The sequence below is a fragment of the Cupriavidus lacunae genome (genome assembly GCF_003353055.1).
Taxonomy (GTDB): domain Bacteria; phylum Pseudomonadota; class Gammaproteobacteria; order Burkholderiales; family Burkholderiaceae; genus Cupriavidus; species Cupriavidus lacunae.
On record NZ_QKWJ01000036.1, the window covers coordinates 1 to 55974 of the forward strand.

Below are 55974 nucleotides of genomic sequence, written 5' to 3' on the forward strand. Positions count from 1 at the left end.
AAACAAGGCGCGTGCCTGGCTGAAACCCGGCAACATGGGCATAACGATGACCCGCTTAATAACCACAAGTCATCGTTTCTCCGCCCACGCCGGGGCCAGTAAAGGCCTTGAAATGCTCTTGAGCATCAGATGTATTTCGTTAGCTACTGGGTGCAAGCGCGCGAAAAGTGCCGCTTCGCCATGGTTGGCCGGGACTAAGGGAAGACCGCTTCCACAGCCACAACCGGCCATTGAGCGAGCCGCACGACCCGCGGTAGAGCGACTGCTTTGCTCCCCAAACTGTCGAAATGCCGGCAAACGCTAGGCAAGCAACAGCAAGGCATCAGCGAGGGATAGCACCGTTGTGCGCGAATCGAACGCCGTTGAAAAAAGATGATCGTGCACGACCTGATCCGGGTCGTAGCAGCAATCCTTGACCGTGAATAAACGGAAGTCCGCATCGCTCGCGTACGCGACCGACGACAGCACCACACCGGTTGACGCAATGCCCACCATGAGCAGGGTATCGATGCCCTGCGCGGAAAGCCGTACCTGCAGGTCGGTACCAAAGAACACGCTGGCACGATGCGCGATGATGAGCGGTTCAGTGGCCTGCTGGCCGAGTTCCGGCGAGATCTGGTCGTCGACGAAAAGACCAAGTTGCTTGATTCCCTGTCCGTTCCTGTTCAACGGACTGACTTCCGGATAGCCTGGACGGAAGTGGATCTTGGCGAAATAGACGCTGACGCCCTTGGCCCGCGCAGCGTCACACAGCTTGCGCGTATTGGAGAGCAAAGTGGGCGCGACCGATGGAAATAACGCCAGGATGTCGGTCTGATAATGCATGACCACCAGAGCGGTTTGCGCTGGAACAATTGCCGGAATCTGCATGGTCACACTGTGCGCATCAGCGGTGCTTTTCATGCCCTGTTGATGGTCTGCTGAATCGATGGGTTAAGGTTCAACGGGTGGCGACATAAGGCTACGCGATAAAGAATGATGATCGACTCTACCAAGACCAATCGGTTGCCCGTTCTGGTCGACTACGGAAGTTGGCCGTGGGATCGTCAGCGTACGACTGGGCACCCGGCTTCGACCTCGGCCAGTCTCAGGCCGCAAAATTTCCGTCAGAAAAGGATCTAGGGATAGAAGGCTTCACCACGGTTCAGCATATTGACGAACTCCTCGATTTTACGCGCCCGGGTTTCTGGCTTTTTGGCATTCTGTATGCGAAACAGGATGGCATAGCGGTTGCGGCTATTCAGTGTTGCAAAAAACTTCCTGGCTCTCGGATTTGCGTCCAAGGCTACCTGTAGGTCGTCCGGCACTATCGAGTTACTTGCTGACGTGTAAGCTGCCTCCCAGCGGCCGTCCTTCCTGGCTCTCTCGATCTGCGTCATGCCAGGTGGGCGCATTCTGCCTGCGGCGATCAGCGCTTCAGCCCTGTCTTTGTTAAGTTTTGACCAGATGCTTTTTGCCGAGCGTGGAGTGAAGCGTTGCAACCAGTACTTCTCGCTCTCGGCCTGTTTCTGACCATCAATCCAGCCATAGCAGAGAGCGCCTTCTAACGCCTGTTCGTACGTTACGGTTGGCTGCTCGGCTCCCTTTTTCGCCAGGCGCAGCCATGCTCCGGCCGAAGTACTGCCGTTTTGTGCTAACCAGCTTTCCCATTCGATCTGGCTGATAAACGTTAGCGGGAATTCAGTCATGTCACTATGCCGAACGGTTGAGTTCTCAGCGGGGGCCTTGGTCCACAGTCTAGCAGCGTTTATACGGACCTCAACATCCAGTTCGGCCGAGGGCCGGTCGCACAGTAGCCACTCGCCGGCTGGCCGCCTTGGGCTGGTGTCGACGTTGATGGGCTTCGTTTTTCTCCTCGCGGCCATCGGCGCATCGCGTATCGGGCTGCGCCACTATGCTTCGACCGGCAGCTAGTTGGTCACTGCCGGTTTGTTGTCTGCTGGATGCGGACTAGCAGCTGCCGACGACGAGATCGGCATCAGCCTGGTGACACATAGGCAATGACTTCGATCTCAATCTTGGTGTCGACCATGTTCTTCGCCTGTATTGTGGAGCGCGCCGGCTTATTCCCAGGGAAGAAATCGCTGTAGACGCGATTGAATTCATCGAAGTCTCGTGCGTCATCGAGCCAGACCATGGTCTTCACCACGTCCTCAAGTGCAACCGGCCAATGCAAGAGCGTGAGCGACATTTTCCAATGTCTGGCGCGTCTGGGCTTCTATCCCGCCCGCGACGACGTGACCGCTTTCGTCTCTGCCAACCTGGCCGGACACAAACACAAAGCCGCCGGCCTTCGTCACCAGCGAGCGCGGCAGCGTACGTGTCGCCGCATTGCTCTCTTCAAAGAACTCAATCGTCATTTTCGGCACCTTTCGCGAAGAAGGGTTCGTCGATGCTGAGCGACCGGGCTAATCATGCCCGCAATAGTCTCAGTTGACACACGTAATGACGTTACATCATTTGGCGCGGCATTGGGAGTCCGCCCAGTTCATCGACCTGGCGGGCACCAACGGCTTTGGCCGGCTCCGCGGCAGTGGGCATGGGCAAGCAAATCGCGACCAGAATGCCATTCGGAGCAGTACTACAAAGTTCTTAAATCATTGGTCAAGCCTGGGTCAAAGGCTGCCATTCCCCCGGGCGTCGGGCGAATCGAGCTTCACTCCAGCAAGGCGAAAATTGACTACCGCGTAGTCGCCAACCCGCTCAAGCGCTATAACCTCAACAACCGGTCGCCACTGGTCAAGGAGTCCGATGGCTCACTGAAGATCGCTATTGGACCGAAGCCTGTGGCTGGCGTGCCAGAGTCAAACTGGCTGCCTTCCGCGGAGGGCAAGCCATTTTCCTTGACGTTCCGCACCTACGTACCTAAGGAATCGGTGAGGCAATGCGACTGGACCCCGCCGCCGCTGGCCTTGGCGAAATAGACAAAATCTCTTTGCATGCTGCTATCAGACACGTAGTCCAATACGGCTGAATCTCTCCGGCCCTTTCAGAAAGCGGGGGAGGGCCAAGCTGCCCGGCAGCTCAAGGTTTGAGCCGCCGGGCAGCAACCTCAATCCAGCGTAATTTTGCCCGCCTTGACAATCTCCGCGTAGCGCTTCGTATCGCGCTCGATCAGCTTGCGGAACTCCTCAGGCGTACCGCCCACCGGCACAAAACCCAGGTCGGTCAGCTTCTTCGTGACCTCGGGGCTGCGCGTGGCCGCGGCGATTTCCCTGGCCATGCGCGCGACGATCGGCTGCGGCGTGCCGGCCGGCGCCATCAGGCCCGTCCACGAACTCATCACGAAGCCCGGGAAACCTGCTTCCTCCATGGTCGGGATATTGGGCTCGCCCGGCCAGCGCTTGGCGGAGGCCACGGCCAGCACGTTGATCTTGCCTGACTTCACATGCGGCATCGGCACCAGCAGCGGATCGAAGGCGACCGAGACTTCGCCGGATATCAGCGCGGGCAGGATCGGCGCGCTGCCGTTGTAGGGCACGTGGGTCATCTTCAGCTTCGATTCCATCGCCAGGCGCTCGCCCGTCAGGTGCGCGGAGCTGCCCACGCCGCTGGAACCGAAGGTCAGCGTATCGGGATGCTTCTTGCCGTAGTCGACCAGTTCGGCGACGGTCTTGACCGGCAGCTTCTTGCTGGAGAACAGGAATAGCGGCAGTTCGGCCATTTCGGCCACGGGCACCAGGTCCGTGGGTTTGTAGCTGAGCTTGGAATACAGCGACATGTTCGCGCTGTAGGCGGCCAGCACCGAGACGAAGGTGTAGCCATCCGGCGCCGAGCGCGCGGCCACGCCAACGCCCAGCGTGCTGTTGGCGCCGGGCTTGTTCTCGATGATGATGGGCTGGCCCAGCCGTTGCGAGACCTGCTCGAACACGACACGGGAGACCGTGTCGGTGGAACCGCCGGGGGTATAGGGCACGATCACCTTGATCGGCTTGACCGGCCACGCGTCGGCGGCGAGTGCAGTGGGGGCGGTGTGAGCGGCGGCCAGGCCGGCAACGGCCATGGCGGCGAGACGCGCGCTGCGCGCGACGCGATGCTTGATGCTGGACTTCAACGACATCTCCTTCCTTTGGCTTCTTCGGCTATCCCCTTTGCGGAGACTCTGCGGCCGGATATTCCGGCCAGCCCATTATGGAGGACGCAGTTTCGAAGAACCGTGGAGGTGCCGCCCAAATCCCCGGCGCGGGCCATCCACTGTGCGATAGCCGCACGAGGCGGACGGCTATCGGCGTCAGAATTCGTAGTTGACCGACAGGTCGAAGACCCCGTTGGTCGATTTGCGGGTGATCGGGCTGTCCGCCGCGTTGCCGGCCAGTTGCGAGATCGCGACGTCGCTCGTGGCAAACCAGTGCTTGGTGAAATACCACACCGCGCTGACGCCGAAGCCGTAGGACTTGATGCCAGCGTGCGCATGGTAGGCGGGCCGCCCGGCCCGGGCCTGCGAGTCGCTGACGCCGTACCAGGCGTTCATGTAGCGTGAGTCCGCCAGCGTCACGGTGGGGCCAGCGAACCAGAAGAACTTCTCGGAGCTGCCGGGTAGCGGCATATAGGCGCCGATGTCGCCAACCCAGCCGTCGCTGCCGCCCAGGCTGCGGCGCGCGTCGATGCGCAGCACCAGCGGGAATTCCTTCGAGACCGCATATTCCGCGAACAGCTTGCCTTCCGGCGCCGGGTTGATATTGCCCATGCCGTCCAGGATCGGGGAATTTTCCTCTGCGCGCCGCCCAAGGTTGTAGGCCAGCGCGATCCCGGCGCGCCAGTTCTTGCCCCGCAGCAGGTTCACGCCCAGCCCTTCGCCGATCGAGGCAAAGGCCAGGTCACGGTAGCGGATATCGACGCTGGGGCCGGCGATGAAGATGTAGTTGGACGAGCCGTCGTAGCGCGGCCGCACCATCCCCGCGGCACCCAGTCGCACCTGCCAGACCGGAATCTCCTCCTCAAACAGCTTTTCCAGGGGGATGCCCGCGGAGAACTGCCATTCGGCCAGCGGCGCCGGCGTCTGGGCGCTGGCCAGGCCAGGGGCCAGGATGGCGCCGGCGGCCAGCAGGAGGGCCATGCTCGACGGCGCACGCTTGGGGTAAAGCTCGGGCACGGTTGTCTCCACGCCCGCGTGGCGGGCAATCAGGTTGGGGGGCGCGGGGCCCGTGGGCGACATTTTTTCATTGGACGGCGGGGCGCGCAACCCATGCGGGCAAAAGAAAAGCGGCGCCTGATGGCGCCGCTTAAACCTGCTGACTACGTTCGGTTGCCGGTTTGTTGTCTCCCCTCTCCCATTTATGGGAGAGGGGCGGGGGAGAGGGCGGGAGTCTCCATGGAGTGAGACGCCACGATGCTTGCCATACGCCTGCCCTCTCCGCCGGCCCCTCTCCCGCAAGCGGGAGAGGGGAGCAAGACACTCAGCCCTTCAGCACACTCCCGATGGCCTTGGCCACGATCTCCACATTGCGCTCGTTCAGCCCGGCCACGCACATGCGGCCCGAACGCAGCAGGTACACGCCGTGCTGTTCGCGCAGGCGCTCGGCCTGGTCGGCGCTCAGGCCGGTGTAGGTGAACATGCCGCGCTGGGTCAGGTAGCGCGACAGGGCCTCGCCGCTGACATGGTCGCGCAGGTTGTGGTGGATCGCCTCGCGCATGCGCGCGATGCGGCCGCACATCTGGGCCAGTTCTTCTTCCCACAGCTGGCGCAGCTCGGGCGTGGTCAGTACCTTGGACACCACGCGCGCGCCGTGCGTGGGCGGGTTGCTGTAGTTGGCGCGCACCGCGCCGGTCAGCTGGCCCAGCACGTTGGCGGCTTCGCCGGCGGTGTTGCAGAACACGCTCAGGCCGCCGCAGCGCTCGCCGTACAGCGAGAAGTTCTTCGAGAACGAGTTGGCCACCAGGCAGGGCACGTCCTGTGCCACCAGCTCGCGGATGGCGAAGGCGTCGTCTTCCAGGCCGGCGCCGAAGCCCTGGTAGGCCATGTCGACGAACGGCAGCAGGTCATTGGCCTTGAGCAGCGCGATCAGCTGGCGCCACTGGTCCTGGTTCAGGTCCACGCCGGTCGGGTTGTGGCAGCAGGCGTGCAGCAGCACGATGCTGCGTGCGGGGATGGTGCGCAGCGCGTCCATCATCGCGTCGAACTTCAGGCCGCCGGTGGCGTCGTCGTAGTACGGGTAGGTATTGACGGTGAACCCGGCACGCTCGAACACCACGCGGTGGTTTTCCCAGCTGGGGTCGCTGATCCACACCTGCGACTGCGGGTAGTAGCGCTTGAGGAAGTCGGCGCCCACGCGCAGCGCGCCGGATCCGCCCAGTGTCTGCAGCGTGGCGATGCGGCCCGCGGCGCGCGCCGGCGAGTCTTCGCCGAACACCAGTGCCTGCACCGCGTTGCGGTAGGCCACCAGGCCCGACATCGGCAGGTAGGGGCGCGGGCCCATGTCGGCCAGCAGCGAGGCCTCAGCCTTGGCCACGGCCTGCATCACCGGCAGGCGGCCCTCCTCGTCAAAGTAGATGCCGATGCTCAGGTTGACCTTGTCGGTACGCGGGTCGCGCTGGAAGTCCTCGTTGAGCGAGAGGATCGGATCGCCGGGAAATGCCTCGATGTGTGCAAACATGGGATGCGATGGAATTGGGTCGGGGGGGGCAGCTGCCGCGACGCGGGGGCGTCGCGCAGCCTGAATTCTAACCGGCGGCGCCCGCAGCCTGCAGGCGCCGCCTTTGCCGCATCAGCGCAGCTGCTGGGCGGCCACGCCACCTTGCAGGGCGGTGCCAGCCTTCTTCTGGCGCACCAGGTAGCTCACGCCGAGCACCACCAGCCACACCGGGATCAGGTAGACCGAGAGGCGCAGGCCGGGCGTCAGGTACATCACCACCAGGATGCCCGCCAGGAACACCAGGCACAGGTAGTTGGTGAGCGGGTAGCCCCAGCTCTGGAACTTCGTGGCCTCGCCGGCGCGGCGCTTGTCGGCGCGGAACTTCAGGTGGATCAGGCTGATCATCGCCCAGTTGATAATGAGCGCCGACACCACCAGGCCCATCAGCAGCTCAAAGGCCTTGCCGGGCATGAAGTAGTTGATCACCACGCAAGCCGCGGTGGCTACGGCCGAGAGCGCCAGTGCCGTCAGCGGGATGCCGCGCTTGTTGACCTTGAGCAGTGCCTTGGGGGCGTTGCCTTGCTGGGCCAGGCCGTACAGCATGCGGCTGTTGCAGTACACGCCGCTGTTGTAGACCGACAGCGCCGCGGTCAGCACCACCACGTTCAGCACATTGGCCACCCAGTTGCTGTTCAGCGCGTGGAAGATCAGCACGAACGGGCTGCCGCCGGTGACCACGTTCTCCCACGGGTACAGCGACAGCAGCACCGCCAGCGCGCCCACGTAGAAGATCAGGATGCGGTAGATCACCTGGTTGGTGGCCTTGGGGATGGTCTTCTCGGGCGAGTCAGCCTCGGCCGCAGTGATGCCCACCAGCTCCAGGCCGCCGAACGAGAACATGATCACCGCCATGGCCATCACCAGGCCGCTCATGCCATTGGGGAAGAAGCCGCCGTGCTGCCACAGGTTGGCCACGCTGGCTTGCGGGCCGGCATTGCCGGACATCAGCAGGTAGCCGCCGAAGCCGATCATGCCGATGATGGCCGCGACCTTGATGATCGAGAACCAGAACTCCATCTCGCCGAAGGACTTCACGCTCGACAGGTTGATCGCGTTGATGACCACGAAGAAGGTCAGCGCGGAGACCCAGGTCGGGATGTCAGGCCACCAGTACTGCACGTAGATGCCGACGGCCGAAAGCTCGGCCATGCTCACCAGGATGTACAGCACCCAGTAGTTCCAGCCCGACAGGAAGCCGGCGAAGTGGCCGCAGTATTTGTCGGCAAAGTAGCTGAACGAGCCGGCGACGGGTTCGTCCACCACCATCTCGCCGAGCTGGCGCATGATGAAGAACGCCACGATGCCGGCGATCGCATAGCCCAGCAGGACCGAGGGGCCCGCCATCTTGATGGTCTGGGCGATGCCCAGGAAAAGTCCGGTGCCGATGGCGCCACCCAGGGCGATCAGCTGGATGTGCCGGTTCTTCAGCCCGCGCTTGAGCGTGCCGTCATTGTTGCTGGAATGCATTCAGTTGTTTCCTCTACCCATTCTCATGGAATGCGGGCCCGCGTCTCTGGCTTTTGTCGGAGTCGGACGCTTGGGCCTGGGGGACGTCGCCGACCCGCGCGGCAGGGTGACTGCCGCGGGGGAGGCGTGCGCGTTTCCTGACCGGCCGTGCCTGTCAAAGGCGGCCAGTCAGAAAGGGGCCGATGCCGGTCAGGCCTCGACCTTGAGCGTGCCGCGTTGGATCTGGTCGCGTTCCAGCGACTCGAACAGTGCCTTGAAGTTGCCTTCGCCAAAGCCTTCGTCGCCGCGGCGCTGGATGAACTCGAAGAACACCGGACCAAGCGCGGTCTTGGAGAAGATCTGCAGCAGCAGGCGGGGCTTGCCGCCTTCCGTGGTGCCGTCCAGCAGGATGCCGCGCGACTTCAGTTGCTCGACGGGCTGGCCGTGGCCGGGCAGGCGCGTGTCCAGCGCTTCGTAGTAGTAGTCGTTCGGCGCGGTCATCAGCGGCACGCCTGCCAGCTGCAGGCGGTCGATGACCTCGATCAGGTTGTCGGTCAGGAAGGCGATGTGCTGGATGCCCTCGCCGTTGAAGGCCATCAGGAACTCTTCGATCTGGCCGGCGCCCTTGGACGATTCCTCGTTCAGCGGAATGCGGATTTTACCATCCGGCGCGGTCATGGCCTTGGAGGTCAGGCCGGTATATTCGCCTTGGATGTCGAAGTAGCGGATTTCGCGGAAGTTGAACAGTTTTTCGTAGAAGTTGGCCCAGTAAGCCATGCGGCCACGGTAGACGTTGTGGGTCAGGTGGTCGATCAGCTTCAGGCCATGGCCGACCGGGTGGCGGTCGACGCCCTCGATGAACTCGAAGTCGATGTCATAGATCGATTTGCCTTCCTCGAAGCGGTCGATCAGGTACAGCGGCGCGCCGCCGATGCCCTTGATCGCGGGCAGGCGCAGCTCCATCGGGCCGGTCGGGATCTCGACCGGCTGGGCGCCCAGTTCCAGCGCGCGGGCGTAGGCCTTGTGCGAATCCTTGACGCGGAAGGCCATGCCGCAGGCGCTCGGGCCGTGCTCGGCGGCAAAGTAGGCAGCGTGGCTGTGCGGCTCGCGGTTGACGATGAAATTCACGTCGCCCTGGCGGAACAGCACCACGTCCTTGGAGCGGTGCTTTGCCACCAGCGTGAAGCCCATCTGCTCGAACAGCGGCTCAAGCACGTTGGGGGTGGGCGAGGCGAATTCCACGAATTCGAAGCCCATCAGCTGCATCGGGTTGTCAAACAGGTCGGCCATGGCTTTCTCGGTAAGAACAAAAGGGGCGGGAAATAATATTGTGGCGGCAGCACTTGCTCGTGAGGTCGGGCCGGTGCCATCCGGCTCGGCACAAACCTGTGACAGGACAGGGCTGTAGTGCGCTTGCATGGGATGCAGTGTATATTCCGGACGGCAAAATTGGATTTCGTAAAACAGGCAGGGAAACCCTAGATTATGAAATTTGATTGCATGAATATCTGAGATGAGGAAATCAAAGTGCAAACGATCGAGCTGGACCGTACCGATCGCCGCTTGCTGGGGGTGTTGCAGGAGCAGGGGCGGGCTTCCAACCTGGAGCTGGCCGAGGCCATTGCGCTGTCGCCGGCGCAGACCTTGCGGCGCCACCGCCGCCTGGAAGAGGCCGGGCTGGTCAAGCGCTATGAGGCGCGGCTGGACGCGGCCGCGCTGGGTTTCGGCGTGGTCGCCTTTATCCATGTGACGATGGAGCGTGGGCATATCCGCGACCTGTCCAACTTCAAGCGCCTGGTGGCGGAGCTGGCGCAGATCCAGGAATGCTTCTCCGTGACCGGCGATATCGACTACGTGCTCAAGGTGGTCGCCAAGGACCTGAAATCGCTGTCAGACTTCCTGCTCGATACGCTGATGCGGATTCCGGGCGTCAGCGGCGTGAAGTCCAGCGTGTGCCTTGACGAGATCAAGTGCACCAGCGCGGTGCCGATGGAGGCCTGACGCCGGCGGCTCAGTCCGGCTTCGGGTCGCGCCGGTCGCACTGGACATTCATGGCGCGGCATACGGCGCACCATGATGGCCGCGACCCGGGCGTGACGCCGCAGTGGGGGCCCTGATCGGCCAGGTTGCCAGAGGGGGTGGCTGATCCGGACTCAGGCGCGCTGACCGCTACCGGCACCCGCACGGCCGCCGTGCGCGGCCGGACCCCTCCGGCCCAGGCCTGCGACACCGCGGCATCCAGCGCCTGCAGGCCAACCGGCTTGACGATCACGGCGTTCATGCCCGCGGCCAGGGCCGCGGCGTGGTCGCTGGTGACGGCCGATGATCGGCACGCTGCCGTGCGCGTCTGCGCGCGCCCGCACGGCGCGCGTGAAATCGAGGCCATCCATGACCGGCATGGCGCAGTCGCAGACGATCATGTCGAAACTGTCTCGGTCCAGCCTGGCCAGCGCCTCGCGGCCGTCGCAGGCGGCGCTCACGCGGTGGCCCAGGTGCTCCAGCTGGCGCTGCAGCAGCAGCCGGTTGGGCGCGTGGTCGTCGATCACCAGGATGCTGGCCTGGCGCCGCGCGCAGCCGGCCATGGGCAGGGGCGGCGCCGGTTCCGCCGACTCCGCCGCGACGGCAACCGTGAGCGGCAGCGACACCACCACGCGCGTGCCCTGGCCCGGCTGGCTGGTGAGCGTGATCCGGCCACCCATCGCACCGGCCAGGCGCCGGCAGATCGCCAGGCCCAGACCGGTGCCGCCGGCGCGCGGGTGCGAGCGTCCGTGGACTTGCTCGAACGGTTCGAACAAGCGCGCCTGGGCCTCGGCAGGAATGCCGATGCCGGTGTCGGAGACGGTCAGCATGACGTGCTGTACGCCGTCGTGGGGCGCTTGCGCATCGAGCCTGACATGGATCGTGCCGCTGTCGGTAAAGCGCACCGCATTGGAAACCAGGTTGGCCAGGATCTGCCGGAATCGCAGCGCGTCGACCTGATGCAGCGGCGCGAGCGCGGCGCCGATGCCGCTGGTCAGGGGCAGGCCTTTCTGCGCGGCCACGGAGCCGAAGATCAGCAGGGTGTCCTTGACCAGTCCTGACAGCGATGCGGGCGCCGGGTGGATGCTGAACTTGCCCGCCTCCAGCTTGGACAGGTCCAGGATGTCGTCGATCAGCGCCAGCAGGCCCAGCGCCGACTTGTGCGCGGTGACCAGTTGCAGGCGCTGGTCCTCCGACAGCTGGCAGCCTGCCAGGGTCAGTTCCAGCATGCCGGTGATGGCATTCATCGGGGTGCGGATTTCATGGCTGACCGACGCCAGGAAGGTGGACTTGGCGCGGTTGGCGGCTTCGGCTTCGGCCTTGGCGCGTGCCAGTTCGGCCAGCATGTCGTGGCGCTCGGTCAGGTCCACGCAGCCGCCGGCCAGGCCCTTGACGGTGCCATCGGCGCCGCGCAACGGCGTCAGCCAGTTCAGCACGTGGTGGGTGCGCCCGCCCAGGCGCAGGCACCGGTCCTTGTGCAGCGGCTCGCCGTCTTCAATCACCTTGCGGTAGTCGCGCGCCACTTCCGCCATGTCGACGGCAAGGGGGTGGGCCTGCAGGGTGGCGTCCAGCGGCTGCCCGCGCAGTGTTTCGCGCGTGGCGCCCAGCAGTTGTTCATAGCTGTGGTTGCAGGTGATGAGGCGCAGCGAGGCGTCGCGCAGGTAGACCGGCTGGGGAATGCCGTCGAGCAGCGCCGACTGGATCGCAACGCTGTCCTGCAGTGCAATTTCAGCGGCCCGGCGCCGGCGCACCTCGCGGTACAGGACCAGGATCCATGCCAGCAGGCATGGCGTGACAAGGCAGAGCACGGCGGTGGACCAGCCCAGCAGCCGCATATGCGGATGCGGTCCTGCGGTCGTGGCCAGGGCTGGTCTGGGCGCCCAGTCGGGGATCTCCGGCACCGGCTGCGGCGCCGGTGCCGATTGCATTGCCGCGGATGCCTGCAGCGATGTCGCCGGCGCAGCGCCGGCGCATATCGACAGGGCAACGGACAGCGCCACGGCACATGCCAGGCGCCAGCCACGCGCCAGGCGGTGTCCCGCCGGCGCGATCCAGCCCGTCGGGGCTTGCGGCAGGGCGGATGCAGCCGAACCGGCAGCAGCGCGATGCGCGCATGTGGCGGCCGAAGGCGGCGCGGCGGGGAATGGTTGGTGCAAAGACAAGCGGGTCGGCACGTAAGGAGAAGAATGGGGGCTTTCATCGCATGGGTTGAAGCGGTGAAAGCAGGGTTATCTTCACTCTAGGGGCGCGGCCTCGCGTTCTCATTAAGACGAATCTTAAATTGAGGGGGAAATTTCGGAATCACATCCGCCCGACGCCTGTCACGTCACATATCGGACACAATCTTGGCCTCGCTTCACTTGCGGTCTGCCCCTGCCGGGGATGGCGTTCATGGGTGTAACGGCCGCGCTATGATCTGGCATGCCCGCTGTGAATCACATGACTGCCGGTCTGCCATGGACAGACCGGGTTTTCAGAAGAAACGAACCGCCCCTCGGAAATTTCCGGTGCCCTCCGGCGCAATTGCTGAGCACAATGAGGTGCCCGGTCTCCCGGACACCGAGGCGTTTTGCTATGGAGTTCAAGCTGTGGCCACAATCCTGATCGTCGATGACCACCCACCCGTGCGGGTCGTACTCAAGACGCACCTGTCCCAGGTGCTGGGCGTGACGCACGTGCTGGAGGCCGACAATGGCCAGGCTGCCATCGAGATCGTGCGGCAATACACACCAGACGTGGTGATCCTGGACCTGGATATCCCCAAGATCAACGGGCTGGACGTGATTCCCCGCCTCAAGGCCAGTCATCCGGCGGTGCGCATCCTGGTCATTTCCGGCCAGGACCAGAACACATTCGCCCCGCGCGCGCGCCAGGCCGGCGCCCATGGCTTTGTCAGCAAGACGCAGGAACTGGCAGAGATCGTCCGCTGCGCGGAATCCGTGCTGGCCGGCTATACGGTGATGCCGGAGATCGACCACGGCAAATCAGGGAACTCCGATGAAGCCGAGCGCCTGGCCACGCTTTCCGACAAGGAACTGGTGGTCATGCAGATGCTTGCCAAGGGCATGTCCAACAAGGAAATCGGCGAAGTCATGTTTATTTCCAACAAGACAGTCAGCACGCACAAGACCCGGGTCATGGAAAAGCTGGGGGCGAAATCGATCGTCGATGTCATCGATTTTGCGCGGCGCCACCATATTGCGGTCGGGTAGTGGAGATGCTGCCCATGAGTCGCCCATGAACGGCGCGCTGTTGCTTGCCTCGGCCGGTGACACGCACTGGGTAGGCAGTGTCGCCCGGATCCTGCGTGACCTCGGCTTTGCGGTGCAGACCGGCATGCCCGTGTCGTCCGCCACCGCGGACATTGGCCTGGTGATTGCCGATGCCGATGCCGATACCGGAATCCCTGACACCCTGCTGGGCGCATGGCGAGGCGCCGGCGCGGTCTGCGCCCTGGTGCTGGCGCCCGATGCGGCGCGCACGCTCGCTTGCGGCGAGGCCGGAGTGGCTTGTCTGCGCCAGCCGGTGACCGAAGCGGCTATCCTCGGCCTGCTGATCAGCCAGCATTACGTGGCACTCACCGCGCGCGAGGCCGCGGGTGTCGAGCAGACCATCGCCGAGCAGACCTTCGGCAATCCAGCATTCGCCGCGGAACTGGTGCAGGCCCTCGTGAGCTCGACCCGGACCGACCTGGCGCGGTTGCGCGCGGCGGCGGATGATCTGGATACGGTGCGAGGCGTCGCCCACCGGCTCAAAGCTCCCGCGCACTACGTCGGCTGCCATGCGCTGCGGCTGATGGCGCAGCGGCTGGAAGACGCTGCCCGCGACGGCGATGCCGCCACTGCCGCAGCGCTGGCGGCGATCGTGGGGCCAACAATGGTACGGCTGCTCAGCCTGCTTGCCACGCTGCCTGCGGCGGAATAAACGCTAAATCGCGCTGAAAATATACCGGGCCGGGAATACACCGAATTGGCGCAATGCCGGCGGTTGATTATTCTGGAATGCATGACGGTGCCGACTTTCATTATCCGGGAATAAACGGTGCCGATTAATCTGATTCGGGACTGATTCAATGCGGGGTTAATGTGGCGTGGATACTGGCGGCGCCGCATGTGGCCGGATTTTCAATTTCGGCAGCTGCTGGTATTTTCCGGGGAGAAGGGCGTGGCCCAGATCATGGCATCGATGCCGGACTCGGCGTTCTATTTCCACCTGGCCGCGGTGGCGTTGCTGCTGCTGGGGCTGGCCGCGTTTCGCGCGGTCTGCTACGTGATGGCAACCGCCGACGGGCGCAAGGCCCGGGCCGGGCATATGGTGCTGGTCAGCGCCGGGCGGCTGCTGGCCCTGGGCGGCATCTGGACCGCCATCGTCTACGGCCATGGCGCCTCGGAGCGGGCCAGTGCGCACAACTGCCGCCGCTTGCCCGCGGTGGATGCGGCCGTCCGCTACGCTGCGGAATACTGCTACCTGGGCCGTGAGCGGGTGTTGCTGCGCATCTATGGCCCGGAGCGCGACCGCTTGCTGGCCCATCGCACTTTCACCAGCGCGGGGCCGGTGCAGCTCAGCTGGGACGGCCAAGCCGTGGTGTTTGACCCCGCCGCGCCGGGCAGGAAAGGGCGGCTGGCGTTGCCGCCGACGCTGGGCGACCGGTTGCTGGCGCGGCTGCCCTGAGCGGCTTCAGTGGGGCGCCGCCTCCGGGATATCGGCGCTGCAGCTGGGCGTCGCTTCGTCATGCGAATGCGGCGCCAGCGCGCCCGGTATGCGCTGGCTGTCCAGGCCCTTGCCTTGCAGCCACTCCGCGGTCGTGGCCGCGGCACGGTCGATCAGTTCGCCGCACTTGGAGTAGTCGTAGGGTGAGATATCGAGCGGGCACAGCGGCGGCACCACACTGATCTGCGCGCGGTCGGCGAAGTGCTGCAGGTCGTTCACGAGCTGGCGCGCCACCAGCAGCGAGAGCGCATTGAACGCATGCTCCAGCGCGCCGCGCGGCGGGCGGCGCTCAGCACAGGTGAAGCCCGCGGGCAGCACGATCACGCGCGTGGCGCCCAGTGCGATTGCGGTGGACACCGGGGTATTGTTGGCCACGCCGCCGTCGATCAGCGTACGGCCCTCGAACTGCACCGGCGGGAACACGCCGGGGATGGCGGCGCTGGCCAGCACCGCATCGACGATGCTGCCGCTGGACAGCAAGACTTCGTCGCCACTGTGCATGTCGGTGGCCACCACATGCAGCGGCAGTTCCGCCGCTTCCAGCCGCCGCGGCCCGAAGTGCTGCGCCAGCAGCCTGCGCAGCCCGGCCGCCTCCACCAGGTGGCCGCGGTTGCCGCCGAACATGCTCCAGACGCTGCGCCAGCCCCACGGCAGGATGTCCGCGCGCCGGATGCCGCGCCACAGCGCGTCAAGCCGGCCGGCGCCGGCCACGCCCGGATTGCAGGCAAAGTAGGCGCCGTTGATGGCGCCGGCCGAGGCGCCGATCACGATATCGGGCATCACGCCCCAGGCCACCAGTTCGCGCAGCATGCCGACCTGGATCGCACCGAGGCTGCCGCCGCCGGCAAATACGAAGGCTGTCTTGTCCATGGTTGTCGAGGCGGGGCCAGGATTCGGCGCCCCTTGTTCCTTTCCGTGTCCGGTGTCCTGAGCAAAGCATAGGCGACATCCGGGTCGTTGTGCAGGGCGGCGGCAAAGTGACTGACGCGCTGCGCGCGTCCAGGTGCGGCGGCCATGGTGATGGCACCGGACACCGGCGCCGCTTCGTTAATTACGCAATTAACCGCCAAAAATTTCCCCCGACCGCCTGCCTTGGCCAGCAGCGGCCTGGTCGGGATTGCGCAGGGCTGCGGTTTAATCGAGAAACTCGTCTACGGAAATGCCGAGTTGCCCGGCCATGTGTTCAACCAGGCTTTGCAGCTTCGCCACCTTCTCGGTCAGCGCCTGCTGCTCGGCGCGCAACTGTTCGATTTCGCCCGGTGAGGCAGTGGCGGCATCCATGGCGCGCACGGCATCGTCGGCGGCCGCTGCGGCGCTGACTTCGCCGCTGAGCAGGTGCATCCAGCGGCTTTCACGCGCGCCCGGGGCACGCTGCAGTCGCACGACGAAGGGCGGCGCATGGCTGGCCAGTTCGTCGAGGAAGGCCTCGACCGAAGAGATATCGGCAAAACCGTGCAGGCGCGCGGTATTCAGGCGCAGTTCCGCCGCGGTCTGCGGGCCGCGCAGCAGCAGCATCGCCAGCAGGGCAACGGACTGGCTGGGCACGGCCAGCACACGCTGCATATTGTGCTCGAAGCGCGGCACGCGGCTGCTGCTGCCCTCAAAGACCAGGCTCAGGCCCTTGAGGCCGTCGATGGCCTCCAGGATCTCGGCCTCGCTGACGTTCATCACCGGGGTGCGGGCGGTCTTCTGGTTGCACCCCGAGGCCAGCGCGTTGAGCGACAGCGGGTAGGTATCGGGCACGGTGTGCTGTTTTTCGACCAGAACGCCAAGCACGCGGCCTTCGACGGGCGTCAGGGGGCGCAAGGCCGGGCGGACGGGGCGGTCGCCGGTCTGGCTGGCGTCGGATTCAGGGTTGGAATGCATCAAGGCTGGTTTTTTGCTGAAGGTGGCGGCGGATGCCGACACGCCGAGGCGCTCATTCAATCCGAAGCGGGCGCAATCCGCAACTGTGCCGTCTTCCGGGGCCTCGCATTCTGCGCCGTGCCGACTACTATCGATAGGCCGCGCCGCGGCAGCCGGGAAGGGGCAATCGAGCAAGCGCGGATCCACACGGGGAGGCAGCATGGCGATTTCGCAGTCGGAAGCAATGACACCGGAAGAGGAGCCTGGCCCGGAGGCCGGGGGTGGACTGGAGGCGCCGTACTCCACACTGGAGTCACGCTCGCACCAGATGTTCCCGCAGCTCAGCGCCGACGACATGGCGCGCGTGCGGCGCTTTGGCACGCCACAGAACTGGCGCGCGGGCGAGAAGCTCTTTGCCATCGGCGACACGGGCCGGGGCATGTACCTGATCATCAGCGGGAGCGTGCGCCTGGTGCGGCGCGACGGCCTCGGGCGCGAGCACCAGATCACTGAGCAGGGGCCGGGGCACTTCCTGGCCGAGGTCGGCACGCTCAGCGGCCGCCCGGCGCTGGTGGACGGCGTGGCCGTGACCGATACGCAGGGCTATACGATCACACCGGAGCGGCTGCGCGCCCTGCTGGTGGCCGAGGCCGAACTGGGCGAGCGCATCATGCGCGCGCTGATCCTGCGCCGCGTGGGGCTGATCGAGTTCGGCAGCGGGCCGGTGCTGGTCGGCCACGGCACCGAGCCGCAACTGGTGGCCCTGCAGGCCTTCCTGCGGCGCAACGGCTACCCGCATACCGTCATCGACATCGACGCGGAACGCGACTGTTCATTGCTGCTCGACTATGCCAGCGCGCCCGCCAGCGACTTCCCGCTGGTGATCTGCGCCGATGGCCGCGTGCTGCGCGCGCCGGACGAAGGGCAGCTGGCTTCGTGCCTGGGGCTGTTGCCGGAGTTCGATCCGGCTCACGTCTATGACGTGGTGGTGGTCGGCGCCGGGCCGGCCGGGCTGGCCACGGCCGTGTATGCGGCGTCCGAAGGCTTGTCGGTGGCGGTGTTCGATTGCCGCTCGCCGGGCGGGCAGGCAGGCGCGAGTGCCCGGATCGAGAACTATCTTGGCTTTCCCACCGGCATCTCCGGGCAGGCGCTGGCCGGGCGCGCGTTCGTGCAGGCGCTGAAGTTCGGCGCGCACATCGCCATCCCGCTGGAGGTCAAGGCATTGCATTGCGGCGCGGACCCGATCCGGCTGGAGCTGACCGATGGCCGCATGATCCCGACCCACACCGTGGTGATCGCCACCGGCGCGCAGTACCGGCGCCCGGACATCGCCGCGCTGGAGCACTTTGAAGGGCGCGGCGTCTACTACTGGGCCTCGCCGGTGGAGGCCAAGCTGTGCAAGAACGAGCCGGCGATGCTGGTGGGCGGCGGGAATTCGGCCGGGCAGGCGGCGGTTTTCCTGGCTTCGCATGCCGCGCACGTGCATATGCTGGTGCGCGGGCCGGGGCTGGCGGCCACCATGTCGCGCTACCTGATCGACCGCATCGGATCGCTGCCGAATATCACGCTGCACACGCATGCGCAGATCAGCGCGCTGGCGGGCGAAGGGTGGCTCAGTTCGGTGCGCTACGAGTGCCGGGAAGAGAGTCCGACCCCCATCACGCTGGACGTGCGGCACCTGTTCCTGTTTATCGGCGCCGATCCCAATGCGGCGTGGCTACGCACCTGCAAAGTGGAGGTCGATGAGAAGGGCTTCGTGCGCACCGGCGGGGGCGCGCTGGGGTGCGCGGCCGCGGTGCCGTATCCGCTGCAGACCAGCGTGCCGGGCGTGTTTGCCATTGGCGACGTTCGCGCAGGTTCGACCAAGCGCGTCGCAGCGGCGGTGGGCGAGGGCGCGGCCGTGGTGGCACAGATCCACGACTACCTGGCGCGGGTCCAGGCAGCCGTGGCGCGCTGAGCGCGGGGCCGCTCAGGCCTGCGCCTCGCGCTCCAGCAATTCGCGCTTGCGCGCCACGCCCCACCGGTAGCCAGACAGGTTGCCGTCGCTGCGCACCACGCGGTGGCAGGGGATGGCCACCGCCAGGTGGTTGGCCGCGCACGCCTGTGCCACCGCGCGCACCGCACGCGGCGCGCCGATGCGGGCCGCGATCTCGGCGTAGCTGGCGGTGCTGCCCGCAGGGATCTCCTGCAGGGCCTGCCACACGCGCTGCTGGAACGCGGTGCCGCGCACGTCCAGCGGCAGCGCCAGGCCGATCGACGGCGCTTCGATAAAGCCCACCACCTGCGCTACCAGCTGCTCGAACCGTGCGTCGCCGCCGATCAGGTTGGCGCGCGGGAACTGGTCTTGCAGGTCCTGCAGCAGCGCTTGCGGATCGTCGCCCAGCAGGATCGCGCAGACGCCGCGCTCGCTTTGCGCCACCAGGATCGCGCCCAGCGAGCACTGGCCGATGGCAAAGCGGATATCGGTGTCGGCCCCGCCCGCGCGGTAGCGCGACGGGGTCATGCCCAGCACCGCGTCCGAGGTCTCGTAGAAGCGGCTGTTGGAGCCGAAGCCTGCGTCGTAGATCGCCTCGGTCACGGAGTCGCTGGTGCCGAGCTGTTCGCGCAGCTTCCTGGCGCGATGCGCGGCGGCATAGGCGCGCGGCGTCAGGCCGGTGGCAGCCTTGAAGAGGCGGTGGAAGTGATAGGGGCTGACGCCCGCCGCGCTGGCCAGCTCTGGCAGCGTGGGCAGGGTGTCGGCAGCCTCGATGCGGCGGCAGGCATCGGCCACGATGGCCGCGTGCTGTGCCGCCAGCGCAGGTGCGGCGGCACGGCGGCTGGGCCGGTAGCCCGCGGCTTCAGCCGCGGCGGCGTTGTCGAAGAACTCGACATTGGCCGGATGCGGCAGGCGCGACGGACTGCTCGGCAGGCAATACACGCCGGTGGTCTTGACCGCATAGACAAAGGCACCGTCGGCGCCGGGATCGCGCGCCAGCACGCGGGCCCAGCGCGGGTCGCGTTCGATGGCGCTGGCTTCAGGCTGCTGTGTGGGGCGGATCATGGATCGGGTCATGGGATACCTCACGTGGCGTCGTGGAAGATGATGCCCAGCGTGTAGCGCTGGCCCGCATGCAGCCGGCTGACGCCATGCCTCAGGTTCACGCGGTAGCTGCCGCGGCTGCCCTGCACCGGGCGCTGGCTGACGGCGAATACCACCGCGTCGCCCTGGTGCAGCGTCACCACCTCGGCCCGCGACTGCATGCGCGGCCGCTGCTCGGTCATCACGAATTCCCCGCCGGTAAAGTCGCGGCCCGGTTCGGACAGCAGGATGGCGACCTGCAGCGGGAACACGTGCGCGCCGTACAGGTCCTGGTGCAGGCAGTTGTAGTCGCCGGGGCCGTAGCGCAGCAGCAGGGGCGTCGGGCGCAACTGGCCGGACTGGTGGCAGCGCTCCAGGTAGTCCTTGTGCGCGGCCGGGTAACGCACGTCGATGCCCATGGCGGCGTTCCAGCGATTGGCCACAGACACCAGGTGCGGGTACAGCGCCGCGCGCAACGCACCCACGGGGCCGGGCAGTGGATAGCGGAAGTACTTGTACTCGCCCTGGCCGAAGCCGTGCCGGCGCATGTCGATGCGCGAGCGGTACAGGGCGTCCTCGGCATAGCCGGCAGCGATCGCGTCGCATTCGGCCGCGGACAACAGGCCCCGGATCGCGGCGCATCCATGGTCGTCGAGATCGCGTGCCACGGCGGCCCAGTCCGAGCCATCGACGCGGGTGGCGATATCGGTTTCGGATCCATGCTGCCGCGCCGTGCCGCGCCCCTGCGGTATCGGCCTGCGCGGCCCTGCCACGGCCATTTCCGGACGTTGTATCTGGCTGGTGCCCACTGCGAATCTCCTGTCTCTCCCTTGCATGGTGCCAACTTTAGGCCGTCCGCATGCGCCTCACACTCCGGGTCTTGCTTTCGAATTCTGCCCTCCATCCTGCCTTGACAAGACAGATCTGTCTACAAATAATGATACAGGTCTGTATCATCATGAGCAGGCTGTTCTTACCTGACCCTTCCCATTTCCAGCAAAGGAGCATCCGCATGTCCGCGCAAGCCGAAATCCGTCCCCCGTTGCCCCCGTTCACCCACGAATCCGCCATCGCCAAGGTCCGTGCCGCCGAGGACGGCTGGAACAGCCGCGAACCCGAGCGCGTGGCGCTGGCCTATACCGTCGACAGCGCCTGGCGCAACCGCGCGGAGTTCGTCAATGGCCGCGCCGATATCGTCGCCTTCCTGCAGCGCAAGTGGCAGAAGGAGCTGGATTACCGCCTGATCAAGGAGTTGTGGGCGCACGATGGCAACCGCATCGCCGTGCGCTTTGCCTATGAATGGCACGACGATTCCGGCAACTGGTACCGGTCTTATGGGAACGAGAACTGGGAGTTCGACGAGGCGGGGCTGATGCGCCGGCGCTTTGCCTGCATCAACGATGCGCCGATCAAGACGGCGGACCGCAAGTTCCACTGGCCACTGGGCCGGCGGCCGGATGCGCATCCGGGGCTGAGTGAATTGGGGTTGTGAGGCTGTTGGGATATTGGCTCGGGCGCTGACGCTCGAACCACTAGGGGCCAGTCCCCTCTCCCGCTTGCGGGAGAGGGCTAGGGAGAGGGCGGGCCGTTGCGGACCAACGCGCTATATCGCGAGGCACACGCCTGCCCTCTCCCCCGGCCCCTCTCCCGCAAGCGGGAGAGGGGAGCAACCAAGCGGTGCAGGGACACGCTGCAAGCCCTTACTGCATCTTGTCCAGGTTCCCGATCCGCACCAGCATCTCGGTGAACATCTGCATATCCAGGTTCAGGTCGGCCACTTCCTTGTACTCGCGCGCATTGTGCGCGGTGTACCTCTTGCCCGGCATGGCCGGCCCGAAGTTGATGGCATTGGGCATGAGCTTGGCGGTGGTGCTGCCGGCGGTGGAAACCGGCTTGGCTTCCAGCCCGGTGGTATCGCCAAAGATGTTCAGCAGCGTGGACAGCCACGCGCCCTTGGGATCGCGCGCTATCCAGTTGCCCTGGTCGTACTTGATCTCGACCGGGCCATGGGTGGCGGCCCAGCCGAAAATGCGCTTGGTGATCTTGCCGCCCAGCTCGTCCGGCGTGCGGCCGCGCGGCATGCGCACGTTGGTGACCACGTCGACATATTCGCCGCGCTCGCGCACCAGCGTTGGCGACATGGTCAGCGGGCCCATGAACGGGTCGCGGTAGGCCACCTCCATCCTGGTGCCCAGGTAGTCCAGCCCGTACAGGTCGTTCAGGTAGCGGACCGCATGCAGGTAGTGGTTCTCCACAAACTTCACGCCGCTGGCCTGCAGGAACAGCGCCAGCCGCGGCAGCGGGTTGACCCCTTCCTCGGGGCGCGATCCATGTGCCGAGGCCCCCGTGACCTTGACTTCCACGTCGTTGCCGTCGCGCTTCACGTCGATCGAGAACTTGCCGCGCGGCGTGTAGTGGCGCAGGAATTCCGTGCGCGCCTGTTCCAGCGCGGCAGCCACCGCCGCGGGGTCGCCGCCGGCGATGCGCGCGGTGGCGGTTTCGGGGATGGCGTTGGCCGAAGCCGCGCCGCGCATGGCGACGATGGCCGGCCCCTTGTAGTCGGTCTTGCCTTGCGCGCTCTTGTCGTCCGCCGCCTTGATGCCGAACGAGACGGTCAACGTACCGGAGCCTTTCTCGGCGACCACGGCCGGGTATTTACTGTCGAGCACCACGTTGTACTCGGGCAGCGCGGTGTGCTGGCGGTAGTACTTCATGCCGTCGCCACCGGTTTCCTCGGTGGTCTCGATCATCAGCCGGATGGTGCGCTCCAGCGGCACGCCGCTTTCCTTGACGGTTTTCATCGCGTACATGACCGCCGCGATCGAGCCCTTGTCGTCGATGGTGCCGCGTCCGTACAGGACATCGCCCACGCGTGTCATGCGGAACGGATCGAGCCTGGTGCCGTCGTCCAGCACCCATTCCTCGGCCACGGCCGGCACCACGTCGGCGTGGGTCAGGATGCCGAAGGTGTCCTTGCCGCCGCCGGGCAGCGTCACTTCAAAGACTCTGTTGTCGACATTGCGGTAGGCCAGCCCGAAATCACGTGCCATGGCCTCGATCATCTTGCCGAACTCGATGATGGCGGGGTTCTCGTGTGGCGGGATCTTTTCGTCGCGCACGGTGCGCAGCGCCACCATCTTGCCGATGGCATCGATCACCGCGGCCTCGTTGTGCACACGGTTGTAGACACCCAGCAGCCGGGCGATATTGACCAGGTTGTCGCCCGACAGCGGCGCCCTGGACTGCCACGCGGCCACCGCCGGCGCGACCGCGGGTTCGGCCCTGGCCGCGGCGGCCATGAAGGCCTGCAGGTCGGGCTGGGCAGCGGTCTTGCTACTGCTGGTCAGTGCGTCGAGCGCCGGCTTCTTGAGGGTTTGCGCCAGCGCGGGCTGGGCCAGCACGAGCGACAGCGCGAGCATTGGTGCCCACCGGGAGAGGGACGGCAGGCGGCAAGGTCGGGTCATTGCGGACAAAACGGAGTCTGAGGGGATGCCGCATGATAGGGCACTCCCCGCGGTTTTCCCGAAAAAATATGCCTTTACGTCCGCGCGGACGGCTGCCCTGTCGGCGCGATAGGCGGCGCCTATCCCTGATCGATAGTCTAGGACAATCGCGGCAGTTAAAACGATGAATTGTACAAATCACATCCAGGTCGACAGAATGGGGCCTTCGCTGCAACCCGCAGCTGAAACCAACCCGATCCAGACCAAGGAGTGAACTGATGCTGCAATCCCGTGAAGGCCAACGCGTTCCCAATGTCGCTTTCCGCGTACGTGAAGACAACGAGTGGAAGACCATCACCACCGGCGAGCTGTTCAACGGCAAGACCGTGGTCGTGTTCTCGCTGCCGGGCGCCTTCACGCCGACCTGCTCCTCGACCCACCTGCCGCGCTACAACGAGCTGGCGCCGGTGTTCGCCAAGCACGGCGTCGACGACATCCTGTGCGTGTCGGTCAATGACACCTTCGTGATGAACGAATGGGCCAAGGATCAGGAGTCCGAAAATATCACCATGATCCCCGACGGCAACGGTGAATTCACCGAAGGCATGGGCATGCTGGTGGACAAGGCCGACCTGGGCTTCGGCAAGCGCAGCTGGCGCTATGCGATGCTGGTCAAGGACGGCGTGGTGCAGAAGATGTTCATCGAGCCGGATGAGCCGGGCGACCCGTTCAAGGTGTCCGACGCCGACACCATGCTGGCCCACATCGCCCCGAATGCGCGCAAGCCGGACCAGGTGGTGGTGTTCTCCAAGGTCGGCTGCTCGTTCTGCGCCAAGGCCAAGCAACTGCTGGACGACAACGGCTTCGACTACATCGATGTGCCGCTGGACAACAAGGTGCGCGGCAAGGTGCTGGGCGCCGTGTCGGGCGAGATGACCGCTCCGCAGGTCTTCATCAACGGCAAGCTCATCGGCGGCGCCGAGGCCCTGCAGCAGTACCTGGGCAACTAAGCCATTTCCCCTCTTTTTTCCCCATCCGGGGACCGGCAGTCGCCGGACCCGATGGCGCCCCCTTATCCGCGAACCAGCGCAGGGCGGCGCCATCCAGCCCGCTGATTGACACCAGTCTGACACTTCAGAAGACAAAGGAACCGACCGCCATGACCACCATCCAGACCGACGTCGCCGTGATCGGCGCAGGCACCGCCGGCCTTGCCGCCTACCGCGCCGCGATTGCCGCGGGCAAGCGCGCCGTGATCATCGAAGGCGGCCCCTATGGCACCACCTGTGCCCGCGTGGGCTGCATGCCCTCCAAGCTGCTGATTGCCGCCGCCGAGGCCGCGCACGAACTGCGCCACACCGCGCCGTTCGGCGTGCACGTGGATGGCCAGATCCGCATCGACGGCCGCGAGGTGATGGCCCGCGTGCGCAGCGAGCGCGACCGCTTTGTCGGCTTCGTTGTGCGCGGCGTGGAGAGCATCCCCGAAGCCGACCGTATCCGCGGCTACGCCCGCTTTATCGACAACACCACGCTGGAAGTGGACGGGCATACCACCGTGCGCGCCAGCCGCGTGGTTATCGCCACCGGGTCCACGCCGACGCTGCCGCCGCCGTTCCAGGTGTTCGGCGACCGTTTGATCGTCAATGACGATGTGTTCTCGTGGCAGGACCTGCCCGCCAGCGTGGTGGTGTTCGGCCCCGGCGTGATCGGGCTGGAACTGGGCCAGGCCCTGTCGCGCCTGGGCGTGCGGGTGCGCGTGTTCGGCGTCAGCGGCTCGCTCGGGCCGCTGACCGACCCGGCGATCCGCGCCTATGCGGCCAGGACCTTCAACGACGAGTTCTGTCTCGACCCGGACGCCAGGGTGACCGAGATGGGCCGCGACGGCGACCAGGTGGTGGTGACCTACCTCGACCGCGAAGGCCGCAGCGTGACCGAGCGCTTCGACTACGCGCTGGCTGCCACCGGCCGCACGCCCAATGTGCGCGGACTGGGCTTGGAGAACACCGGCCTGGCGCTGGATGCGCGCGGTGTGCCGCTGTTCGATGCGCAGACGCTCCAGTGCGGCAATGCACCGGTCTTCATCGCCGGCGACGCCAACAACATCCTGCCGCTGCTGCATGAGGCCGCCGACGAAGGCAAGGCCGCCGGCGAGAACGCCGCCAGCTACCCGCAGGTGAAGCCGCTGGCGCGCCGCGCCCCGATCGGGGTGGTGTTCACGGACCCGCAGATCGCGATGGTCGGCCAACGCTTCGCCGACCTTGCCGAAGGCACTTTCGTGACCGGTGAGGTCAGCTTCGAGGACCAGGGCCGCAGCCGGGTGATGCTGAAGAACCGCGGGCTGATGCACGTCTATGCCGACAAGGTCACGGGCCGCTTCCTCGGCGCCGAATGGACCGGCCCGCGTGCCGAGAACATCGCCCACCTGCTGGCGTGGTCGTACCAGCAGGGCCTGACCATTGCGCAGATGCTGACGATGCCGTTCTACCACCCGGTGGTGGAAGAGGGCCTGCGCACCGCACTGCGCGACGCGGCGGCAAAGCTGGAGGCCTGACCGGGCAGCGTTTGCTAGACAGGTCTGTCTGTCATAGTATCGACCTGCAGGGGCCGGGCGGCGCGAGGGCGCTTCCCGGCCGCGCCCACTACCGACTCTGCCGCCACCATGGCCACGCCTTCCGCCCGCGACCGCATCCTCGACACCGCTGCCCGCCTGTTCTACCAGGAGGGCTACCGCGCCACCGGCATCGACAAGATCATTGCCGAATCCGGCGTGGCCAAGATGTCGCTCTATCGTCATTTCGCTTCCAAGAACGAGCTGATCTCGGCGTTCCTGGCGCGCCGGCATGACGAGTGGATGGCGTGGTTCCGCCAAGACGTGGAAGCCCGCCTGGCGGAGCGCCCGCACCTGGACGTGATCGCCGATACGCTGGCCGACTGGTTCGGCCGCGACTTCCGCGGCTGCGCCTTTATCAACGTGGTGGCCGAGGCGGGCGGGGACGCGCGTGCGGAGGAGCAGGCGGCCGCCCACAAGGCCGAACTGGAGGCGTTCATCGCCGAGATTGCCACGCGCCTGGGCCTGGAGCAGCCGCAAGCGGTGGCCGGGGAAGCGATGCTGTGCATCGAAGGCATGATCGTGCGCTACCAGATGCGGCCGGATGCGGCGGTGGTCGAGGCCGGGCGGCGGTTGCTGGGCCGGCTGCAGGGCTAGCCGCGGTGGCGGTCCAGAAAGGCCTGTGTGCCTTCCCGGGCGCCCGTTGATGCCGCAGCCACGCGGAACTGCATCGCCTCGATGGCGAGGCCTTCGTCGATGGGCACATTGATGCCGCGCGTGACGGCGCGCAGCGATGCTGTCACGGCAACTGCCGAATGTTGCGCGATGCGGTCCGCCAGCGCCAGGCAAGCCGGCAGCAACCCGTCGGCGGGCACGACCCGATTGACCAGGCCAATGTGCTCGGCCGTGGCCGCGTCGATGGCATCGCCAGTCAGGATCATGGCGTTGGCGCGCTTGCGGCCCACATGGCGTGGCAGCCGCTGGGTGCCGCCGAAGGTGGGCGCAAAGCCCAGCCGGATCTCGGGTTTGGCAAAGGTGGCATGGTCCGCCGCGAGCGCCAGGCTGCAGGCCTCCACGATTTCACAGCCGCCGCCAAACGCCAGGCCATTGACCGCGGCGATCACGGGCTTCGGGAAGTTCTCCAGCTGGCGCGTCAGCGCCTGGCCGCGTCCAAGGAACTCGCGCAGGGCGCGCTCAGGCGAAGCGGCGATGTCCGGCGCAAAGCCGGCGATGTCCGCCCCTGCGCTGAAGGCTCTACCCTTGCCGGTCAGGATCACGCAACGGACGGTGTCATCCGCCTCGCATGCCTGCAGGTGCGCGGCCAGCGCGTCGATCAGCGCGTAGCTGAGCGCGTTGAGCTTTTCAGGGCGGTTCAGTACCAGCAGGGCATGCTGGCCCACGCGTTCGGTTTCGATCAGTACGGTCATGCGTTGGCTTCCAGTGGTTGCGTTGAACATGGTGGCAGGGTGGCGACGGCGTGCGCCGTGCCGGACACGACGATCCAGGCCGGCTTGCCGCACAGCGCGGAGACAAAGCAGGTGAGCGGCTCCGCGGCGCTCAGGCGAGCGCGCGGCCCCAGTACGAAGTCGTCGCAGCTGCGGTCCGGATCGTGGCCCGGTTTCACGGGTGCCTGGGTAACCCACGCCAGCCCTTGCACGCAACGCAGCTGGTCGCCGGCGGCAAGGCGGATGACAATGGGCGCGCGGCCCTCGATGCGCCAGCGGCAGAATGGCTTCATGGCGTTCTCCTCGAAGCGCCTGACGCGATCGTCAGGCCATGACATCATTGTTGTCGCACGCTGGCCGTGGTGGCCGGAAGTGTTTTCAACCCGGGTATTCCTCGCCGTCATGCCACATCTGAGTCCTGCTTCTGCCAACGCCCTGCGCGCGATCTCGCTCGAGGCCCTTCGCGGTTTTGAATGCAGCGCGCGCACGCTGAGCTTCACGGCCGCCGCGCAGGAACTCTGCCTGACGCAGTCCGCCGTCAGCAAGCAGGTAAAGAGCCTGGAAGATGTGCTGGGCGTCGCGCTGTTCCTGCGCGGCGGCAAGGGGCTGAGCCTGACCGCAGAGGGCCGCCAGCTCTACGATGCCACGCGCGCGGCATTGGGCCAGTTGGGCGACGCCGTGGATCGCGTGCTGGTCGCCAGCCGGATCTCGATCGCGGTGACAACCACGCCATCGTTTGCCTCGCTCTGGCTGGTGCCCAAGCTGGCGCGCTTCCAGGCGCTGGCGCCGGACATCGACGTGCGGGTGGATGCGTCGGAGGCCTACGCCAACCTGGAGCGCGAGGGCTTCGACCTGGCCATCCGGCTTGCCGCGCCTGTTGCTAATGAGGCGCCGCTGCTGCAGGAGCGCCTGATGCTGGTCGCAGCACCGGCGCTGGCCGCGCGCATCGCCACCACCGCAGATCTCGCGTCAGCGCCGCTGCTGGTGTTCCACGATCCGGCCGGGCGCTTTCCCTGGATGTCATGGAGCGAATGGCTGACGCGCCTGCAACTGGCGCGTTCGCCGCGACAGCCATGCCTGTACTTCTCGCAGTACGAGCACGTGCTGAACGCCGCGGCACAGGGTGCGGGTGTGGCGATCGGGCGTACGCCGCTGGTATTGCCGCTGTTGGGTAGCGGCAAGCTGGGGGTGGTACTGCCCGGGCACGTGGAGTACGGCATGACGTACCGCATTGTCGAGGCGCCGGAAGCGCGGCCCGGCGTGCGGCGCTTCCGGGAATGGCTGGAAGCGGAACTGGCAGCCGAGGTTCTGGGATAGCGGCCGGTTCGTCAGCTTGGCCGTCCGGTATCGTCAGTAACTTCCGGTGCGCCTTCGTCCGGCTTAGCGCCGAGGCAGCATCCGGTGCGATTTCGCGTAATCACGCAGTGCGTCGTTCATCAGCGTTTGCCAGCCGCTGCCGGTTGCCTTGTAGGCCTCCAGTACATCGGGATCGATCCGCAGCGTCTGGTTGATCTTGCGCTCGCCAGCCGGCTTGGCCGGCCTGCCACGGCGCTTCACCAGCGCGTCCGCTTTTTCTTTTCCCACGACCTGCTCGAGTACCTCGCGCGCCGGGCGCATCCGCTTGATTTGCTCTGTCGGCAACGACACCGCATCGGGGTCTGCGGCAATGCCGCGCGCAATGGCGGCGTCCTCCGCGGGCGTGGGCAGGGTGAGGTCAGATTTCCTGTTCATAGTCTCGCACCTCTCGGGATCACTCTGCAGTGGCCCGTCCAGACGCGCGAAGCCAGCTTAGTCCGCATCCGGAACTGGCGCACCCTGCACTTTAGGCGCCGGCTCGGCCTGCATGGCGGCCGCGGGCAAGAGTTTCAGGAAGGTGCGCGCGACTTCCGGGTCGCGGCAGGCGAGCCAGTCGTCCCACTGTTCACGCGGCACGATGACCAGCGACCGCTTTTCGTCGCCCGGCTTGTGGAAGCGCTGCATCACCGGGTGCTGCGCCGAGTTGATGGTCAGCATGGTGAAAGAGAGCGCCTGGTCCGGCCAGCCGCGCCACAGGCCGGCGATGCCGAAGGCGGGCTCGCCGGGCAGCCAGATGCGCCAGCGCACCGGCTTGCCGGGCGGGCCACCAGGCACCGCCTCCTCGGGATATGCAAACTCATAGAACGCCGTAGCGGGTATCAGGCATAGCTGGCCCTGGCGCCAGTAGCGTGCAAAGGCCGGGCGCTCGCCCACGGTTTCGCTGCGGGCATTGGTGGTGTCGTAGCGCCGTGCGCCGGCTGGAATGCGCTGGCGCGGCACCATGCCGAACGAGGCCAGGTCGGCGCTGCGTGCGCCGTCGTCCGTGGCGCGCAAGATCGGCGCGGCGTAGTCGGGATAGGTCTCGGCCTTGTATACGCCCGGCGGCGGCTCCACGCCGAAGATTTCGCGCAGGATACGACGCTGGACCGGAGCGTAGTTGGTGCACATGCGCTGTCTCCTGACGGTGATGCCGGTATCGTCGGCGGCGCGCGGCGCCGCGTCAAGGGCGCCTCAGCGCTCGCGGCAGGGATGGCAAAAACCGTCAGCCGCGCTGGCGGAATCGGTTATTGCGCACGCGCTGGGGCCTGGCGCACACTCTTGCGGCAGCCGTTGCGCGGCACTGCCCGCACACTGGCCACCTACTACAAGGCACAAGCCCGGATACAGGAGACACCATGCGCGACTACGCCCAAGCTTTCGACGGATTTTCCTATGACGACGCCGTGGCACGGCAGCTGCAAGGCAGCCTGGCGGCGATGAACGCCTGCGTCGAATGCTGCGACCGGCACGCGCAGCCCGGCCGCATCGCGTTGTACTGGGAAGGGCGCGACGGCAATGCGCGCAGCTGGACCTTTGCCGAACTGCAGGCGTTGTCCGCGCAGTTCGCCGGCTTCCTGAAGGCACAGGGCGTGCAGCCGGGCGACCGCGTGGCAGGCTTGCTGCCGCGCAACGCGGAACTGCTGGTGACGATCCTCGGCACCTGGCGCGCCGGCGCCGTGTACCAGCCGCTGTTCACCGCCTTCGGTCCCAAGGCGATCGAGCACCGGCTCAATGCGTCCGGCGCCAGGGTGGTGGTCACCGACACCGTCAATCGTCCCAAGCTGGACGAGGTGGCCGGCTGTCCCGCCATCGTCACCGTGGCCGGCACCCAGGGCGACCCCGCAAGCCACGGCGTGGGGCAGGGCGACTTCAGCTTCTGGGCCGAGCTGGCGCGCCAGCCGGCGTCGTTCGAGCCGGTGATGCGTCGCGGCGAAGATCCTTTCCTGATGATGTTCACCTCCGGCACCACCGGCCCGGCCAAGCCGCTGATGGTGCCGCTCAAGGCCATCGCCGCGTTTGCCGGCTATATGCGCGACGCCGTCGATCTGCGCGACGAAGATGCGTTCTGGAACCTGGCCGATCCGGGCTGGGCCTACGGCCTGTACTACGCTGTCACCGGCCCGCTGTCGCTGGGCCATGCCACGACCTTCTACGACGGGCCGTTCAACGTCGACAGCACCTGCCGCGTGATCCGCAAGTACGGCATCACCAACCTGGCCGGGTCGCCCACGGCATACCGGCTGCTGATCGCGGCAGGCGAGGCCGTGTCCGGCCCGTTGCGCGGCCAGCTGCGTGCCGTCAGCAGCGCGGGCGAGCCGCTCAATCCGGAAGTGATCCGCTGGTTCGCCAGCGAGCTGGGCGTCACCATCCACGACCACTATGGCCAGACCGAACTGGGCATGGTGCTGTGCAACCACCATGCCCTGGCGCATCCGGTGCGCATGGGGGCGGCCGGCTTTGCCAGCCCGGGGCACCGCGTGGTGGTGGTCGATGACGAACAGCGCGAACTGCCGCCCGGACAGCCGGGCACGCTGGCGCTGGACCTGAAGCGCTCGCCCATGTGCTGGTTCGGCGGCTATCACGGCACGCCGACCAGCGCGTTTGCCGGCGGCTACTACCTGACCGGCGATTCCGCCGAACTGAACGACGACGGCAGCATCAGCTTTATCGGCCGGGCCGACGATGTCATCACCACCTCGGGCTACCGCGTGGGCCCGTTCGACGTGGAAAGCGCCCTGATCGAGCATCCGGCCGTGGTCGAGGCCGCGGTGATCGGCAAGCCCGACCCCGAGCGGACCGAGCTGATCAAGGCCTTCGTGGTGCTGGACCCGCAGTACAAGGGCTCGCCCGAGCTGGCCGAGACGCTGCGCCTGCATGTGCGCAATCGCCTGGCGGCCCATGCCTACCCGCGCGAGATCGAATTTGTCGCCGAACTGCCCAAGACCCCCAGCGGCAAGGTCCAGCGTTTCATCCTGCGCAACCAGGAAGTGGCTCGCGTACGCGAGGCGGCCGCCACCTGAGCCAGGGCCTTGCGTAGAACCCATTTCACAATGAAGAAGGTCCCCTTCTTCATTGTGAAATGGGTTCTTAGGCCGAACCCGCGGCGGACCGCTTCCTATAATGAGGAAGCGGTTGCCAGGGGCCCCGGGGGTGAAGGAGGCTGCGGCGCCGCCCCAGGCGCGCCTGCAGGCGGGCGCGCATCCTCCATCTCCAGACCATTCCGGCGAGGCGAACAAAATGCAGACTAGCGAAGCGGTGCTGACGCAGGCGCGCGCGGCCTTGGCGCATGTGCCTTATCAGGGTCATGTCCTCCATCCCACCATTCAGTTGCGGCTGTCCGACGGCGCGTTGATCCTGGAAGGCGAAGTGGCCGATATTGTCGACAAGACCCGGGCCGCGGCGACGTTGCGGCGCGTGGACGGCGTGACCAGCGTGATTGATCATCTGCGCGTGGCCGACGGCGGCATGCAGGTCGGTGACGGCGAACTGCGCGACGCGGTGTGCGAGCGCCTGCTCAATGCCGTCGATTTCCGCAATTGCAAGATCTGCGCGCGCGTCAAGGGCAAGCCTGAGGCCATGCGCGAGGCCGTGGGCGAACGCAGCGGCTGGATCGAAGTGGAAGTGCACGACGGCGTGGTGACGCTGTGGGGGCAGGTGATCAGCCTGTCGCACATGCGTCTGGCCGGGGTGCTGGCGTGGTGGTCGCGCGGCTGCCGCTGCGTGGTCAACGAGCTGGTGGTGGCGCCGGCCGAGGCCGACCGCGACGATGAAATCACCGAGGCGCTGATGCTGGTGCTGGAGACCGATCCCTTTGTCGATGCCGGCCAGGTCAGCGTGCGTACCGAGAAGCGCGTGGTGACGCTGGAGGGTTGCGTCAGCAACGAGAACACGCGCCGCCAGGCCGAGCGCGACGCGTGGTATGTGCAGGGCGTGGAGGACGTGGTCAACCACATCTCGCTGCGCACCTGAGCGCTGGCACCAGCGCGGCTATCCGCGCGCGCCGCGCTGTGCCGCGGCGTCTTCCATGCGCCAGTAGCGTCGCCGCGCCCGCAGCGCAAAGCGGGCGCGGTAGTCTGACATCGACATCCCCGCAGTGCGCTGGAACAGCCGGCGGAACGCGGCCGCGTCGCTGTAGCCGCAGGCTTCGGCAATCGCCTGCGTGCCGTGCAGCGTGACTTCCAGCAGCATGCGGGCGCGCTCCACGCGCAGCGTGTGCAGGTAGTCCAGCGGCGTCATGCCGGTCACCTGGCCGAAATGCCGCAGCAGCGTGCGTTCGCTGACCGCCGCTGCCTGCGCCACCGCGGCCAGCCTGTAGGGCTCGGACACGTGGTCTTGCAGCCATTGGATGGCGCGGTACACAGGGCTGTCCGCGGTGCGGCTGAGCCAGCGCTGCGACACCAGCGCCGGCACGCTGCGCTGGCGCTCGGGCTGGAACAGCATCAGCCGCGACGCCGCCTGCGCCAGGTCCGGGTCATGCAGGTGGCCCAGCACCCGCAGCATGAATTCCACCTGCAGCGCCGGCGCCACGCATGAGAACACCTGCCGGTGCACGCTCATGGCGTTGTCGCTGCCCAGGTCGCAATGCGGATATTGGCGCATCATCCAGCTCTGGAACATCCACGGCGCGCCCACCCTTGCGCCATCCAGCAGTCCCAGCTGCAACGCAAACACCATCCCCGACGAACACGCCGCGATCCAGCCGCCGGCCTGCGCATGGCGTTCCACCAGGCGCAGCGCCGTGGCATGGCGCTGCACGATCTCGCCGAGCTGCAGCGCATTGCTGGCCAGCAGGGCCGGGATGACCAGCAGCGTGCGGCTGTCCGCGACGCGCGTGCGCCGGGTGGAAGGCGCCAGCCCGGGCAGGACCGGTGCCAGCGTACGGCCGTTGGCGCCGCACAGCTGCCAGCTCAGCGTGGGCGCGGCGTCGGGACGCTGCAGGCTGGCCACGCCGGCCACCGTGCGCAGTACGTCGAGCGTGGTGAACAGGCTGCCCGGCATGGCTTCCGGCAGCCATAGCAGGCGGACATGCAGCGGGATGTTCTGTGACGGCGGTTCGATGACGGGGGGCGTGCTCGGGTGCATTGGCGATGGGCGGGGCAGGATGGCGGGGCAAAACACCGTGGCGGGATCGGCATCCGGATTGGCGATATTGATCCTCCCCTTCGGTTCTGGCAAGGACTAGGATCGTGCAGTTGTGCCGTGGCGCCGCCAGTGCGCCACGGCATGACCCCGACAAGACCAAACCGAGGAGATTCCATGCCGTTTTTCGTTCGCCACGTTGCCCTTGCCGCTGCCCTGACGCTTGCCGGGGCGGGCACCCTGGCCAGCGCCGCGCAGCCAGATACCGCGCTGCTGTCCGCCGCGCAGGCGGCCCAGCCCGCTGTCGTGCACTCGCTCAAGGAGATGGTGTCGATCGAATCCGGCAGCGCCAATGCGAAGGGGCTGGCGCAGATGGCCAGCTATACCGAGAAGCGCCTGCAGGCGCTGGGCGCAAAGGTTGAGCGCCTGCCGGTGACTAGGGGCCCGGGCACCATGGTCAAGGCGACCTTCACCGGCACCGGCAAGCGCCGCGTCATGCTGATTGCCCACATGGACACCGTCTACCCGGAAAACACGCTGGCCACGCAGCCCATCCGCGAGGAGGGCAACCGGCTCTACGGCCCCGGCATCGCCGACGACAAGGGCGGCATCGCCGTCATCCTGCATTCGCTGGAGATCCTGAAGAACCAGGGCTGGCGCGACTACGCGCAGATCACTGTGCTGTTCAACCCAGACGAGGAAGTCGGCTCGGTCGGCTCCGGCGAAGCCATTGCCGCGCTGGCCGCGCAGCACGATGTGGTGCTGTCGTGCGAGCCCACCGCGGCCAAGGATGTGGTCAAGGCCGAGTCGCTGTTGCTGGGCGCCTCCGGCACTGCCACTGCCACTATGCAGGTCAAGGGCCGCGCTGCCCACGCCGGCGCCGCGCCGGAGCGCGGCCGCAATGCGCTGCTCGAACTCGCCTACCAGCTGCAGCAGACGCGCGACACCGCCAGCCAGGTGCCGGGCTCGCAGCTGAACTGGACCCAGGCGCAGGCCGGTACGGTGCGCAACCAGATCCCGGAAAGCGCTGTTGCCTACGGCGACGTGCGCACCACGGCGGCCGGCGCCGCCGAGAAGCTGAAGGTGGCGTTGCAGGACAAGGTCAAGGCCAGCCAGCTGGTGCCGGAGACGCAGACCACGGTTTCGATGGAAGAGGGCCGTCCGCCGTACGTGGCCGACGCGCGCGGCCGCGCGCTGGCCAGGCGCGCGCAGGAGATCTATGCCGAGCTGGACGGCCGCACGCTGGCACTGGCCGAAGGCACTGGCGGCGCCACGGACGCCGGCTACGCCGCGCGCTCTGGCAAGCCCGCGGTGGTGGAAAGCTTCGGGCTGGCCGGCTTCGGCTATCACGCGCGCGACGAGTACGTCGAGCTCGACTCGATCGTGCCGCGCCTGTACCTGATGACGCGCATCCTGCAGGATATCGGCCGCAACTGAAGCGGCAGGGCAAGGCGGCGCAAGGCTGGCGTCGCCAGCGGCCCGAGCCATTCCCGGCAAGCCTGCTACAGTGTCATGGCCGCCCGCATGCGGCGGCCATGACAAAAGAGAGATTGCAGGGGAGACCGAGATGAACCGCAAAGGCTTGCTCGACGCGGCCACGGCGCTGGAAGACCTGGCGGCGGGCAACACGCCCGCGGCCGCGCAGGTGGTGGCGGGGGCTGCCGCGCTGGAGAAGATCCACGCCGACTTTCCGGGTTGGCGCGATGTGGGCGATGCGTTGTTCGGCCTGAAGGCGCTCGCCGGCGGCAGCGGCATGGCGCTGGACGTCAAGGGGCGCCAGCGCGCCGCCCGGCTGGCCGACGTGGTGCGCAGCCTGATCGATCAGATCTGAACGGACGCGCCTCCGGGAACCGGTTCTACAGCATCGACTCGATCGGCAGGATCGACAGGAACCAGATGCCAAGCCGGCGCAACCAGCTGGTGTTCGGCTCGGTGTCATGGCGGATGACTTCGTCGCCGCGCCGTTCCAGCCAGTACAGCTTGCCGGTCTCATCGAGCTTGACCTGGTAGGCCGCGCGCGGCACCACGCTGGCGAAGGTGGATTCGATCTTGCCTGCCAGTTCCGGGCTGTCGATGACGAAGCCCAGTTCGGTGTTGATCGTCGCCGAGCGCGGGTCGAAATTGAACGAGCCCACGAAGATCCGGTTGCCGTCGACCGCGAAGGTCTTGGCGTGCAGGCTGGAGCCCGAGCTGCCGAAGGGGCCGGCGCGCTCTTCCTTCCTGCCAGGCGCGGCCGAGCGCCGCAGCTCATACAGGTCCACGCCGGCTTCCAGCAGCGCCTTGCGCCGCTTGGCATAGCCCGAATGCACGGCGGCCACGTCGGTGGCTTCCAGCGCATTGGTCAGCACCCGCACCGCCACGCCGCGCCTGGCCATGTCCGCGAAATAGGACGTGCCGCCCGTCGTCGGCACGAAGTAGGGCGAGACCAGGTCAAGCTCGCGCTGCGGGTCGCCCAGGATATCGCGCAGCTGGTGCGCCACCAGGGTGTTGCGCGACGCCTCGCCCAGCGCCTTGTCCGGGTTGTCGCTGACCAAGCGCGCTTTTGCCCACTGGAACGGCAGCGTGCCGTCCAGCATCCGCTGCACGTCGGGCAGGTTGCGCACCGCGCCAAGGTAGGCGGCGGCAGCCGGGTTCTGTTCGACGGCGCGGGCGTTGCCGACCAGCGCCTGCAGCCGTTCGACGCTGACCGGCGGCACCAGCCGGTCTACCGGGTAGGCCGAGGCGCTGGACCAGTAGCGGTCGAAATCGAGCGCCACGTCGCCCGCCGCGGGGCCGACAGCGATCACGTCGAGGTCGGCGAACAGCACGCCATCGGTCGCGCCGAAGTATTCATCGCCGACATTGCGCCCGCCGATGATGGTGGCGACGCCGTCGGCGGTAAAGGACTTGTTGTGCATGCGCCGGTTCAGGCGCCGGAAATCAGTCAGGAAATTGAGCGCCTTGGGGTGGCGGATCACGAACGGGTTGAAGATCCGCACTTCGACGTGCGGATGCGCATCCATGGCCGCCAGCAACTCGTCCATGCCGGCGATGCCGTTGTCGTCCAGCAGCAGGCGCACGCGCACGCCGCGGTCGGCGGCTTTATGCAGCGTCTCCAGCAGCAGCGTGCCGGTCAGGTCGTCGCGCCAGATGTAGTACTGCACGTCGAGCGTGCGCTGCGCGGTGCGCGCCAGCTGCACGCGCGCGGCAAAGGCGGCGTAGGCGTTCTCGAGCGGATGGATGCCGCTCAGGCCCGGATGGCGCGCCACTTCGCCGGCCACCGCCTGGCCCAGCGGCGTGGCCTGGGACTCGGCGGGCGTCAGCGCGTAGGATTCAGTTCGGGGATCCAGCGGGGGCAAGGCGCAGCCGCCGAGCAGGGCGGCGCACCACAGCAGCAGCGAACTGGCGCGCAGGCGGCGGTGGGGAACGAACGCGGCGTCTGTCGGCGATGGCATGGCGGCATTGAGGTACGGAAAGCGCTCCCGTTGCGCTGGTTTGCTCCCCTCACCCGCAAGCGGGAGAGGGAGAACACCGGCGCGTTTGCAAGGCTTCGTGGTTCGCAACCACCTTACGAAGCCGCCACCACCCCGCATGCGATCCGCCCGCCCGAATTCCCGGTGGGCTGCGTCTTGTAGTCGTCCGGATCCTTGTGCACCACCACCGCACGTCCGATCACCCCGTTGGCGCCCGTGCCAACCGTCAGGTCCGGCAGCAGCATGCTGACGCGCGCATTGCCACTGGCGTCTGCGGTGACATTGTTCATGTCGCCGGCATGGTGGTCGGGCACGGTCATCTGGCCATGGGGCTTGCCGGTCGGGTTGAAGTGGCCGCCCGCGCTCATCGCATCAGGCGCGGAGCAGTCGCCCTTCTCATGGACGTGGAAGCCATGCACCGAGTTCGGCGGCAGGCCCGTGATCGCGGCGGTCATCATCACGCCGCCAGGCTGCTGCTGGAAGGTCACGGTGCCCGCGGTGTCGGTGCCGCTCTTGGGCTGGAGCTTTGCCGTCGCCCTGGCGTCGGCGCCGGTGTTTGGCGCTGCGGTCGCGCCCGCTGCAGACGAGGAGGTCATGCCGGAGCCGGCGCAGCCGGCCAGTGCAACTGCTGCGGCAATGCACGCCGCCAGGGGGGTAAGCACTTGTTTCATCGGAATCCTCTTCTTGTCGTGATTTCGGAAGAAACAGTATAGAACGGCGGGCGTTGAACCGATTTCCGGTTTTGTCCTACATACCGCAGAGAACAGGCGCCGCTGGCTGATCGGGCCAGATCAGGCCGCCACGGCCAGCCGCTGCTGTGCCGCACCAAAATGCGGATGGCGGGAGAACAGTTCCGCGGCCCAGTTGACGAACACCCGTACCTTGGCCGACAGGTGCCGGTTCTGCGGATACATCGCCGAGATCGGCAGCTCATCGGTCTGCCAGTCGGGCAGGATCTCCACCAGCCTGCCGCTGGCCACGTAGGGCTCGGCCATCGCGCGCGAGATCCGGGCCACGCCATGGCCCTCCAGCGTGCAGCCCAGGTAGACGTCGGCGTCGTTGGTGGAAATGGCGGAGGGAAGCAGTACCTCGCTGCGCTCCGCGCCGTGGGCCATCGGCCAGGGCATTTCGCGGCCGGTGCGGTTGGACAGGAAATTGACCGCCTTGTGCTGCGCCAGCTCGGTCAGGTCGCGCGGGGTGCCGAAGCGGTTCAGGTAGATCGGCGAGGCGTAGAACGCCAGCTTCACGTTGCCGATGCGGCGGGCCACCATGGCCTCGTCCAGTGGCACGCCCACGCGCAGCACCACGTCCACGCCCGCCTGCAGCAGGTCGATCGGCTTGCCGTTGATGGTCAGTTCCAGCTTCAGGTCCGGATAGGCCTGGAAAAATTCATGCAGGTGGGGCACCAGCACCAGCTGCGCCAGCACGGCGGTGGTATCGACCGACAGCGTGCCGCGCGGCGAGTTGTTCTGGCGCGTCAGCGACTGCTCGGCCTCGTCGACATCGGCCAGGATGCGCACGCAGCGTTCGTAATACGCCGCGCCGTCGTTGGTCACGCTGATGCGGCGCGTGGTCCGGTGCAGCAGCTTGACGCCCAGGTGGGTTTCCAGGTTCTGGATCAGGCGGGTCAGCGTGGCCTTGGGCAAGTCCATCGATTCCGCGGCGCGTGCAAAGCTGCCGACGTCCACGACCCGGGTGAATGCCTGCATTGATACGAGACGGTCCATGATGAGGTTCCGACGATAGATCCGAACGGCGTGCCGCCCGCGCTCGTGGCGCACGCGGCCCTGCTGGTTGTTGTTATGGGGAGTCTGCCGGCTGGCTGGCACTGCGACTGCGCGCTGGCTGGGCGCGGGTTCCGGCGTGGGTTTGTCAGGGCGTCCGGCGCCGCGGGAATCTCCCCGCTTCGGACCGGGCGCGCACCGGCCTTGGTGTCCTGTGGACCGCTGCGCGTGCCGAGAGGCGGAGTGAATCACAAAACACAAAACCTTGTCATGCGTGGGGATTCTTCCTTCCGGAGGCATGACAGGAGGGGGTTTGCGATTATTCCAATCCCGGAACGGTGCATTAGCGATCTCTCGCTTTATCCCATCCTCGTCAATCACCATAATTCGTTCCATCGCAACACTCAAGCGCATTGTTTCCGTCGTGCGCCGACGCCATGTCCCAGAAGCCAGGCCAACGCCCCAATGCAGCCAGCGCCGCCACTGCCCTCACGGCAGCCGGGCCGGGGCAGGCGCGAGTGGCTGAGCATACGGTGACGAGCGACGGGCGGGAGATCCTGGTGCGGGTGTGCTACCCGGCGGGCTATCCTGCGCCGGGCGCCGAGGGCGAGGCCCTGTTGCCCTGGCTGGTGTACCTGCATGCCGGCGGCTTTGTGGAAGGCGGCGTGGAACATGCCTGCCAGCTGGTGCAGGACCTGGCCACCACGGTGCCGGCGGTGGTGATAACGCCGGCGTATTCGCTGGCGCCGGACCATCCGTTCCCGGCCGCGCCGGAGGACGCACACAGCACGGTGCAGTGGGTGCTGCGCAATGCCCGGCGCCTGAAGCTGGACCGGACCCGCTTTGCGCTGGTTGGCGAGGAAGCCGGGGGCAACCTGGCGATTGCGCTGGCGCAGATGCTGCGCGACCGCGGCACCGCGCAGCCGCGCGGGCAATGGCTGATCCGTCCGGTGACGGACCCGTGCCTGCAGCACGCCTCCTGCGCGGGGTTTGGCGGCGGGCAGGTGCCGATGGAAACCCTGAAGCGCCTGGCCGACAACTATCGCGATTACCTGCCGACGCCTGCGGCTACGGTGCATCCGTATGCCGCCCCGGCGCTGGCCTCGCGCCTGGCCGGGCTGCCGCCCACGCTGGTCCAGGTGGCTGAATACGACGCGCTGCGTGCCGAAGGCGAGGCCTTCGCCGGGCGCCTGAGCAAGGCCGGCGTGCCGGCCCAGGCCATGATCATGCCCGGCGCCTGTGGCGACGGCGTGGAAGAGGCCCATGACAGCTGTCAGGCATGGGTCGACGAAGGTGCGCGGTTCCTGCGGCGATGTCTGGCCGCGGCCGACGATACCTCATCCCTGACTGAACGCCGTGCTGGTGCCAAGACCAGCCGGCCTGGAGCCAAGCCCGCCGGCTGAGCCGCTCCAGACAACCGCCAGCCGGCTCTGTTTCGGCCAGAGCCAGGACCGCCGCCATACACAGGCGGTCCTAAGTCCGACCATCAGTTTGGCCATGGTTCCGGTCCGCCCACGCGGACCGGCAGGCGGCGTTCGGCCATTTGCTTTTCCGGTTGAAGAAAACCCGATCCAGGAGTTTGAGAAATGCAGCAGCAGAAACGACGTACCCTGATTGCCCTCGCCATCGTCGTGGTGCTGGGCGCCGGCGTGGCCGGTTCGATCTTGCGCCCTTGGCACAGCGGCGAAGCCCACGCCAACACGCCGCCGCCCGCGCCGGCGATCGAAGTTGCCGCGGTGGTGGGCCAGACCATCACCGAGTGGGACGAATTCTCCGGCCGGCTGGAAGCCGTGGACCGGGTCGAGATACGCCCGCGCGTCGGCGGCACCATCGACGCCGTGCACTTCCGCGAAGGCGCGCTGGTGAAGAAGGGGGATCCGCTCTTCACCATCGACCCGCGTCCTTATGCGGCAGAAGTTGCCCGCGCCGAAGCGGACCTGGCCGCGGCGCAGGTGCGCGCCGCCCACGCCCAGAGTGAGCAGGCACGCGCCCAGCGGCTGCTGGACGACAACGCGATCTCGCGGCGCGAGTTCGACGAGCGCATCCATTCCGCGCGCGAAACCAGTGCGAACGTGCGCGGCGCCCAGGCGCAGCTGGAAACCGCCCGCCTGAACCTGGCCTACACCCGCATCACCGCGCCGGTGGCCGGGCGCGTGTCGCGCGCCGAGATCACTGTCGGCAACCTGGTGGCGCCGGGCACGACCTCGCCGGCGCTGACCACGGTGGTGTCGGTGTCGCCGGTCTATGCCAGCTTCGAGATCGACGAGCAGAGCTACCTGCGCTACACCGCGCCGGGTGCCGGCGGTGGCCAGGCCAACCTGCCGGTCTACCTGGGCCTGGCCAACGAGGACGGCAATCCGCATGAAGGCAAGATCCAGTCGGTCGACAACCGCCTGGACCCGCGCAGCGGCACCATCCGCGTGCGGGCGGTGTTCCAGAACGAAGACGGGCGCCTGCTGCCGGGCCTGTACGCCAAGGTCAAGCTGGGCGGCGGCGCGCCGCATGCGGCGGTGCTGGTCAATGACCGCGCCGTCGGCACCGACCAGGGCAAGAAGTTCGTCCTGGTGCTCGACCGCGCCAACAAGCTGGTCTACCGCGAAGTGGAACTGGGGCCCAACCATGATGGCCTGCGCGTGATCCGCAAGGGCCTGAAGCCGGGCGAGACCATCGTCGTCAACGGCCTGCAGCGTGTGCGCCCGGGTGACACGGTCCAGCCCAAGCCGGTGGCCATGGCCTTCCGCAGCGAGCTGGAGCCGCGCGGCGTGGCGCCCGACCGCAAGCAGGCCGCCAGCGAGAAGGCCAGTGCCGAAGGCAACGACGGCAAGCCCGTGAGCTGATCCCCGGACCCCAGACCGCACAACCAGCCAGACAACTCCAGCGCTCCCCGTGATGTGGATGGCGCCCGCTTCGGCGGGCCGCCAGGGGACCCGCTACGCCAACGCAGGCAGAGACCAAGATGAATCTCTCTAAATTCTTTATCGACCGCCCCATCTTCGCGGGGGTGCTGTCGGTGCTGATCTTCCTGATTGGCGCCATATCGATGTTCAAGTTACCGATCTCGGAATACCCGGAAGTGGTGCCGCCGTCGGTGGTGGTGCGCGCGCAGTATCCGGGCGCCAACCCTAAGGTGATTGCCGAGACGGTGGCCTCGCCGCTGGAAGAGCAGATCAACGGCGTCGAGAACATGCTGTACATGTCTTCGCAGGCCAACAGCGACGGCCTGCTCACGCTGACGGTGACCTTCAAGCTGGGCACCGACCCGGACAAGGCCCAGCAGCTGGTGCAGAACCGCGTCTCGCAAGCCGAGCCGCGCCTGCCGGAAGACGTGCGCCGCCTGGGCATCACCACGGTCAAGAGCTCGCCGGATCTGACCATGGTGGTCCACCTGGTCTCGCCCAACGACCGCTATGACATGACCTACCTGCGCAACTACGCGGTGATCAACGTCAAGGACCGCCTGGCGCGCCTGCAGGGCGTGGGCCAGGTGCAGCTGTTCGGCTCGGGCGACTACGCCATGCGCGTGTGGCTCAACCCCGACAAGATGGCCGAGCGCCAGCTTGCCACCAGCGACGTGATCAAGGCCATCCGCGAGCAGAACGTGCAGGTTGCGGCCGGCGTGATCGGCCAGTCGCCGGCGCTGCCGGGTGCTGACCTGCAGTTGTCGGTCAATGCGCAGGGCCGCCTGAGCACGGTGGAGGAGTTCGGCGATATCGTCGTACGCACTTCCGCCGACGGTGTGGTCACGTACCTGAAGGACGTGGCCCGCATCGAGCTGGGCGCGTCCGAATACGCGCTGCGCTCGCTGCTGGACAACAAGCCCGCGGTGGCCATCCCCATCTTCCAGGCACCGGGCTCCAACGCCATCCAGATCTCGGATGACGTGCGCAAGACCATGGAAGAGCTCAAGCAGAACTTCCCGGACGGCATCGACTACAGCATCGTCTATGACCCCACGCAGTTCGTGCGCCACTCGATCGAGGCGGTGACGCATACGCTGTTCGAGGCCATCGCGCTGGTGGTGCTGGTGGTGATCCTGTTCCTGCAGACCTGGCGCGCATCGATCATCCCACTGCTGGCGGTGCCGGTGTCGATCGTCGGTACCTTCGGGCTGATGCATGCGTTCGGCTTCTCGATCAACGCGCTGTCGCTGTTCGGGCTGGTGCTGGCGATCGGTATCGTGGTCGATGATGCGATCGTGGTGGTGGAGAACGTCGAGCGCAATATCGAGGAAGGGCTGTCACCGAAGGAGGCCACCTACAAGGCCATGCGCGAAGTCAGCGGCCCGATCATCGCCATCGCGCTGACCCTGATCGCCGTGTTTGTGCCGCTGGCCTTCATGACCGGACTGACCGGGCAGTTCTACAAGCAGTTTGCGCTGACCATCTCGATCTCGACCATCATCTCGGCGTTCAACTCGCTGACGCTGTCGCCGGCGCTGTCGGCACTGCTGCTGCGCGGCCATGATGCGCCCAAGGACTGGCTGTCGCGCGGGATGGACCGCGTGTTCGGCGGCTTCTTCAAGCGCTTCAACCACTTCTTCGGCCGCAGCGCCGAGAACTATGGCCGCGGCGTGAAGGGTGTGATCCGCCGCAAGGGCTCGGTATTCGGTGTCTACGCGGTGATGCTGGTGCTGACCTGGGGCGTGTTCCAGATGGTGCCCAAAGGCTTCGTGCCGGCGCAGGACAAGCAGTACCTGGTGAGCTTTGCCAAGCTGCCTGACGGCGCCACGCTGGACCGCACCGAGGACGTGATCCGCAAGATGAGCGATATCGCGCTCAAGCATCCGGGCGTGGAATCGGCGGTGGCCTTCCCGGGCCTGTCGATCAACGGCTTCACCAACAGCCCAAGCGCCGGCATTGTGTTCGCCACGCTCAAGCCGTTCGAGGAGCGCAAGACCAAGGAACTGTCCGGCGCGGCGATTGCGGCCGACCTGAACCAGAAGTACGCGGCCATCCAGGATGCCTTTATCGCGGTATTCCCGCCGCCGCCCGTGCAGGGCCTGGGCACCATCGGCGGCTTCAAGCTGATGATCGAGGACCGTGCCGCGCTGGGCTATGACGCGCTGTTCGAGGCCACCAACGCGTTTGCCAACAAGGCACGCGCCACGCCCGAGCTGACCGGCATCTTCAGCAACTACCAGGTCAACGTGCCGCAGCTCGACGTCAAGCTGGACCGCGTCAAGGCCAAGCAGCTGGGCGTGCCGGTGACCGAGGTGTTCGACACGCTGCAGACCTACCTGGGCTCGTCCTATGTCAATGACTTCAACAAGTTCGGCCGGACCTATCAGGTCAAGGTGCAGGCGGACGCGCCGTTCCGCGCCCATGCCGAGGACATCCTGCAGCTGAAGACGCGCAACGCCGCCGGCGACATGGTGCCGCTGTCGTCGCTGGTGCAGGTCAAGCAGGGCTTTGGTCCCGACAGCGTGGTGCGCTACAACGGCTTTACCGCCGCCGACATGAACGGCGGGCCCGCGCCCGGGTTCTCGTCGGGCCAGGCCCAGGCCGCGGCCGAGCGCATTGCCGCCGAGACCCTGCCCAAGGGCATGAAGTTCGAATGGACCGAGCTGACCTACCAGGACATCCTGGCCGGCAATGCGGGTGTGTGGATCTTCCCGCTGTGCGTGCTGCTGGTGTTCCTGGTGCTGGCTGCCCAGTATGAAAGCCTGACGCTGCCGCTGGCGGTGATCCTGATCGTGCCGATGAGCCTGCTGGCGGCGATGACCGGGGTGTGGCTCACGCATGGCGACAACAACATCTTCACGCAGATCGGTTTCATCGTGCTGGTGGGGTTGTCGGCGAAGAACGCGATCCTGATCGTGGAGTTTGCGCGCGAGCTGGAGCATCACGGCCGCACCGTGGTGCAGGCCGCGATCGAAGCCAGCCGCCTGCGCCTGCGCCCGATCCTGATGACCTCGTTCGCTTTCATTATGGGCGTGGTGCCGCTGGTGATCTCCACCGGCGCCGGCGCCGAGATGCGCCATGCCATGGGCGTGGCGGTGTTCGCGGGCATGCTCGGCGTGACTTTCTTCGGGCTGTTCCTGACGCCGGTGTTCTACGTGGCGCTGCGCCTGCTGGCCACGCGCGGCCAGCGCCGCGCGGCTGCGCAGGAGCAAAGCGCGCAACTGACTGCATCGGCTGAATAATGGTGATAGACATGAATGCCCCTGCATTTTCGACAACATCCTGGCTGCCTAAACTGGCGACATTGGCCGCGGCGCTAGTCCTGGCGGGCTGCTCGCTGGCCCCGACCTACAAGGTGCCGGAAACGGCCACCGTGCCGGCCTTCAAGGAGGCCGAGGCCGCCCAAGCCGAAGGCGCGCAATGGAAGACCGCGACGCCGTCCGAAGGCCAGAATCGAGGCGACTGGTGGAAGATCTTCGGCGACGCCGAGCTGGACCGCCTGATCGACGCGGCTGGCAGCTCCAACCAGGACCTGGCGATTGCCGCTGCCCGCCTGAAGCAGGCACGCGCCTTCACAGGCGCCACTGAGGCGGACCTCTACCCGCAGTTGAGCGTGGGCCTGGACCCGACGCGCAGCCAGCCGTCGGCGGCGTCGCAGGGTCTGCCCGACGGCACGCGGGTCTCGCCACAGACCGTGCTCAAGGCGCGCGCCTTTGCCAGCTATGAGCTGGACCTGTTCGGCCGCGTCGCATCCAGCGTCAATGCCGCCCGGGCGGACGGCGAGGCCGCGGAGGACCTGTACCGCTCGGTGCAGCTGGCGCTGCAGGCCGATGTGGCGCAGGCCTACTTCGCGCTGCGCACCCTGGACAGCGAGCGCGACCTGCTCAATGCCACCATCAAGCTGCGCGAGGATGCGCTGTCGCTGCTGAGGAAGCGCTATGACGCCGGTGAAACCACCGACCTCGATCCCGCCCGTGCCGAAGCAGAACTCGGCACCGCGCGCGCCGACCTGGCCAGCATCGAGCGCCGCCGCGCCAGCCAGGAGCATGCGCTGGCGGTGCTGACCGGCGTGCCGCCGGCGGCGTTTTCGCTGGCGGCTCGCCCGCTGGACGCCGCGCCGATCGCGGTCCCGGCGGGGCTGCCGTCCGAACTGCTGGAGCGCCGGCCTGACATCGCCGCGGCGGAACGCCAGATGGCGGCGGCCAACGCGCGCATCGGCGTGGCCAAGGCGGCGTTCTACCCGCGCATCACGCTGTCGGGGCTGTTCGGCTTTGAATCGGGGGATCTGTCGAATCTGTTCAAGTGGTCGTCGCGCACCTGGGCACTGGGACCGCTGATCGGCTCCACCATCGCACAGACCGTGTTCGACGGCGGCCGCAACCGCGCCAACCTTGCCGGCGCCCGCGCCGCGCATGAGGAAACCGTGGCCAGCTACCGGCAGACCGTGCTGGTGGCCTTCCGCGAGGTGGAAGACAGCCTGGCGGACGTGCGCTGGCTCAGCCAGCAGGCCGGCGCGCTGGACAGCGCACTCGGCGGCGCCCGGCGCGCCGCGCGGATCTCGCGCAGCCGCTATGACGCCGGCGCGGTCGATTACCTGACGGTGATCGATGCCGACCGCACCGTGCTGCAGTCGCAGCGCGACGCCAACCAGGTGGCCGGCCTGCGCGCGGCCGCAACGGTGTCGCTGGTGCGCCGGCTGGGCGGTGGCTGGGGCCCGCTGCCGGAAACGGTGGCGGCCGCGCCGGCGCCAGCCGCGGACGCGCCAGCTTCCCAGACGCGTTAAGCGGGCGGGACTGAAGCGGGCGGGACTGAAGCGGGCGGGACTGGCGCGATGCTTCCCAGTCACTACACTGGAAGCATCGCGCCACGCGTATGGGATGCACGGGTGCCCCCCGGATGCGTCCCGTCCCGCCGCCATGCTTGTTCGACACAGGAAACCGTTCTGGGGACTGATCTTCGCAGCGATCACCGTGGGCACGCTGCTGGCGCCGCTGCCCTGGTCCGACCGCACCGCCATCCATGACGAGGTGGTGATTGCCCGCCCGCCGGCCCAGGTCTTCGACTACGTGTCCACGCCGCTGCACTGGCCCAAATGGCAACCGGCCTCGCTCGCCGTGACGGGAGCGACCGATCATCCGCTGGGACAGGGCGAGCGGGTGACCGAGACCTTCATGCTCGCGCAGCGCGGTGGCGCGGTGGTCTGGACCGTCATCGAAAGCCAGCGGCCGCGCACGTGGTCGATCGAAGGCGTGGCCGAAGGGCGCCGGGTCGGCACCATCACCTACCGGCTCACGCCCGCCATGACGCCGTCGCTGACCCCGTCGGTCGGGCGCACGCGCATTGAGCGGGAATTCCGCTACCGGTCGCCCACGCTGCTCTTTGCGCTGATCAACCGCCTGATGCTGCGCGAACAAGTCCAGGCCGAGTCCACCGAAGCCGTGCGCCGGCTCAAGGCGCTGCTGGAGGCGCCCGCTGCCGCCATCGCCTTGCGCGGCGTGGAGATCCGGCCTAAGTTGGAGCCATCCCACAGTGCGTCCAGCGAGGCCCGTATGCCATTCCAGCTGCAATCGACCGCATTCGTCCCGGGTGGCGAGATCCCCGCACAGCACACCTGCGAAGGCGCCGATATCTCTCCGCCGCTTGCCTGGACCGGCCTGCCGTCCGGCACGGTCAGCCTGGCGCTGATCGTCGACGATCCCGATGCGCCGGACCCCGCCGCGCCGAAAATGACCTGGGTCCACTGGCTGCTCTATAACCTGCCGGCCCAGGCGGAGGCGCTGCCGGCGGATATCGGCAAGGCCGGGCTGCCCGCCGGCACGCGCAGCGGGCTGAACGACTGGCACCGCACCGGCTATGGCGGCCCATGCCCGCCGATCGGCCGCCACCGCTATTTCTTCAAGCTGTATGCGCTGGACGTGGCGCTGCCTGACCTTGGCAAGCCCGACAAGGCGGCGCTGGAGCGCGCAATGCACGGCCACGTGGTGGCCAGCGCGGAATTGATCGGCACTTACCAGAAGCTGCAGCGGTAGGCGAGGCTGCCGGAGGGCAAGACATGTCGCACCGAATGCTGCGCATCGATGCCGGCGGGCTATCATGGCGGCTGGCGGCGGCGGCCCTGGTGCTGCTGGCCTGGGCCGGCCCGCTGCACGCCCAACCCCATGAGTCCGGGCCGATCACCATCGGTGGTTCGGCGCAGGTGCAGGGGCCGCTGACCGTGCATGGCAAGCTGATTGTCGCCGGCAACGTCTTTGCCAGCGGCCCGCTCACCGCGGCGTACTTCACCGGACCGGCCAGCGCGCGGGGGTTGCCATACGGCAGCGGCTATCTCAAAGTCTTCAATGGCCCGGTGACGGTGCATGGCGACATGGTGGTCCAGGGCGACCTGACCGTGGCCGGACCGCTGACCGTCGACGGCCCCATCGCTGCCAGCGGCGGCATCGATGCCGACGGCCCGATGCGCGAGCGCGAGTACGGCCGCTGAAGCCAAACCTGAGGCTCATTTCCCGCCTGTGCGGCACAATACCGGCTTTGCAGTTCTTGCATCGACCGGAGACATCGCATGGCAAAGCAGGGCGCGCTGGGCCTGAAAGGGATCGCATTGTTCGAGGCCGCCAAGGGCCTGCTGGTGATCGTTGCCGGCCTGGGCCTGGCAGCGCTGCTGCACCGCGACGCCCAGGCGCTGGCGGAGGCCGTCATCCAGCGCCTGCACGTCAATCCGGCCAGCCGCTATCCCACCATCTTCCTGTCGCTGCTCCAGCATCCGGGCAACGGCCGCCTGTGGGCCATCGGCGGTTCGGCGGCGGTCTATGTGCTGATGCGCTTTGCCGAAGCGTACGGGCTGTGGCGCGGCCTGGCATGGGGTAACTGGATCGGCGTGTGGTCCGGCGGGATCTATATCCCGCTGGAACTGTACGAGGCCTTTGTCCACCCCAGCTGGCTGCATGGCGGGCTGGCGGCCGCCAACCTGCTGGTGGTGCTCTACCTCGCGCGCGGGCTGCTGGCGAAGTCGACTACCAACGGATCATGATCTGACGAGCGATAGGGGCCGGGTGCATAGTGGGCCGCTGCTGCTGGCGCGCCCGGTGTCGGGGCGTAGGAGAAGGCCCCGGGTTCGTCGGCATTGATATGCCACGCATCACCTGCCGGGCTGCGGCGGCATCGGCAAGCGCGTGGTCGAGATACCCGGCCTGGCCGTTGTAGACGTAGCTGTAGGCCTGCCCTCCGGCAAACTGCGCGACCATGTCGGCATAGCCGCGGCGCGCCAGCACGCGCACGGGGTCTTCCATCGCGTAGCTGTTCAGGTCGCCGATCACGAGCACGGCTGCGCCGGTTACCCCGGTCGGCGTGGTCCCCAGCCACTCGGCCAGTGCCTCGGCCGCCTGCACGCGCGCGGGATTCCAGCAACCCTGGCCATCGCCCTGATCGGCCTGTGCGCCGGCCGCTTCCATACAGTTCTTGGACTTGAAATGGTTCACCACGACCGTGACCGGCGTGCCGCCGGCCATTGCGCGGAAGGTGCCGGCCAGCGGCTGGCGGCTGCGCTCGCCCAGCCATGTGGTGGCCGCGCGGCCGGCGGGTATGGCGGTGCTGGCGTTGTACAGCAGCCCGACCGCGATGGCATCCCTGCCAAGGGCCGGCGTGCCGGGATCGAGCACGCGCCAGCCTGGCCCGAGCCGTGACGCCAGCTGGCGAATCGCGCTGTACTGGCCGTAGCCGTTGTTTTCCACCTCCATCACGCCGATCACGTCCGCGTCTAGTCCATACAGCGCGGCGGCCAGCTTGGATTCCTGGCGCGCCAGCGCGTCAGCGTTCTGCGCGCCTCGGTTGGCGGGAGCCCCGAAGCCGCCACCCTGGCCGTCACCATTGAAGTAGTTCTGCAGATTGAAGGCGGCCACGCGCAGCGTGGTGGCCGGATGGCGCGGCGGCGCACCGCGGCGTGGATTGGTGGCCTGGAACACCGGCGCACCCGCACCGGGCACCGGCTGCAGGCGCCACTGTCCGTGCCGTTTTTCCAGCACCCCTTGCACGCCGGTGACCGTGTCGCCTGCACGTACCGGATGGTCCGCAGCCAGCTGCGGGGGCGGGTAGGGCACTACGGCGGGATACTGGCGCGTGGAGCCATCATCGAGCAGCAGCCGGTTGCGCGCATTGGCGGCGGTGGCTTGCAGCGCGGTTGTGCCGGGCATGGCCATTTGCGTGGGCGCGATGGGGCGCCCCTCGCTCAGCGTTAGCGTGCCATAGCGGCCCAGCTCATGCGTATCGGCGACCGTCAGCGTCTGCGGCAGGCGCAGCAGCATGCCTTCACGCGCGGCCAGGTCGGATTCGCCGACGACCGGCAATGTCAGCGACTGGGGCGTCACCGTCATGCCGCGCGCGCAGACCGCCAGCGCGCCTGACAGTACCAGCTGCGTTTGCCCGAATTTCTCTTCGACCCTTCCGGATACGCGCACCATGTCGCCGGCGCGTGCCGTTGTGCGCGGAGCGTAGACGAACAGGCCTTCGGAGACGCCGGGCCGGTGCAGGCGCTGCGCGTCCGCGGTCTGCAGGAAGCCGCGCAGCCCGCCGTCGCCGCTGAAATCCGCGGTGACGATTGCCTCGACCTCCACCACGCGGCCGGCGAGCGGCGATGCCGCGGCGTCGCCCTGGATCTCGGCGATCGGTGTCGCGGGCGTGCCGCATGGCTGCGATGCAGCACGCGCGGCTGGCAGGCAGGTCAAGGCGAGGGCCGGGAAAATGGCTCGGGCAAGGTGGCGCTTAGGCAGGGCAATCGCATGGCGTGGTCGGCAGGTAGTGGCAGGGTGGACGATGCTAACCCCCGCGTGTAACGGAATGCTTGCAGCCGGCATGTGGCGCCGCGATCGTGCTAAGGTAGCAGACACCCGCCGGTGCGCCGGCATCTACTCCATTGGTAAAACCGCCATGATCAAGGAAATCGCACAAATCACCATCAAGCCCGGCATGGACAAGCAGTTCGAGCAGGGCGTGAGCCAGGCCACGCCGCTGTTCCTGCGCTCGCGCGGCTGCCACGGCGTACAGCTGTTCCGCTCGATCGAGCAGCCGGAACACTACACGCTGGTGGTCGAATGGGAGACCGTGGAAGACCATATGGTCCATTTCCGCGAATCGGCCGAGTTCGAGCAATGGCGCGGCCTGGTTGGCGAGACCTTTGCCGCCCCGCCGAATGTGCATCACGTGGCCAAGGTCCTGTAAGCGCGCGCCATGAGCACCCGGCCGGAACGTCCCCGCCATTTCTCGATGCTGCGTGAACTGCAGCTGGCCGATGTCTTCACGCTGGGCAACGCGGCCTGCGGCATGGGGTCGGTGTTCTTCGCCATGTTCTTCGTGGCCGACCAGCAGCTGTCGCATTTCTTCACGGCGGCGGCGCTGGCGCCGCTGGCCTTTATCTTCGATGTGCTCGACGGCCGCATCGCGCGCTGGCGTCATGCGCATTCCGCGCTCGGGCGCGAGCTGGATTCGCTGGCCGACGTGATCTCGTTCGGCGTCGGGCCGGCCACGCTGGCCTTCGCCGCCGGCATGCGCGGCGGCTGGGACCTGGCCGTGCTGATCTACTTCGTCTGCTGCGGCGTCAGCCGGCTGGCACGCTTCAACGTCACCGCCGAATCGCTGGCGGAGGGCAGCGACAGCGGCAAGGTGGCCTACTTCGAAGGCACGCCGATCCCGACCAGTGTGCTGCTGACCGCAGTGCTGGCATGGTGTGCGTGGCAGGGCCAGCTTGGCGGCGAATTGCCGGGCGGCGCGTGGGTGCTGGGCCCGGCGGTGCTGCATCCGCTGGTGCTGCTGTTCGCGCTGTCGGGCACGCTGATGGTCAGCAAGACGCTGCGCATCCCGAAGTTCTGACCGGCCGGTGCCGCGCGCGCCGGCTCGGTGCCGCGACGTCAGGCCGGCGTCGCGCCGGACCCCGGCGACAGCAGCTGCCAGGGCTGCATTGCCAGGCCGTCCTCGCGGAACTCCGCGAGTTGCGGCGTCGCCGCCATGAACGCCGGCCATGACTGTGCCGGTCCTGGCTTGCCATCGCGGACGAACCCGACAATGGGGTTCCGGAACGCCGCGCCAACGCGTTCGAACACCGGCTCCGGCACTTCCATGATCATCGGCGCGTCGGCCCACGCCGGCCGGTTGCCGAACAGGAACGGCAACTCCATGCAATGGGGACTCATCAGGCCCGGAACCTGGCTCTGCACCGCAAAGCGATAGGGAAACACCGGTATGCCGCGCGCGCCGAAGGCGCCGGCGATCTGCTCCGTGCCGGCCATGAAGACCTTGTAGCTGCTGCCGTCGACCAGTTGCGTGTAGGGCGTGGGGGTGGCGCGTGCCGCGGCGAGCCGGTCGTAGACGTGCCCGGCCCGCGCGCCGAATGCACGGTCGAACCAGGCCCGGACCTCGGCTTCGCTGGCGCCGGTCACTGCCGGCTGCGCGAACAGGAACGCCGTGTTTTCCTCGGCCGTGAAACCGAGCAGCGTCGCGTCGACATGCGCGGCCGCCGCTGCACGCGGCACATCGAAGAGCCAGCCAGGCACCAGGCCCTCTTCCTCCACCGGGCGGAAGCCAACTGAAATCTCTCCGAAACCTGCGCGTGAGCGCATCAGTTCGCCCTGCGCCGCCAACACCTCGGCAACCGGTATCGAATCAAACGGGGGTCCGCCGGCGTGAGCGCGGAACGCCTCGCTGGTGGCACGGGCCTCCTGGGGTGTCTGCGGCGGCACGGCCGGAACGCTGAGTAGCAGGTTCCGGCGCAGCAGGCCGCGCGCGGCGGGGCTGATGCCCAGCAGCCAGGCATACCAGGCGCCGGCGGACTGGCCGCCCACCGTCACCGCGGCAGGGTCGCCGCCGAACGCGTGGATATTGCGCTGCACCCACGCCAGGGCGTGGAGCAGGTCGCGCACCGGCCGGTTGCCGCTGGCCGTGTCGTCGCCCTCCACGTAGTGCCCCAGCGCGCCAAGGCGGTAGTTGACGCTGACCACCACCATGCGGCCTTCACGGGCCAGCCGTTCGCCGTCATACCAGGTCGCCGAGCCTCCGCCAGACATGAAGCCGCCGCCGTGGATGAACACGAACACCGGCATTGACTCCGCCTCGGCACTCGCCCAGACATTCAGGACGAAGGCATCCTCGGATTGCGCATTGGCATCGATGCCGTTGCCCATCACCGCGGCCAGCCGCGACCTGGCCTGCGGGAACACCGCCGCCAACGCAGTCGCATCGCGTTCACCTGGCCAGGGTGTGGGTGCCCTGAGTTCTGACAAGCGGCTCGACGGGTCGATGCGTTCGCCATAGGGAAGCCCCCGGAACACGGCCACGCCATCGCGGACTTCTCCGCGGGCCAGGCCACTGCTTAGCGATACCACTGCTGTCTTTTCGTTCCAATTCATTAGTTCAGCCTCCTGAGGCCCGCATGGAGCGGGACAAGAACAACACGATCAGCGCACTGGCCAACACCGTCACGGCCATGCCGGCAATCAACTGGTGCAGGGCCAGGCCATGCTGCACCAGCCAGCCGACCGATCCCGCGCCTGCAAACGAGCCCAGCCGGCCGGCGCTACTGGCCCAGCCTGCGCCGATGGAGCGCACCGGCGTGGGATAGGCCATCGCCATGACGGCGTTGACCACGACAATCGGGCCGCTGACCAGGAAACCGGCGCAGAACACCAGCACGGCATAAACAGGCGTGGCGGCGGGCGCTGCGATCCACAGAGGCAGCGCGGCACCCAGCAGCCACGCGGCACCGACGTAGCGCAGCGGCGGCACCCGGCGGATCGCCAGCGCGGCGACCACGGCACCGGCGAGTCCGCCGGACTGGAACAGCGCGGCCGTGCGCGAGGCCGCCGCCACGCTGGCGCCGCCTTCGCGGATCAGCGTTGGCAGCCAGCTGGCGATCACGTAGAAGCTGCCCAGGATCAGGAACATGATTGCCCATAGCAGCACCGTGGTGCGGATCAGTGCAGGCGAGAACAGGCCGCGCACGCTGCCGTTTGCCTGGCCCGTCTGTGTGCGCGGCGCCAGGAACTGCGTCGCCGCGTCGACCGCGATGCCGAGCCTGGCCAGCGCCTGGCGCACGCGGGCGGACTCGGCGCCGCGGTGGGCGAGGTACATCGGGGACTCCGGCACGCGGGCCAGCACGGCGGGCAGGCACAGCAGCGGCGCGACACCGCCCAGCACGAACAGGCCCTCCCAGCCGATGCGCTCAATCAGCAGGCCGGTCAGCAGCCCCGCCAGCGCCGAGCCGAGCAGGAAGCCGCAGAACACCGCGGTCAGCGTCGACGCGCGCCGCCCGGAGGGCAGCACTTCGGCAAGCAGCGCACCGATTGGCGGCATGGCGATGCCGATCCCGATACCGGTCGCCAGCCGCCATCCGATCAGCTGTGGCAGCGCGGCGCTGAAGGCGCAGCCGATGCACGCCAGGCCAAACAGCGCCGTGCCGGCCGCCAGCGCCGGCCGGCGCCCGCGCTTGTCGGACCATATGCCGCCGGCCAGGTAGCCGATCAGCAGCCCCAGCATGCCAGCCCCGATCGCCGCCGAAGTCTGCCCCGGAGTGCTGTGGAAGTGCGCGGTGATCTGGGGTGCCACGAAGCCGATGATGGCAGCATCGAAACCCTCGATCGCCACGATGGCAAAGCAGATCAGGATGACCAGGGTGCGCCGCCGGTTTGCGGGCGCGCTGTCGAGTACGGCGGCGACGTCGGCCAGGGTGGATGCAGGTGGAGGCATTGTCATGGGTTGCCCTCCGTCAGAACGTATGTTCCACGAACAACCCGGCAACGGTCTGCTGCTTGCCATCGGCAGGCCCGGCCACGCCGTTTATCCACGCTTTGGCATCGGCGGTGCCGCCGGCGCGCTGGTATGCGGCTTGCACATAGACGCGGGTGCGCTGTGACAGCGAGGTCTCGGCGCGTGCCAGGAACTGGTGTGCATGGCGGTCCTGCAGCACGCCGTTGCCTTTCATGTACTGATAGTGGAAAGTCAGGCCATAGCGGTCACCGAAGGATCTGGTCACGCCGATGCCGAAGTTGTTGATGACGCCGTCGGTGGCGGCGTTCTCCGTGCGCGAGTAGCTGCCCGCGAAGGTCCAGTCGCGCGTTCCCCATTTGAGCCCGCTGCCCAGCGTGCGGATATGGGCATTGCTGGTGGGCGTGCTGCTGTCGCTGAAGTCCGTGAAGGCCACCGTGGCACCGAAGCGCCCCGATTCATACAAGGCCCCGGCGCTGTAGGAGCTGCCATCGCGGACCGAGCCAGGGCGTTCACCAAAGGCGTACATGACTCCGAGCTTCAGCGGCCCGAGCTGTGTGGCGTACTTGATGCCATTGCCCAGCGCTTCGCCGTTGGACCGGTCGTAGTCGGCCGAGCCGCCGCGAACACCGCCATACACGCCGCCAAAGTTCTGGAATGGTCCCTGGCCCGCTCCCCACAAGCCGCCGTACCATGAACCACTGAAACCCCCCACGGTGAAATACTCGAACATGAAGTCGCGCATATTGCCGAGGGAGATATCGCCCAGGTCGCCGCGCAGGCCGACGATCGAATAGGTGTTGAACAGCTGCCCGATGGTGTTGCCGTTGTCCAGCAGGTAGCGGCCGGCCAGCCGGAAGTACGCCGAGGTGCCGGCGGCGATGGTTTCGGAGCCGTTGAAGGCCAGATAGTTTGGACGCAGCGGAGCGGAATCCACGCCATAGCGGGCCGAGCCGCCGACATTGGACGTATAGGTAATGCCGCCGGCTGCCAGGCCGCTGACGCTCAGGCCATCGGCCTGCGCCGCAGTGCTCACGGCAAACAGGCCGAGCGCGGAAATTGCCCGGGCGCCGCGACGGCCCGCCAGATAGCCCGTTGCCGCACGGGCGCAAGTGCCCCTTCCTGCAAACTGCAAGTTCATGCGTCTCCTCCGTTCCACTTTTATCGTATTGGCGCCATGCTCTGCGGCATGACGGCCTTGCGCCGCCATCCGTTGCGCCAGGTTGCGCGACGGTTGCGCGGTGACCCGATAGTAGCGTCAGGAGTGAGGCTTAAGTCATGACAGTTCTGAGAATTGCCATGCGATGTACGCATGACCCGCCGACAGTGGGCGCCGCACGCTTTGCGGCCGCTGATGAAGCGGATGGGGAAGGCCGGCGATCAGCTGCCGTGCGTCGCGCCGACAGCGTGCCGCAGCGCGACGATAAAGGCCCGGGCGGCGCGCGTGCTGCTGCGGTCGCGGCGCCAGATCGCCGCTATGGGACCAGGATTCAGGGCGAAGGACACGGGCAATACCGCGACTTCTCCAAGCGAGGCCAGGTGGCGTGCCGTGCTGCCGGCGAGGAGCCAGAGGAATTCGCCGGATAAGACCAGC

At 67.1% G+C, this 55974-nt stretch carries 49 protein-coding genes and 2 pseudogenes (1 of these 51 only partly in view); 24 read left to right on the plus strand and 27 right to left on the minus strand.

Going from position 1 to position 55974, the window contains the following annotated elements; genetic code table 11:
* Nucleotides 1–300: 300 nt before the first annotated feature.
* From DN412_RS24395 to DN412_RS45920, 3 genes and pseudogenes are all read right to left on the minus strand, one after another.
* Nucleotides 301–903, minus strand: coding sequence for a cysteine hydrolase family protein (locus tag DN412_RS24395; RefSeq protein WP_115213940.1), 603 nt, complete (start codon nt 901–903; stop codon nt 301–303).
* Between the two features lie 215 nt (nt 904–1118).
* On the minus strand, nt 1119–1688 hold the full coding sequence (locus DN412_RS24400) for a YdeI/OmpD-associated family protein (protein ID WP_115213941.1): 570 nt from the start codon (nt 1686–1688) through the stop codon (nt 1119–1121).
* A gap of 290 nt (nt 1689–1978) precedes the next feature.
* Nucleotides 1979–2360, minus strand: a pseudogene (locus tag DN412_RS45920) (RidA family protein).
* Nucleotides 2361–2414: 54 nt separating this feature from the next.
* On the opposite strand from DN412_RS45920, the gene DN412_RS45925 reads away from it, so the two are divergent.
* Nucleotides 2415–2924 carry a DUF1214 domain-containing protein gene (locus DN412_RS45925; RefSeq protein WP_115213942.1) on the plus strand — a complete coding sequence of 170 codons (510 nt, stop codon included), beginning with the start codon at nt 2415–2417 and terminating at the stop codon, nt 2922–2924.
* A gap of 128 nt (nt 2925–3052) precedes the next feature.
* On the opposite strand, the gene DN412_RS24420 is transcribed toward DN412_RS45925, so the two are convergent.
* The 5 genes from DN412_RS24420 to hppD all read right to left on the minus strand — a co-directional run bounded on the left by DN412_RS24420 (nt 3053) and on the right by hppD (nt 9368).
* Nucleotides 3053–4060, minus strand: a complete 1008-nt coding sequence (locus DN412_RS24420; protein ID WP_115213943.1) for a Bug family tripartite tricarboxylate transporter substrate binding protein — start codon at nt 4058–4060, stop codon at nt 3053–3055.
* A gap of 171 nt (nt 4061–4231) precedes the next feature.
* Complete coding sequence (locus DN412_RS24425) at nt 4232–5056, minus strand: MipA/OmpV family protein (protein ID WP_167471123.1); 825 nt, start codon at nt 5054–5056, stop codon at nt 4232–4234.
* Between the two features lie 340 nt (nt 5057–5396).
* Complete coding sequence (locus DN412_RS24430) at nt 5397–6593, minus strand: amino acid aminotransferase (RefSeq protein WP_115213944.1); 1197 nt, start codon at nt 6591–6593, stop codon at nt 5397–5399.
* A gap of 111 nt (nt 6594–6704) precedes the next feature.
* Nucleotides 6705–8099 (minus strand): amino acid permease, encoded by a 1395-nt coding sequence (locus tag DN412_RS24435; RefSeq protein ID WP_115213945.1) that lies wholly within the window; start codon nt 8097–8099, stop codon nt 6705–6707.
* 189 nt (nt 8100–8288) lie between these two features.
* On the minus strand, nt 8289–9368 hold the full coding sequence (gene hppD / locus DN412_RS24440) for a 4-hydroxyphenylpyruvate dioxygenase (RefSeq protein WP_115213946.1): 1080 nt from the start codon (nt 9366–9368) through the stop codon (nt 8289–8291).
* Between the two features lie 237 nt (nt 9369–9605).
* Here hppD and DN412_RS24445 point away from each other — a divergent pair, with 237 nt between their 5' ends.
* Nucleotides 9606–10079, plus strand: a complete 474-nt coding sequence (locus DN412_RS24445; protein ID WP_115213947.1) for an Lrp/AsnC family transcriptional regulator — start codon at nt 9606–9608, stop codon at nt 10077–10079.
* A gap of 152 nt (nt 10080–10231) precedes the next feature.
* Here the strand turns inward: DN412_RS24445 and DN412_RS24450 are convergent, their stop codons facing one another.
* Nucleotides 10232–12259: a PAS domain-containing sensor histidine kinase gene (locus DN412_RS24450; protein WP_244222768.1), complete on the minus strand. Its 2028-nt coding sequence runs from the start codon at nt 12257–12259 to the stop codon at nt 10232–10234.
* Nucleotides 12260–12685: 426 nt separating this feature from the next.
* On the opposite strand from DN412_RS24450, the gene DN412_RS24455 reads away from it, so the two are divergent.
* From DN412_RS24455 to DN412_RS24465, 3 genes are all read left to right on the plus strand, one after another.
* Nucleotides 12686–13309, plus strand: a complete 624-nt coding sequence (locus DN412_RS24455) for a response regulator transcription factor (protein WP_115213948.1) — start codon at nt 12686–12688, stop codon at nt 13307–13309.
* A 25-nt stretch (nt 13310–13334) separates the two neighbouring features.
* A complete protein-coding gene (locus tag DN412_RS24460) occupies nt 13335–14021 on the plus strand; it encodes an Hpt domain-containing protein (RefSeq protein ID WP_115213949.1) in 687 nt (228 codons plus the stop codon).
* A 240-nt stretch (nt 14022–14261) separates the two neighbouring features.
* Nucleotides 14262–14768: a hypothetical protein gene (locus DN412_RS24465; RefSeq protein ID WP_115213990.1), complete on the plus strand. Its 507-nt coding sequence runs from the start codon at nt 14262–14264 to the stop codon at nt 14766–14768.
* A 6-nt stretch (nt 14769–14774) separates the two neighbouring features.
* Here DN412_RS24465 and DN412_RS24470 read toward each other — a convergent pair whose 3' ends face one another.
* Both DN412_RS24470 and DN412_RS24475 read right to left on the minus strand, forming a co-directional pair.
* Nucleotides 14775–15677 carry a patatin-like phospholipase family protein gene (locus tag DN412_RS24470; protein WP_115213950.1) on the minus strand — a complete coding sequence of 301 codons (903 nt, stop codon included), beginning with the start codon at nt 15675–15677 and terminating at the stop codon, nt 14775–14777.
* A gap of 264 nt (nt 15678–15941) precedes the next feature.
* Nucleotides 15942–16673, minus strand: coding sequence for a YceH family protein (locus DN412_RS24475; protein ID WP_115213991.1), 732 nt, complete (start codon nt 16671–16673; stop codon nt 15942–15944).
* 199 nt (nt 16674–16872) lie between these two features.
* Between DN412_RS24475 and DN412_RS24480 the strand changes: the two genes are divergently transcribed.
* Nucleotides 16873–18609, plus strand: coding sequence for an FAD-dependent oxidoreductase (locus DN412_RS24480; protein ID WP_115213951.1), 1737 nt, complete (start codon nt 16873–16875; stop codon nt 18607–18609).
* 12 nt (nt 18610–18621) lie between these two features.
* Here the strand turns inward: DN412_RS24480 and ada are convergent, their stop codons facing one another.
* Both ada and DN412_RS24490 read right to left on the minus strand, forming a co-directional pair.
* The gene (ada, locus tag DN412_RS24485) at nt 18622–19692 is read right to left on the minus strand and encodes a bifunctional DNA-binding transcriptional regulator/O6-methylguanine-DNA methyltransferase Ada (protein ID WP_115213952.1); all 1071 of its coding nucleotides are present in this window, start codon (nt 19690–19692) and stop codon (nt 18622–18624) included.
* A gap of 20 nt (nt 19693–19712) precedes the next feature.
* Nucleotides 19713–20519, minus strand: a complete 807-nt coding sequence (locus DN412_RS24490) for a 2OG-Fe(II) oxygenase (protein WP_115213953.1) — start codon at nt 20517–20519, stop codon at nt 19713–19715.
* A 203-nt stretch (nt 20520–20722) separates the two neighbouring features.
* Here DN412_RS24490 and DN412_RS24495 point away from each other — a divergent pair, with 203 nt between their 5' ends.
* On the plus strand, nt 20723–21202 hold the full coding sequence (locus tag DN412_RS24495) for a nuclear transport factor 2 family protein (RefSeq protein ID WP_115213954.1): 480 nt from the start codon (nt 20723–20725) through the stop codon (nt 21200–21202).
* Between the two features lie 208 nt (nt 21203–21410).
* On the opposite strand, the gene DN412_RS24500 is transcribed toward DN412_RS24495, so the two are convergent.
* Nucleotides 21411–23129: a dipeptidase gene (locus DN412_RS24500; protein ID WP_244222769.1), complete on the minus strand. Its 1719-nt coding sequence runs from the start codon at nt 23127–23129 to the stop codon at nt 21411–21413.
* 302 nt (nt 23130–23431) lie between these two features.
* Between DN412_RS24500 and DN412_RS24505 the strand changes: the two genes are divergently transcribed.
* The 3 genes from DN412_RS24505 to DN412_RS24515 all read left to right on the plus strand — a co-directional run bounded on the left by DN412_RS24505 (nt 23432) and on the right by DN412_RS24515 (nt 26358).
* Nucleotides 23432–24163, plus strand: a complete 732-nt coding sequence (locus DN412_RS24505; protein ID WP_115213956.1) for a glutathione peroxidase — start codon at nt 23432–23434, stop codon at nt 24161–24163.
* Between the two features lie 149 nt (nt 24164–24312).
* Nucleotides 24313–25704 (plus strand): dihydrolipoyl dehydrogenase, encoded by a 1392-nt coding sequence (locus tag DN412_RS24510; protein ID WP_115213957.1) that lies wholly within the window; start codon nt 24313–24315, stop codon nt 25702–25704.
* Nucleotides 25705–25812: 108 nt separating this feature from the next.
* Entirely contained in the window at nt 25813–26358 is a 546-nt protein-coding gene (locus DN412_RS24515) for a TetR/AcrR family transcriptional regulator (RefSeq protein WP_115213958.1), read from the plus strand.
* On the opposite strand, the gene DN412_RS24520 is transcribed toward DN412_RS24515, so the two are convergent.
* Both DN412_RS24520 and DN412_RS24525 read right to left on the minus strand, forming a co-directional pair.
* Nucleotides 26355–27128 carry a crotonase/enoyl-CoA hydratase family protein gene (locus tag DN412_RS24520; RefSeq protein ID WP_115213959.1) on the minus strand — a complete coding sequence of 258 codons (774 nt, stop codon included), beginning with the start codon at nt 27126–27128 and terminating at the stop codon, nt 26355–26357. The genes DN412_RS24515 and DN412_RS24520 overlap by 4 nt on opposite strands.
* The gene (locus DN412_RS24525) at nt 27125–27439 is read right to left on the minus strand and encodes a DUF2917 domain-containing protein (RefSeq protein WP_161564037.1); all 315 of its coding nucleotides are present in this window, start codon (nt 27437–27439) and stop codon (nt 27125–27127) included. The genes DN412_RS24520 and DN412_RS24525 overlap by 4 nt, the downstream gene beginning before the upstream one ends.
* Here DN412_RS24525 and DN412_RS24530 point away from each other — a divergent pair.
* Entirely contained in the window at nt 27438–28463 is a 1026-nt protein-coding gene (locus DN412_RS24530) for a LysR substrate-binding domain-containing protein (protein ID WP_244222770.1), read from the plus strand. The two genes, DN412_RS24525 and DN412_RS24530, sit on opposite strands and share 2 nt — an antisense overlap.
* A 63-nt stretch (nt 28464–28526) precedes the next feature.
* On the opposite strand, the gene DN412_RS24535 is transcribed toward DN412_RS24530, so the two are convergent.
* Together DN412_RS24535 and DN412_RS24540 are read right to left on the minus strand one after the other, a co-directional pair.
* On the minus strand, nt 28527–28877 hold the full coding sequence (locus DN412_RS24535; RefSeq protein WP_115213962.1) for a BrnA antitoxin family protein: 351 nt from the start codon (nt 28875–28877) through the stop codon (nt 28527–28529).
* Between the two features lie 57 nt (nt 28878–28934).
* A complete protein-coding gene (locus DN412_RS24540; protein ID WP_115213963.1) occupies nt 28935–29609 on the minus strand; it encodes an SOS response-associated peptidase in 675 nt (224 codons plus the stop codon).
* Nucleotides 29610–29836: 227 nt separating this feature from the next.
* Here DN412_RS24540 and DN412_RS24545 point away from each other — a divergent pair, with 227 nt between their 5' ends.
* Both DN412_RS24545 and DN412_RS24550 read left to right on the plus strand, forming a co-directional pair.
* Nucleotides 29837–31501 carry an AMP-binding protein gene (locus DN412_RS24545; RefSeq protein WP_115213964.1) on the plus strand — a complete coding sequence of 555 codons (1665 nt, stop codon included), beginning with the start codon at nt 29837–29839 and terminating at the stop codon, nt 31499–31501.
* Between the two features lie 217 nt (nt 31502–31718).
* Complete coding sequence (locus DN412_RS24550) at nt 31719–32450, plus strand: BON domain-containing protein (RefSeq protein WP_115213965.1); 732 nt, start codon at nt 31719–31721, stop codon at nt 32448–32450.
* Nucleotides 32451–32468: 18 nt separating this feature from the next.
* Here DN412_RS24550 and DN412_RS24555 read toward each other — a convergent pair whose 3' ends face one another.
* Nucleotides 32469–33563, minus strand: coding sequence for a GlxA family transcriptional regulator (locus DN412_RS24555; RefSeq protein WP_115213966.1), 1095 nt, complete (start codon nt 33561–33563; stop codon nt 32469–32471).
* Between the two features lie 174 nt (nt 33564–33737).
* On the opposite strand from DN412_RS24555, the gene DN412_RS24560 reads away from it, so the two are divergent.
* Complete coding sequence (locus DN412_RS24560) at nt 33738–34997, plus strand: M20/M25/M40 family metallo-hydrolase (RefSeq protein WP_115213967.1); 1260 nt, start codon at nt 33738–33740, stop codon at nt 34995–34997.
* A gap of 130 nt (nt 34998–35127) precedes the next feature.
* Entirely contained in the window at nt 35128–35391 is a 264-nt protein-coding gene (locus DN412_RS24565; protein ID WP_115213968.1) for a hypothetical protein, read from the plus strand.
* 25 nt (nt 35392–35416) lie between these two features.
* Here DN412_RS24565 and DN412_RS24570 read toward each other — a convergent pair whose 3' ends face one another.
* From DN412_RS24570 to DN412_RS24580, 3 genes are all read right to left on the minus strand, one after another.
* Nucleotides 35417–36994 (minus strand): phospholipase D family protein, encoded by a 1578-nt coding sequence (locus DN412_RS24570; protein WP_115213969.1) that lies wholly within the window; start codon nt 36992–36994, stop codon nt 35417–35419.
* A 113-nt stretch (nt 36995–37107) separates the two neighbouring features.
* Nucleotides 37108–37683 carry a superoxide dismutase family protein gene (locus DN412_RS24575; RefSeq protein WP_115213970.1) on the minus strand — a complete coding sequence of 192 codons (576 nt, stop codon included), beginning with the start codon at nt 37681–37683 and terminating at the stop codon, nt 37108–37110.
* 120 nt (nt 37684–37803) lie between these two features.
* The gene (locus DN412_RS24580; protein WP_115213971.1) at nt 37804–38739 is read right to left on the minus strand and encodes a LysR family transcriptional regulator; all 936 of its coding nucleotides are present in this window, start codon (nt 38737–38739) and stop codon (nt 37804–37806) included.
* Nucleotides 38740–39173: 434 nt separating this feature from the next.
* Here DN412_RS24580 and DN412_RS24585 point away from each other — a divergent pair, with 434 nt between their 5' ends.
* The 7 genes from DN412_RS24585 (at nt 39174) to DN412_RS24615 (ending at nt 48663) form a co-directional block, all read left to right on the plus strand.
* A complete protein-coding gene (locus DN412_RS24585; protein WP_115213972.1) occupies nt 39174–40139 on the plus strand; it encodes an alpha/beta hydrolase in 966 nt (321 codons plus the stop codon).
* A gap of 183 nt (nt 40140–40322) precedes the next feature.
* Nucleotides 40323–41573 (plus strand): efflux RND transporter periplasmic adaptor subunit, encoded by a 1251-nt coding sequence (locus DN412_RS24590; RefSeq protein ID WP_115213973.1) that lies wholly within the window; start codon nt 40323–40325, stop codon nt 41571–41573.
* Nucleotides 41574–41692: 119 nt separating this feature from the next.
* Nucleotides 41693–44878, plus strand: a complete 3186-nt coding sequence (locus tag DN412_RS24595; protein ID WP_115213974.1) for an efflux RND transporter permease subunit — start codon at nt 41693–41695, stop codon at nt 44876–44878.
* An 11-nt stretch (nt 44879–44889) separates the two neighbouring features.
* A complete protein-coding gene (locus DN412_RS24600; protein WP_244222771.1) occupies nt 44890–46419 on the plus strand; it encodes an efflux transporter outer membrane subunit in 1530 nt (509 codons plus the stop codon).
* A gap of 133 nt (nt 46420–46552) precedes the next feature.
* Nucleotides 46553–47665 carry a YbhB/YbcL family Raf kinase inhibitor-like protein gene (locus tag DN412_RS45930; protein ID WP_115213976.1) on the plus strand — a complete coding sequence of 371 codons (1113 nt, stop codon included), beginning with the start codon at nt 46553–46555 and terminating at the stop codon, nt 47663–47665.
* Between the two features lie 23 nt (nt 47666–47688).
* Nucleotides 47689–48117: a hypothetical protein gene (locus DN412_RS24610; protein WP_078199921.1), complete on the plus strand. Its 429-nt coding sequence runs from the start codon at nt 47689–47691 to the stop codon at nt 48115–48117.
* A 78-nt stretch (nt 48118–48195) separates the two neighbouring features.
* Complete coding sequence (locus tag DN412_RS24615; RefSeq protein WP_115213977.1) at nt 48196–48663, plus strand: DUF2127 domain-containing protein; 468 nt, start codon at nt 48196–48198, stop codon at nt 48661–48663.
* On the opposite strand, the pseudogene DN412_RS24620 reads toward DN412_RS24615, so the two are convergent.
* Nucleotides 48615–50404: pseudogene (locus DN412_RS24620) on the minus strand (ExeM/NucH family extracellular endonuclease). The gene DN412_RS24615 and the pseudogene DN412_RS24620 sit on opposite strands and share 49 nt — an antisense overlap.
* Nucleotides 50405–50555: 151 nt before the next feature.
* On the opposite strand from DN412_RS24620, the gene DN412_RS24625 reads away from it, so the two are divergent.
* Nucleotides 50556–50846, plus strand: a complete 291-nt coding sequence (locus DN412_RS24625) for an antibiotic biosynthesis monooxygenase family protein (protein ID WP_115213978.1) — start codon at nt 50556–50558, stop codon at nt 50844–50846.
* Nucleotides 50847–50855: 9 nt separating this feature from the next.
* Nucleotides 50856–51494, plus strand: coding sequence for a CDP-alcohol phosphatidyltransferase family protein (locus tag DN412_RS24630; RefSeq protein ID WP_115213979.1), 639 nt, complete (start codon nt 50856–50858; stop codon nt 51492–51494).
* 38 nt (nt 51495–51532) lie between these two features.
* Here DN412_RS24630 and DN412_RS24635 read toward each other — a convergent pair whose 3' ends face one another.
* The 4 genes from DN412_RS24635 to DN412_RS24650 all read right to left on the minus strand — a co-directional run.
* A complete protein-coding gene (locus DN412_RS24635; RefSeq protein ID WP_115213980.1) occupies nt 51533–53026 on the minus strand; it encodes a carboxylesterase family protein in 1494 nt (497 codons plus the stop codon).
* Between the two features lie 4 nt (nt 53027–53030).
* Nucleotides 53031–54368, minus strand: a complete 1338-nt coding sequence (locus DN412_RS24640; RefSeq protein WP_161564038.1) for an MFS transporter — start codon at nt 54366–54368, stop codon at nt 53031–53033.
* A 13-nt stretch (nt 54369–54381) separates the two neighbouring features.
* Complete coding sequence (locus DN412_RS24645) at nt 54382–55521, minus strand: porin (protein ID WP_161564039.1); 1140 nt, start codon at nt 55519–55521, stop codon at nt 54382–54384.
* 239 nt (nt 55522–55760) lie between these two features.
* Nucleotides 55761–55974, minus strand: partial view of a LysR family transcriptional regulator gene (locus DN412_RS24650; RefSeq protein ID WP_115213983.1) — the 3' end only. The gene runs 713 nt beyond the window's last position; the window shows 214 of its 927 coding nt (coding positions 714–927); its start codon lies beyond the right edge, outside the window; it ends in the stop codon at nt 55761–55763.

What these genes read in the sequence shown, in the direction of transcription:
- DN412_RS24480 (WP_115213951.1), top strand. Translation starts at nt 16,873, where the DNA reads ATGGCGATTTCGCAGTCGGAAGCAATGACACCGGAAGAGGAGCCTGGC.
- DN412_RS24470 (WP_115213950.1), bottom strand. Translation starts at nt 15,677, where the DNA reads ATGGACAAGACAGCCTTCGTATTTGCCGGCGGCGGCAGCCTCGGTGCG.
- DN412_RS45930 (WP_115213976.1), top strand. Translation starts at nt 46,553, where the DNA reads ATGCTTGTTCGACACAGGAAACCGTTCTGGGGACTGATCTTCGCAGCG.
- DN412_RS24460 (WP_115213949.1), top strand. Translation starts at nt 13,335, where the DNA reads ATGAACGGCGCGCTGTTGCTTGCCTCGGCCGGTGACACGCACTGGGTA.
- DN412_RS24565 (WP_115213968.1), top strand. Translation starts at nt 35,128, where the DNA reads ATGAACCGCAAAGGCTTGCTCGACGCGGCCACGGCGCTGGAAGACCTG.
- DN412_RS24645 (WP_161564039.1), bottom strand. Translation starts at nt 55,521, where the DNA reads ATGAACTTGCAGTTTGCAGGAAGGGGCACTTGCGCCCGTGCGGCAACG.
- DN412_RS24530 (WP_244222770.1), top strand. Translation starts at nt 27,438, where the DNA reads ATGGCGTTCTCCTCGAAGCGCCTGACGCGATCGTCAGGCCATGACATC.
- hppD (WP_115213946.1), bottom strand. Translation starts at nt 9,368, where the DNA reads ATGGCCGACCTGTTTGACAACCCGATGCAGCTGATGGGCTTCGAATTC.
- DN412_RS24495 (WP_115213954.1), top strand. Translation starts at nt 20,723, where the DNA reads ATGTCCGCGCAAGCCGAAATCCGTCCCCCGTTGCCCCCGTTCACCCAC.
- DN412_RS24510 (WP_115213957.1), top strand. Translation starts at nt 24,313, where the DNA reads ATGACCACCATCCAGACCGACGTCGCCGTGATCGGCGCAGGCACCGCC.
- DN412_RS24635 (WP_115213980.1), bottom strand. Translation starts at nt 53,026, where the DNA reads ATGAATTGGAACGAAAAGACAGCAGTGGTATCGCTAAGCAGTGGCCTG.
- DN412_RS24570 (WP_115213969.1), bottom strand. Translation starts at nt 36,994, where the DNA reads ATGCCATCGCCGACAGACGCCGCGTTCGTTCCCCACCGCCGCCTGCGC.
- DN412_RS24610 (WP_078199921.1), top strand. Translation starts at nt 47,689, where the DNA reads ATGTCGCACCGAATGCTGCGCATCGATGCCGGCGGGCTATCATGGCGG.
- DN412_RS24550 (WP_115213965.1), top strand. Translation starts at nt 31,719, where the DNA reads ATGCAGACTAGCGAAGCGGTGCTGACGCAGGCGCGCGCGGCCTTGGCG.
- DN412_RS24515 (WP_115213958.1), top strand. Translation starts at nt 25,813, where the DNA reads ATGGCCACGCCTTCCGCCCGCGACCGCATCCTCGACACCGCTGCCCGC.
- DN412_RS24430 (WP_115213944.1), bottom strand. Translation starts at nt 6,593, where the DNA reads ATGTTTGCACACATCGAGGCATTTCCCGGCGATCCGATCCTCTCGCTC.
- DN412_RS24615 (WP_115213977.1), top strand. Translation starts at nt 48,196, where the DNA reads ATGGCAAAGCAGGGCGCGCTGGGCCTGAAAGGGATCGCATTGTTCGAG.
- DN412_RS24630 (WP_115213979.1), top strand. Translation starts at nt 50,856, where the DNA reads ATGAGCACCCGGCCGGAACGTCCCCGCCATTTCTCGATGCTGCGTGAA.
- DN412_RS24600 (WP_244222771.1), top strand. Translation starts at nt 44,890, where the DNA reads ATGAATGCCCCTGCATTTTCGACAACATCCTGGCTGCCTAAACTGGCG.
- DN412_RS24575 (WP_115213970.1), bottom strand. Translation starts at nt 37,683, where the DNA reads ATGAAACAAGTGCTTACCCCCCTGGCGGCGTGCATTGCCGCAGCAGTT.
- DN412_RS24640 (WP_161564038.1), bottom strand. Translation starts at nt 54,368, where the DNA reads ATGACAATGCCTCCACCTGCATCCACCCTGGCCGACGTCGCCGCCGTA.
- DN412_RS24540 (WP_115213963.1), bottom strand. Translation starts at nt 29,609, where the DNA reads ATGTGCACCAACTACGCTCCGGTCCAGCGTCGTATCCTGCGCGAAATC.
- DN412_RS24435 (WP_115213945.1), bottom strand. Translation starts at nt 8,099, where the DNA reads ATGCATTCCAGCAACAATGACGGCACGCTCAAGCGCGGGCTGAAGAAC.
- DN412_RS24500 (WP_244222769.1), bottom strand. Translation starts at nt 23,129, where the DNA reads ATGCTCGCGCTGTCGCTCGTGCTGGCCCAGCCCGCGCTGGCGCAAACC.
- DN412_RS24520 (WP_115213959.1), bottom strand. Translation starts at nt 27,128, where the DNA reads ATGACCGTACTGATCGAAACCGAACGCGTGGGCCAGCATGCCCTGCTG.
- DN412_RS24475 (WP_115213991.1), bottom strand. Translation starts at nt 16,673, where the DNA reads ATGCATTCCAACCCTGAATCCGACGCCAGCCAGACCGGCGACCGCCCC.
- DN412_RS24555 (WP_115213966.1), bottom strand. Translation starts at nt 33,563, where the DNA reads ATGCACCCGAGCACGCCCCCCGTCATCGAACCGCCGTCACAGAACATC.
- DN412_RS24560 (WP_115213967.1), top strand. Translation starts at nt 33,738, where the DNA reads ATGCCGTTTTTCGTTCGCCACGTTGCCCTTGCCGCTGCCCTGACGCTT.
- DN412_RS24545 (WP_115213964.1), top strand. Translation starts at nt 29,837, where the DNA reads ATGCGCGACTACGCCCAAGCTTTCGACGGATTTTCCTATGACGACGCC.
- DN412_RS24505 (WP_115213956.1), top strand. Translation starts at nt 23,432, where the DNA reads ATGCTGCAATCCCGTGAAGGCCAACGCGTTCCCAATGTCGCTTTCCGC.
- DN412_RS24425 (WP_167471123.1), bottom strand. Translation starts at nt 5,056, where the DNA reads ATGGCCCTCCTGCTGGCCGCCGGCGCCATCCTGGCCCCTGGCCTGGCC.
- ada (WP_115213952.1), bottom strand. Translation starts at nt 19,692, where the DNA reads ATGATCCGCCCCACACAGCAGCCTGAAGCCAGCGCCATCGAACGCGAC.
- DN412_RS24580 (WP_115213971.1), bottom strand. Translation starts at nt 38,739, where the DNA reads ATGGACCGTCTCGTATCAATGCAGGCATTCACCCGGGTCGTGGACGTC.
- DN412_RS24585 (WP_115213972.1), top strand. Translation starts at nt 39,174, where the DNA reads ATGTCCCAGAAGCCAGGCCAACGCCCCAATGCAGCCAGCGCCGCCACT.
- DN412_RS24400 (WP_115213941.1), bottom strand. Translation starts at nt 1,688, where the DNA reads ATGACTGAATTCCCGCTAACGTTTATCAGCCAGATCGAATGGGAAAGC.
- DN412_RS45925 (WP_115213942.1), top strand. Translation starts at nt 2,415, where the DNA reads ATGCCCGCAATAGTCTCAGTTGACACACGTAATGACGTTACATCATTT.
- DN412_RS24395 (WP_115213940.1), bottom strand. Translation starts at nt 903, where the DNA reads ATGAAAAGCACCGCTGATGCGCACAGTGTGACCATGCAGATTCCGGCA.
- DN412_RS24535 (WP_115213962.1), bottom strand. Translation starts at nt 28,877, where the DNA reads ATGAACAGGAAATCTGACCTCACCCTGCCCACGCCCGCGGAGGACGCC.
- DN412_RS24420 (WP_115213943.1), bottom strand. Translation starts at nt 4,060, where the DNA reads ATGTCGTTGAAGTCCAGCATCAAGCATCGCGTCGCGCGCAGCGCGCGT.
- DN412_RS24625 (WP_115213978.1), top strand. Translation starts at nt 50,556, where the DNA reads ATGATCAAGGAAATCGCACAAATCACCATCAAGCCCGGCATGGACAAG.
- DN412_RS24525 (WP_161564037.1), bottom strand. Translation starts at nt 27,439, where the DNA reads ATGAAGCCATTCTGCCGCTGGCGCATCGAGGGCCGCGCGCCCATTGTC.
- DN412_RS24595 (WP_115213974.1), top strand. Translation starts at nt 41,693, where the DNA reads ATGAATCTCTCTAAATTCTTTATCGACCGCCCCATCTTCGCGGGGGTG.
- DN412_RS24590 (WP_115213973.1), top strand. Translation starts at nt 40,323, where the DNA reads ATGCAGCAGCAGAAACGACGTACCCTGATTGCCCTCGCCATCGTCGTG.